This is a genomic window from Stieleria mannarensis (assembly GCF_014154935.1).
GTDB classification, from domain to species: domain Bacteria; phylum Planctomycetota; class Planctomycetia; order Pirellulales; family Pirellulaceae; genus Stieleria; species Stieleria mannarensis.
The window spans coordinates 115,343-173,013 of record NZ_JACEHH010000003.1; the positions used below are offsets into that span (position 1 = coordinate 115,343).

Annotated in this window: 54 protein-coding genes (2 of these 54 running past the window's edge); 29 read left to right on the forward strand and 25 right to left on the reverse strand. The window is 59.3% G+C overall.

Annotated elements, in window-relative coordinates; genetic code table 11:
- From H1B37_RS02915 to H1B37_RS02950, 8 genes are all read left to right on the forward strand, one after another.
- Window positions 1-287, forward strand: the 3' end of a protein-coding gene (locus tag H1B37_RS02915; RefSeq protein WP_286177350.1) for an exopolysaccharide biosynthesis protein. 328 nt of this gene lie to the left of the window's left edge; 287 of the gene's 615 nt are visible here — the last part of the coding sequence; the start codon falls outside the window, past its left edge; its stop codon occupies window positions 285-287.
- 260 nt (window positions 288-547) lie between these two features.
- Window positions 548-1,774 carry a YheT family hydrolase gene (locus H1B37_RS02920; RefSeq protein ID WP_182865121.1) on the forward strand — a complete coding sequence of 409 codons (1,227 nt, stop codon included), beginning with the start codon at window positions 548-550 and terminating at the stop codon, window positions 1,772-1,774.
- 335 nt (window positions 1,775-2,109) lie between these two features.
- Entirely contained in the window at window positions 2,110-3,522 is a 1,413-nt protein-coding gene (locus H1B37_RS02925) for an MBL fold metallo-hydrolase (RefSeq protein WP_182865122.1), read from the forward strand.
- The gene (locus H1B37_RS02930; protein ID WP_182865123.1) at window positions 3,519-4,076 is read left to right on the forward strand and encodes a YeeE/YedE thiosulfate transporter family protein; all 558 of its coding nucleotides are present in this window, start codon (window positions 3,519-3,521) and stop codon (window positions 4,074-4,076) included. Before H1B37_RS02925 ends, H1B37_RS02930 begins: the two co-directional genes overlap by 4 nt.
- A gap of 31 nt (window positions 4,077-4,107) precedes the next feature.
- On the forward strand, window positions 4,108-4,737 hold the full coding sequence (locus H1B37_RS02935; RefSeq protein WP_182865124.1) for a YeeE/YedE family protein: 630 nt from the start codon (window positions 4,108-4,110) through the stop codon (window positions 4,735-4,737).
- A 191-nt stretch (window positions 4,738-4,928) separates the two neighbouring features.
- On the forward strand, window positions 4,929-5,501 hold the full coding sequence (locus tag H1B37_RS02940; protein ID WP_286177351.1) for a carboxymuconolactone decarboxylase family protein: 573 nt from the start codon (window positions 4,929-4,931) through the stop codon (window positions 5,499-5,501).
- 69 nt (window positions 5,502-5,570) lie between these two features.
- Window positions 5,571-5,783, forward strand: coding sequence for an HAD family hydrolase (locus tag H1B37_RS02945; RefSeq protein WP_182865249.1), 213 nt, complete (start codon window positions 5,571-5,573; stop codon window positions 5,781-5,783).
- A gap of 4 nt (window positions 5,784-5,787) precedes the next feature.
- Entirely contained in the window at window positions 5,788-6,804 is a 1,017-nt protein-coding gene (locus H1B37_RS02950) for a hypothetical protein (protein WP_182865125.1), read from the forward strand.
- 258 nt (window positions 6,805-7,062) lie between these two features.
- Here H1B37_RS02950 and H1B37_RS02955 read toward each other — a convergent pair whose 3' ends face one another.
- The 8 genes from H1B37_RS02955 to H1B37_RS02990 form a co-directional block, all read right to left on the reverse strand.
- Window positions 7,063-7,482, reverse strand: coding sequence for a carboxypeptidase regulatory-like domain-containing protein (locus tag H1B37_RS02955; protein ID WP_353620766.1), 420 nt, complete (start codon window positions 7,480-7,482; stop codon window positions 7,063-7,065).
- Window positions 7,479-8,498: a DUF1559 domain-containing protein gene (locus tag H1B37_RS02960; RefSeq protein ID WP_182865126.1), complete on the reverse strand. Its 1,020-nt coding sequence runs from the start codon at window positions 8,496-8,498 to the stop codon at window positions 7,479-7,481. Before H1B37_RS02960 ends, H1B37_RS02955 begins: the two co-directional genes overlap by 4 nt.
- 85 nt (window positions 8,499-8,583) lie before the next feature.
- A complete protein-coding gene (locus H1B37_RS02965; protein WP_182865127.1) occupies window positions 8,584-10,146 on the reverse strand; it encodes a permease in 1,563 nt (520 codons plus the stop codon).
- Window positions 10,143-10,589: a hypothetical protein gene (locus H1B37_RS02970; RefSeq protein WP_182865128.1), complete on the reverse strand. Its 447-nt coding sequence runs from the start codon at window positions 10,587-10,589 to the stop codon at window positions 10,143-10,145. Before H1B37_RS02970 ends, H1B37_RS02965 begins: the two co-directional genes overlap by 4 nt.
- A complete protein-coding gene (locus H1B37_RS02975) occupies window positions 10,586-11,548 on the reverse strand; it encodes an AAA family ATPase (RefSeq protein ID WP_286177376.1) in 963 nt (320 codons plus the stop codon). The genes H1B37_RS02970 and H1B37_RS02975 overlap by 4 nt, the downstream gene beginning before the upstream one ends.
- 17 nt (window positions 11,549-11,565) lie before the next feature.
- Window positions 11,566-13,833, reverse strand: coding sequence for a transglutaminase-like domain-containing protein (locus H1B37_RS02980; protein ID WP_182865130.1), 2,268 nt, complete (start codon window positions 13,831-13,833; stop codon window positions 11,566-11,568).
- Complete coding sequence (locus tag H1B37_RS02985; protein ID WP_182865131.1) at window positions 13,814-15,034, reverse strand: DUF58 domain-containing protein; 1,221 nt, start codon at window positions 15,032-15,034, stop codon at window positions 13,814-13,816. Before H1B37_RS02985 ends, H1B37_RS02980 begins: the two co-directional genes overlap by 20 nt.
- 1,149 nt (window positions 15,035-16,183) lie before the next feature.
- Window positions 16,184-16,657, reverse strand: coding sequence for a GNAT family N-acetyltransferase (locus tag H1B37_RS02990; protein WP_182865132.1), 474 nt, complete (start codon window positions 16,655-16,657; stop codon window positions 16,184-16,186).
- 43 nt (window positions 16,658-16,700) lie between these two features.
- Between H1B37_RS02990 and H1B37_RS02995 the strand changes: the two genes are divergently transcribed.
- From H1B37_RS02995 to H1B37_RS03025, 7 genes are all read left to right on the forward strand, one after another.
- Window positions 16,701-17,039, forward strand: coding sequence for a tRNA-binding protein (locus H1B37_RS02995; protein ID WP_182865133.1), 339 nt, complete (start codon window positions 16,701-16,703; stop codon window positions 17,037-17,039).
- A 147-nt stretch (window positions 17,040-17,186) separates the two neighbouring features.
- Window positions 17,187-17,681, forward strand: a complete 495-nt coding sequence (locus H1B37_RS03000) for a DUF1569 domain-containing protein (protein ID WP_182865134.1) — start codon at window positions 17,187-17,189, stop codon at window positions 17,679-17,681.
- The gene (locus H1B37_RS03005; protein WP_286177352.1) at window positions 17,605-18,015 is read left to right on the forward strand and encodes an efflux RND transporter permease subunit; all 411 of its coding nucleotides are present in this window, start codon (window positions 17,605-17,607) and stop codon (window positions 18,013-18,015) included. Before H1B37_RS03000 ends, H1B37_RS03005 begins: the two co-directional genes overlap by 77 nt.
- A 297-nt stretch (window positions 18,016-18,312) precedes the next feature.
- Window positions 18,313-19,791 carry a nicotinate phosphoribosyltransferase gene (locus H1B37_RS03010; protein ID WP_182865135.1) on the forward strand — a complete coding sequence of 493 codons (1,479 nt, stop codon included), beginning with the start codon at window positions 18,313-18,315 and terminating at the stop codon, window positions 19,789-19,791.
- Window positions 19,788-20,477 (forward strand): NUDIX hydrolase, encoded by a 690-nt coding sequence (locus H1B37_RS03015; protein ID WP_182865136.1) that lies wholly within the window; start codon window positions 19,788-19,790, stop codon window positions 20,475-20,477. Before H1B37_RS03010 ends, H1B37_RS03015 begins: the two co-directional genes overlap by 4 nt.
- On the forward strand, window positions 20,467-21,108 hold the full coding sequence (gene pncA / locus H1B37_RS03020; RefSeq protein WP_286177353.1) for a bifunctional nicotinamidase/pyrazinamidase: 642 nt from the start codon (window positions 20,467-20,469) through the stop codon (window positions 21,106-21,108). Before H1B37_RS03015 ends, pncA begins: the two co-directional genes overlap by 11 nt.
- Window positions 21,109-21,439: 331 nt before the next feature.
- The gene (locus tag H1B37_RS03025; protein ID WP_182865138.1) at window positions 21,440-21,661 is read left to right on the forward strand and encodes a hypothetical protein; all 222 of its coding nucleotides are present in this window, start codon (window positions 21,440-21,442) and stop codon (window positions 21,659-21,661) included.
- Between the two features lie 132 nt (window positions 21,662-21,793).
- Here the strand turns inward: H1B37_RS03025 and H1B37_RS03030 are convergent, their stop codons facing one another.
- Both H1B37_RS03030 and H1B37_RS03035 read right to left on the reverse strand, forming a co-directional pair.
- Window positions 21,794-22,552, reverse strand: a complete 759-nt coding sequence (locus tag H1B37_RS03030) for an energy transducer TonB (protein WP_182865139.1) — start codon at window positions 22,550-22,552, stop codon at window positions 21,794-21,796.
- Complete coding sequence (locus H1B37_RS03035) at window positions 22,549-22,743, reverse strand: hemin uptake protein HemP (RefSeq protein WP_182865140.1); 195 nt, start codon at window positions 22,741-22,743, stop codon at window positions 22,549-22,551. The genes H1B37_RS03030 and H1B37_RS03035 overlap by 4 nt, the downstream gene beginning before the upstream one ends.
- A 150-nt stretch (window positions 22,744-22,893) precedes the next feature.
- Here H1B37_RS03035 and H1B37_RS03040 point away from each other — a divergent pair, with 150 nt between their 5' ends.
- Together H1B37_RS03040 and H1B37_RS03045 are read left to right on the forward strand one after the other, a co-directional pair.
- Window positions 22,894-23,112 (forward strand): hypothetical protein, encoded by a 219-nt coding sequence (locus H1B37_RS03040; protein WP_182865141.1) that lies wholly within the window; start codon window positions 22,894-22,896, stop codon window positions 23,110-23,112.
- 103 nt (window positions 23,113-23,215) lie between these two features.
- Window positions 23,216-25,519: a TonB-dependent receptor gene (locus tag H1B37_RS03045; RefSeq protein WP_182865142.1), complete on the forward strand. Its 2,304-nt coding sequence runs from the start codon at window positions 23,216-23,218 to the stop codon at window positions 25,517-25,519.
- A gap of 20 nt (window positions 25,520-25,539) precedes the next feature.
- On the opposite strand, the gene H1B37_RS03050 is transcribed toward H1B37_RS03045, so the two are convergent.
- The 6 genes from H1B37_RS03050 to H1B37_RS03075 form a co-directional block, all read right to left on the reverse strand.
- The gene (locus H1B37_RS03050; RefSeq protein WP_182865143.1) at window positions 25,540-26,784 is read right to left on the reverse strand and encodes an RNA polymerase sigma factor; all 1,245 of its coding nucleotides are present in this window, start codon (window positions 26,782-26,784) and stop codon (window positions 25,540-25,542) included.
- Between the two features lie 323 nt (window positions 26,785-27,107).
- Window positions 27,108-32,294 (reverse strand): FG-GAP repeat domain-containing protein, encoded by a 5,187-nt coding sequence (locus H1B37_RS03055; protein ID WP_182865144.1) that lies wholly within the window; start codon window positions 32,292-32,294, stop codon window positions 27,108-27,110.
- Window positions 32,295-32,766: 472 nt separating this feature from the next.
- Complete coding sequence (locus tag H1B37_RS03060; protein WP_286177354.1) at window positions 32,767-32,976, reverse strand: carbon storage regulator; 210 nt, start codon at window positions 32,974-32,976, stop codon at window positions 32,767-32,769.
- A gap of 157 nt (window positions 32,977-33,133) precedes the next feature.
- Window positions 33,134-33,958 carry a S1C family serine protease gene (locus H1B37_RS03065; protein ID WP_182865145.1) on the reverse strand — a complete coding sequence of 275 codons (825 nt, stop codon included), beginning with the start codon at window positions 33,956-33,958 and terminating at the stop codon, window positions 33,134-33,136.
- A gap of 41 nt (window positions 33,959-33,999) precedes the next feature.
- The gene (locus H1B37_RS03070; protein ID WP_182865146.1) at window positions 34,000-34,266 is read right to left on the reverse strand and encodes a hypothetical protein; all 267 of its coding nucleotides are present in this window, start codon (window positions 34,264-34,266) and stop codon (window positions 34,000-34,002) included.
- A gap of 283 nt (window positions 34,267-34,549) precedes the next feature.
- Entirely contained in the window at window positions 34,550-34,906 is a 357-nt protein-coding gene (locus H1B37_RS03075) for a hypothetical protein (protein WP_182865147.1), read from the reverse strand.
- A 318-nt stretch (window positions 34,907-35,224) separates the two neighbouring features.
- On the opposite strand from H1B37_RS03075, the gene H1B37_RS03080 reads away from it, so the two are divergent.
- Complete coding sequence (locus H1B37_RS03080; RefSeq protein WP_182865148.1) at window positions 35,225-35,551, forward strand: co-chaperone GroES; 327 nt, start codon at window positions 35,225-35,227, stop codon at window positions 35,549-35,551.
- Between the two features lie 18 nt (window positions 35,552-35,569).
- Window positions 35,570-37,195 carry a chaperonin GroEL gene (groL, locus tag H1B37_RS03085; RefSeq protein WP_182865149.1) on the forward strand — a complete coding sequence of 542 codons (1,626 nt, stop codon included), beginning with the start codon at window positions 35,570-35,572 and terminating at the stop codon, window positions 37,193-37,195.
- A 195-nt stretch (window positions 37,196-37,390) separates the two neighbouring features.
- Here groL and H1B37_RS03090 read toward each other — a convergent pair whose 3' ends face one another.
- Window positions 37,391-38,629, reverse strand: coding sequence for a DUF1559 domain-containing protein (locus H1B37_RS03090; RefSeq protein WP_182865150.1), 1,239 nt, complete (start codon window positions 38,627-38,629; stop codon window positions 37,391-37,393).
- A gap of 87 nt (window positions 38,630-38,716) precedes the next feature.
- Between H1B37_RS03090 and H1B37_RS03095 the strand changes: the two genes are divergently transcribed.
- From H1B37_RS03095 to H1B37_RS03130, 8 genes are all read left to right on the forward strand, one after another.
- On the forward strand, window positions 38,717-39,889 hold the full coding sequence (locus H1B37_RS03095) for a GspE/PulE family protein (RefSeq protein WP_182865151.1): 1,173 nt from the start codon (window positions 38,717-38,719) through the stop codon (window positions 39,887-39,889).
- Entirely contained in the window at window positions 39,889-40,938 is a 1,050-nt protein-coding gene (locus tag H1B37_RS03100) for a type II secretion system F family protein (RefSeq protein WP_182865152.1), read from the forward strand. Before H1B37_RS03095 ends, H1B37_RS03100 begins: the two co-directional genes overlap by 1 nt.
- Window positions 40,935-41,747 (forward strand): type II secretion system F family protein, encoded by an 813-nt coding sequence (locus H1B37_RS03105; protein WP_182865153.1) that lies wholly within the window; start codon window positions 40,935-40,937, stop codon window positions 41,745-41,747. Before H1B37_RS03100 ends, H1B37_RS03105 begins: the two co-directional genes overlap by 4 nt.
- On the forward strand, window positions 41,747-43,045 hold the full coding sequence (locus tag H1B37_RS03110) for a type II secretion system F family protein (protein WP_286177357.1): 1,299 nt from the start codon (window positions 41,747-41,749) through the stop codon (window positions 43,043-43,045). The genes H1B37_RS03105 and H1B37_RS03110 overlap by 1 nt, the downstream gene beginning before the upstream one ends.
- Window positions 43,046-43,052: 7 nt before the next feature.
- Window positions 43,053-43,433, forward strand: coding sequence for a type IV pilus modification PilV family protein (locus H1B37_RS03115; protein WP_182865154.1), 381 nt, complete (start codon window positions 43,053-43,055; stop codon window positions 43,431-43,433).
- Window positions 43,430-43,948 carry a prepilin-type N-terminal cleavage/methylation domain-containing protein gene (locus tag H1B37_RS03120; protein WP_182865155.1) on the forward strand — a complete coding sequence of 173 codons (519 nt, stop codon included), beginning with the start codon at window positions 43,430-43,432 and terminating at the stop codon, window positions 43,946-43,948. Before H1B37_RS03115 ends, H1B37_RS03120 begins: the two co-directional genes overlap by 4 nt.
- Window positions 43,945-44,322 (forward strand): hypothetical protein, encoded by a 378-nt coding sequence (locus tag H1B37_RS03125; RefSeq protein WP_286177358.1) that lies wholly within the window; start codon window positions 43,945-43,947, stop codon window positions 44,320-44,322. The genes H1B37_RS03120 and H1B37_RS03125 overlap by 4 nt, the downstream gene beginning before the upstream one ends.
- A 68-nt stretch (window positions 44,323-44,390) precedes the next feature.
- Entirely contained in the window at window positions 44,391-45,236 is an 846-nt protein-coding gene (locus tag H1B37_RS03130; protein WP_182865156.1) for a DUF1559 domain-containing protein, read from the forward strand.
- 213 nt (window positions 45,237-45,449) lie between these two features.
- Here H1B37_RS03130 and H1B37_RS03135 read toward each other — a convergent pair whose 3' ends face one another.
- From H1B37_RS03135 to H1B37_RS03155, 5 genes are all read right to left on the reverse strand, one after another.
- Window positions 45,450-47,306, reverse strand: coding sequence for a HEAT repeat domain-containing protein (locus tag H1B37_RS03135; protein WP_182865157.1), 1,857 nt, complete (start codon window positions 47,304-47,306; stop codon window positions 45,450-45,452).
- A 103-nt stretch (window positions 47,307-47,409) separates the two neighbouring features.
- On the reverse strand, window positions 47,410-48,720 hold the full coding sequence (locus H1B37_RS03140; protein WP_182865158.1) for a Gfo/Idh/MocA family protein: 1,311 nt from the start codon (window positions 48,718-48,720) through the stop codon (window positions 47,410-47,412).
- A 426-nt stretch (window positions 48,721-49,146) separates the two neighbouring features.
- Window positions 49,147-50,598 (reverse strand): apolipoprotein N-acyltransferase, encoded by a 1,452-nt coding sequence (gene lnt / locus H1B37_RS03145; RefSeq protein WP_182865159.1) that lies wholly within the window; start codon window positions 50,596-50,598, stop codon window positions 49,147-49,149.
- Window positions 50,599-50,675: 77 nt separating this feature from the next.
- The gene (locus tag H1B37_RS03150; protein WP_182865160.1) at window positions 50,676-51,041 is read right to left on the reverse strand and encodes a hypothetical protein; all 366 of its coding nucleotides are present in this window, start codon (window positions 51,039-51,041) and stop codon (window positions 50,676-50,678) included.
- An 83-nt stretch (window positions 51,042-51,124) separates the two neighbouring features.
- Window positions 51,125-51,979 carry a DUF1559 family PulG-like putative transporter gene (locus tag H1B37_RS03155; protein ID WP_182865161.1) on the reverse strand — a complete coding sequence of 285 codons (855 nt, stop codon included), beginning with the start codon at window positions 51,977-51,979 and terminating at the stop codon, window positions 51,125-51,127.
- Between the two features lie 369 nt (window positions 51,980-52,348).
- Here H1B37_RS03155 and H1B37_RS03160 point away from each other — a divergent pair, with 369 nt between their 5' ends.
- Window positions 52,349-52,993 carry a helix-turn-helix domain-containing protein gene (locus tag H1B37_RS03160; RefSeq protein WP_182865162.1) on the forward strand — a complete coding sequence of 215 codons (645 nt, stop codon included), beginning with the start codon at window positions 52,349-52,351 and terminating at the stop codon, window positions 52,991-52,993.
- 28 nt (window positions 52,994-53,021) lie between these two features.
- Here H1B37_RS03160 and H1B37_RS03165 read toward each other — a convergent pair whose 3' ends face one another.
- The 3 genes from H1B37_RS03165 to msrA all read right to left on the reverse strand — a co-directional run bounded on the left by H1B37_RS03165 (window position 53,022) and on the right by msrA (window position 55,740).
- Window positions 53,022-54,461 (reverse strand): sulfatase family protein, encoded by a 1,440-nt coding sequence (locus H1B37_RS03165; protein ID WP_182865163.1) that lies wholly within the window; start codon window positions 54,459-54,461, stop codon window positions 53,022-53,024.
- Window positions 54,462-54,512: 51 nt separating this feature from the next.
- A complete protein-coding gene (locus tag H1B37_RS03170) occupies window positions 54,513-54,737 on the reverse strand; it encodes a hypothetical protein (protein ID WP_182865164.1) in 225 nt (74 codons plus the stop codon).
- Between the two features lie 493 nt (window positions 54,738-55,230).
- Window positions 55,231-55,740, reverse strand: coding sequence for a peptide-methionine (S)-S-oxide reductase MsrA (msrA, locus tag H1B37_RS03175; protein WP_182865165.1), 510 nt, complete (start codon window positions 55,738-55,740; stop codon window positions 55,231-55,233).
- A gap of 249 nt (window positions 55,741-55,989) precedes the next feature.
- Here msrA and H1B37_RS03180 point away from each other — a divergent pair, with 249 nt between their 5' ends.
- A protein-coding gene (locus H1B37_RS03180; RefSeq protein WP_182865166.1) for a DUF1592 domain-containing protein crosses the window boundary here: on the forward strand, window positions 55,990-57,671 show its 5' portion. The gene runs 751 nt beyond the window's last position; only the first 1,682 of its 2,433 coding nucleotides appear in the window; its start codon is at window positions 55,990-55,992; the stop codon falls past the right edge of the window.

A 57,671-nucleotide genomic window follows, 5' to 3' on the forward strand; every position in this document is an offset into this window, starting at 1 on the left:
TCTCGTGGGTCCGCAAGCCGGCCCATTGGATGGATCGCGTTACTAAACCAAGGTACCAATGGCTCATGCGACATGCCGGAGCGTCGTTGGTCGCCGTCGCGTGCATCCTGATTGCCATGACAACTCCCGTTCTGGAATTCATTCCGTTTAGTGCGAACTTGGCGGGGGGGGCTATCGCCGCGTTGGCGGTCGCGTTGTTGGCGAAAGATGGCCTGGTCGCGGTTTTGGCGATCGTGTTGTCGCTGGCAACGGTCGGTCTGGTGGCGTTTCAGTTGATGGGAGGCTGAATAGCCAGACAGCGTGGGTTGTGGCTGGTCAAATTTCGTTCTGATTGGTCCTTTCGCGGCCAGGTAGTGAATACACCTCGTGCTTCTGCGATGGAAAAGGCTCTGAGTTTATCAGTTGAGGATTGACAGGCAGGAGGTCAGTCCCGCGAAAGTCTCCCCCGGCGCTGATTTGGCATGACAATCGCATCGGTCGGTCGATGCACTCGGGTTGAGATGCACCTCACCGAGCTTTTGAGGAACCGATCCGTTTGGAATCTTTCATGAACCGTTGGCCGTCTTCGTTGCGTTTGCCTGACTACAAGCCGTTCTGGCCGCGCCCTAGCCGCCCCTTTCTAGCCGGGAATACGTTGGGAGGCATGTTGCAGACGGCGGGGAACAAATTCAGGCCCACGCCGGAGTCTGCGCTTGATCGGTTCGATTGCACGTCCGTCGAGTTGCCGATCCGAGACGGTTCAGGCGATATCTTGGCGGGCGATTTCTATCGCCCCGACCATCCGGTCGCGGATCGGCCGTTGGTTGTCCTGCTGCATGGGCTGGGCGGGACTTCGCAAAGTGATTACATCGTCAGCGCGGCACAACTGCTGTGCGATGAGGGCAACCGTGTCGTTTGCCTCGATTTTCGTGGATGCGGAGACGCCGATCCGAAGTCGGATGGGATTCACCATCCCGGTCGCACCGGCGACTTGAGCGCGCTGATGCGAGCGGTACAGCATGATGACTGGGCGCAGGGTGAACTTGACAATGGAGTCGTTCTGGTCGGTTTCTCGCTCGGCGGTAGCGTGCTGTTGAAGTTTCTCGCCGAAGAGGACATCGATCGTCGAGTCGTGGGCGCTGTAACGGTTTCCGCGCCACTTGATTTGCGTTCGACCGCGCTCAACCTGTCCAAACCGTCGGTCTGGCCGATTCAGAGGTACTTGTTGCGTCGGATGAAGTCAGAGGTGTTGGATGGTCCGGCGGATTTAACCGACAATGAATGCGCTGCGATCCGTCAGGCACGCAGCGTCTGGATGTTTGACGAAACGTTTACCGCCCCACATTGCGGATTCGCATCGGTGGAAGAGTACTATCGAGAAAACTCCGCTGGCCCGCTCCTGTCCGAGATCGACGTCCCGACCCTGTTGATCTTCGCCGAGAATGATCCCGTTGTCAGCACGGACGACTATCGGCAGTACGACGGAAAGGGGAATCAAAAGCTGCATCGCGCGATCGTGCCCGATGGCGGTCATGTCGGATTCTATGCCGAGCAAGGCTCGTTGCCGCACGCCACACTGCGCTGGCACGAAAGTTGTATTGCGAGCTTCTTGGAACAACTGACTCTTGATCCAAATTCGTCGCCACGCGCGGGCCGTACAGAGTACGAACACATCAAAGAAAGCCAGTTGGATCGTGGCAAAGGCGAAGAGTCGGCGAAGGAGGTTGCCGCTCGCACCGTCAATCAACAGCGACGAATCGAGGGGCGTACGCCCAACCGGACGACGCAGCAGTGAAGGATATGATCGAAGTCATCGCGCTGGGGAGGACGGATCACTGCTATGCGGTCACGATTTCGGATGGGGGAGGAGTCAAAGGACGGATCCGCGGACAATCAGAATTGACGTCATCATTCAAACGCGTACCGGATCGAAAATCGATCGAGTGGTCGCGAGTGAATCGGCATCATAATTGCCGTTGATGTTGTGATTTACCGAATGGCCATTTTCCGTCGAGCGACACGAGGCAATCGGAGGCACCTGTAAGCAGTCCCTCCTGGAGAGACGGGCGGCGAGCTTATTCGCATCACGATTGTTTAACCACCGTAGCAACACGTAGGAGTATTTCAGGCATGTTCATTCAAGAATCAATTTTGACCGACGGCATCGCACAACTTTCCTATCTGCTTGGTGACACGGACTCCGGCCGCGCCGCCGTAATCGATCCGCGAACGGATGTCGAGATTTATGAACAGCTGGCGCGGAAGCACGGGCTGTCGATCACCCACATCTTCGAAACGCACATTCACGCCGACTTTGTCTCGGGAAGCCGATCACTCGCCGAGCGGGTCGGCAGGGCAGAGATTTTTTTGAGCGGCGATGGTGCCAAATACGAATTTGACGGGCAGAAAGTTACTGACGGCGACGCGTTTGATTTCGGCTCGTTTCGCTTAACGGCGCGTCATACGCCGGGGCACACTCCCGAGCACATGACGTTCGAAATTTGTGAGAGCGATCGCCCTGATACGCCGTGGGCGGTGTTTACCGGAGACTCATTGTTCGTCGGATCCGCCGGGCGACCGGACTTGCTCGGCGAAGGCCAAACCGCGGAGTTGGCCGAGGCTTTGTACCACACGCTGTATGACTATTTCCTGAAACTGGATGACTTTGTGACAGTCTTCCCAGGCCACGGCGCCGGTTCGGCCTGTGGGGCCGCAATCGGTGATCGGCTGCAAAGCACGATCGGGTATGAACGGCGGACAAATCCGTTCCTCCGATATCCCGATCTGGAATCGTTCTGTCGTTTTGTGGTCGATGAGGCGCCGCCAGTTCCCTGGCATTACCCGCAATTGAAAAAGGTCAATGCGGCCGGTCCGGAGATCATGGATCGCTTGCCAACCCTGGCGGCGCTGCCGCCAGAGGAGTTCCGACGTGTGGCGCGCGAACCTGGGGTTCATGTGCTGGACACGCGGTCGATCCTGGCTTTCGGGGGCGGTCACGTGCCCGGCGCGATCAATATCGCGGGGCGGTCGGAGTTGTCGGCGTGGGCCGGTCAAATGTTCGATCTCGATCAACGTTTGTTGCTGGTCGTCGACAGTGAAGAGGACCTGGATCGGATCCAGCGGTTGCTGGTCCGGACCGGTCACTGCGTCTTTGCCGGCTATCTGAGCGGCGGGATGAAGGCCTGGGAAACCGCCGGGCTGCCGTTGGAGACGTTGCAGCAGATTCCCGTCCAGCGATTGCGCGAGTTGCAGGTCACCGATCAGGGGCTGACCATCTTGGATGTCCGCGGGCCAGACGAGTGGAAAGCCGGACACATTCCCGGCGCGAAACACTACTTTGTCGCCGACATGCGCGAGCGTATCAATGGTCTGGACAAAGAGGCGCGTTACGCGACCTACTGTGCCAGCGGGTACCGCGCCAGCATCGCAGCGAGTTTGATGAAGGCGCGCGGTTTCAGCGATGTCAGCAATGTTCCGGGAAGTTGGAGTGCGTGGTCGGCCGCCGGCTTCGCGAGTGAAAAACCGGAGGAGGCGACCGCATGATGATTCAAACGATGGGATTGACCTTTCTGGCTAACGTCGATCTGTTGGACTATTCCGGTCCGGCTTGGTCGCCCTATTTGGTCGGCGCGCTGATCGGGGGCCTTTCGATGTTGACGTTCTATTTTTCCAACAAACCGCTGGGGGCCTCGACCGCCTACGCGCGCGTCGCCGGAATGCTAGGCAATTTGACCGCGCCGCAACACACCTCGCGGCTGAAATATTTTCGAGACAATCCGCCGAAAGTCGGCTGGGAGCTGATGCTGGTCCTGGGCGTCATGTTCGGCGCCTTTATTGCTGCCTGGAGCGGCGGTGAATTGACCGGGCGGCTCTTGCCGCTGATGTGGCAAGAACGATTTGGCGCCGATAGCGGGTTGTTGCGTGTCGTCGTTGCGTTTTTGGGCGGCGGTCTGATGGCGCTGGGGGCGCGGATGGCCGGAGGCTGCACGAGTGGCCACGGAATCAGCGGCACGCTGCAGTTGGCCGTCGGTTCGTGGATTGCAGCAATCTGCTTTTTCATAGGCGGCATTGTCACCGCGATGCTGATGTTCGCCTGATCGGCAGCTTACGACCCATTGGAGATTCATTATGTCGACGATCACTGATAAGTCGCAGGACACTACGACGCCCCAATCGGAAACGCATCACGAGGCCCAGGACGAGAACCCGGTTTCCGTTTCCGGAACGACGAAGTCACTGGCGCTGGGGCTGTTGTTCGGAATCATTTTCGGCTTCTTGCTACAGAAGGGTGGCGTCGCGAAATACCACGTGTTGATCGGCCAGTTGCTGTTGGAGGATTTCACGGTCGTCAAGGTGATGCTGTCCGCTGTCGTTGTCGGAATGCTGGGTATCTATTCGCTTTACCGCGCAAACCTGGTTGAATTCCACATCAAACCGACGCGGCTGGTTTCGAATGTGATCGGTGGGTTGTTATTCGGTTGTGGTTTTGCTTTGTCCGCGTACTGTCCCGGTACGGGTGCCGCCGCCGTCGGGCAGGGGAATTTCGACGCAATTGCGATGATGGCCGGAATGGTCGCCGGTTCCTATGTGTTTGCCGAAGCATCCGGCTGGATCAGTCGTCACCTGGATCCGATCGGAGACAAGGGAAAGTTGACTTTGATGGACCTGTTGCCGCTCGGTCGGACTGCGATCACATTCGGGACGGCGGCGTTGTTGGTGGTCGTGCTGATTGTGTTGGAGCTTACGACGACTCGGTAGTTTCACGGGCGTCACCGTGGCGACTTGTTTCCGCTAGCACGGACGTAACGCCATCATCGCCGATCGGTAGTGAAAAAGGGGCGAGCGCCGAGGCGATCTCGTACCTTCTGGCGGATAGGAACTGCAAACAATCATTCACGTCGCATCGCGTTTGTTTTTCGCAGATCAATAGGTCGAAAACAGAAGAGAGAATGACCATGTCAGATTTCACCGTTCACACGATCGAATCCGCCGGCGCAAGCAAGCCGATGTTGGAAAAGAGCCAAAAAACGTATGGGTTTGTGCCCAATTTGCATGCTGTCATGGCGGAATCGCCGGCGTTGTTGGAGGCCTACCGCTCGGTCGCGGACATCTTCGATACCAAGACCGACTTATCACCGACGGAACGTCAGATCATTGCGATGACCAACAATCGGCTGAACGGTTGCACCTATTGCATGGCGGCGCACACGTCGATCATGCAGGGGTTGAAAGTCCCGCAAGACGTGATCGAATCGCTTCGAGACGGGACACCGATCGCCGACCCGAAATTGGAAGCGTTGCGAGTCTTTGCCGAACAGGTCAATCAGAAACGCGGTTGGGTGGACGACAGCGACATCGACGCCTTGCTGGCCGCCGGATACACCCAGCAAACGGTGCTGGACGTGATCGTGGGAACCGCGTACAAGGTGCTGTCCAACTACACCAATCACATTGCCGATACCCCGCTGGACAAACCGTTCGCAAAGAACCAGTGGAGTGCAGAGGCTCATCCGGCAAGTTAACCCTGAGATTCCCCCCGCGATGCTGCCCGAATTGATTGTCTTTGACCTCGACTTCACGCTTTGGGATAACTGAAACACTTCGCCGCACTCCACCAGACGACCGGGATCGGATTTGAATCAATGCTATTCTTTGATGATGAAATGCGGAACATCCGCGAAGTCTCTGAGCTTGGCGTGACCTGCATCATCGTCGAAGACGGATTGACGCTCGAAGTATTTGATCACGGGCTTAGGCAATTTGCGGCAAAAGAATCCCCGGGTCGGGGAAACGCCACAGGGTAGTGCAATGGAAGTCTATCTCTCAAAAAGTACCTACAACACCTCGGGTGGAAGCTGTTTGTACGGATATGCGGGAGACTTATTGACTTCACATCTCGGCGATTATGGAACCGCGATCAAAGAAATCGAAGTGGTGGCTTGTCTTCGCAGCAAGACCCGGAAGTTTCGTCCGACGCTCGAAGCCTTGTTTGACCAATTCCACGCGTACCTCGACTCGTTGCCGCGAATCACGTTTCAACGCAAAAACAAGCGTGTGAAGATCGAGTTCCGGAGCGAACACTTCACCGCCGACGATGAAGGATCGCGAAACGCATCGCCCGAGCAACAGATGACGGCGGCGTACGAGGTTTCCCAGGCATTGCCGATGCTTCGAAAGCGGATCAAACCCTCCGACGATTTTGACGTGGAGCGGTTTCTCGAAGACGCGTCAAAGATATTGGCGACGAAGATCGAAAATCCAGGCCAAGCCGAAAGGACTCGACAGGCGGCAGGCGAAAAGCGAATTGCGATTCGCGACGCCAAGTCGCCATGGGAACGACTGGAAATCGTGTGGGGGCAGTTCCACCCCAATGCGCGCAATATCCTGCACGAACCGTTCTATTGGGAATCCGCCGACGATCTTGCTCCCAACGGCAATGACACGGGAGCTGATTTGTTGGAAGATTTTCGTCGCTGGAACAAGAAGCATCCCCGGACTTCACCCCTCAAATTTCTTGACGGTTTGATGAAAGCTTGGGAGATCGATCCGATCGATTGGGACATCACCGACCATGCGGCCGTCATTCAACTGGACGCAGACCAGCCGATCCCGCTGAAAGTGTGCAACGAAGCGGCAATTGCGTTGGCGTTTGCGGTCATCAAGGTGCGCGCGGCTTGCCCGCGCGATGTCGCAGAACGGGGATTGGCGGCGATCACTCGAACAGGGTTTCTGGTGAATCGCAGTCGACTTGATCAAGCAGTAAAAGATCGATGGAAAACGTCGCTCGCCAAACAGCGGAGCAAACTCGCATCCTTCACTCCCTAAACCCGGCAAGTGTCGTGTGAGGTAGCGGAATTCGCCAAGAATTTCGGCTTTTCCCTGCTGCGAGCCGAAAGCCTTGGCGGCTTCCGCTACGGGTTTCGGGACAAACCCTAGTGCTGCGAGTCGAAAGCCTTGGCGGCTTCCGCTACGGGTTTCGGGACAAACCCTAGTGCTGCGAGTCGAAAGCCTTGGCGGCTTCCGCTACGGGTTGCTGCGAGTCGAAAGCCTTGGCGGCTTCCGCTACGGGTTGCGGGACATACCCTAGTGTTCCGGCTGACTTTCGATCACCAGTTCGATTGGGGCTTGCTGATTCTCCGCGATCTCGACCTTTAAGTCACTGGTGTAGTAGTCCGCATAGCGACGGGGCACGGTTTGGCCATGGCGGTGGGCTTCTTTTGCCAAGTCTTCGGTCATGACGATTTGCACCACCACCACGTCATACGATCCCGGCGGCAGCCCGATTTCGCCCTGTGGGTCAGTTGGCGCGAAGCTGCCGGTCGGCCCGATGCGACTGGCGAATCGTTCTTCGTCACTTCGTCGTCGAAATTCGATACTGCCGGCGGTGACCGGAGTCCCATCGTCGAATCGAATGACCCCGGAGGTCGGTCCGATCGGGCTTCCGCATCCGGCAAACGCGACAACCAGCGTTGCCCACGCGATGGTTTGCAAGATTCGTGTCACGGGACCAATTCAACCACACGCGCGTCGCGTCGATTGGCCAGCGATCCGAGCAGCTTGGTGTCCAGCTCCGGGTTGACGAATCGAACACTGCCGTCGACGAACGCAAAATGGACTCCGCCGGGATGCCAGCTGCCGAAGGAAAACATATCCGCCATCACGTCGTGTGGGCCATTGGCCAGTCGCAGGCCTGGCCCGGCAAGACGGCACGACGCGGGCAGGTGGTCGCCGTCGTAGGCCGGCGAGTCGATCGGGAACTGCCCCAAGCCGGCTGCGGGAATGAATTTCTCGCCGAACAGGAACGTGTTCGAAGTGCCGTCGCGAACCGAGGCCATCCGGATCCGATCCATCGGGCTGATTGCTTTGGCGTCCTTGCAATTGGGTCGCACACTGATGATGACTCCGGTCCCGTTGCCGCCGAAATAGAAATCCGTCGGCTCGCCGACCGCACCTGGGGTGAGGTCACCATGATTGCCCGCGTAGTCACACAGGGCTCCGGGGACGTCCAGCGAAACGTCGACCGGACGCGGCGGAACGGGGCAGCCGCACGGCAGGCGGCCGCCCCCGCCCATCATCGTGGTACGCAGACTGCGGGTGCCCAGCGGTTGCGTGCCGCTGCGGCGCGACGGGCAGAGAAAAACGTCGGGGACGACGGTTCGGACGTTTTCGTCGTGTTGGTGCCAGGGTTTGGAAAAATCCCATTTTTGAGCCAAAGCAACCTGTTCCAAATACGGCATCACCCGTGCCAGCCAAGTCGGCGTCTCAAGTCCACACTGGTCGGATGGGGCCGCATCGGGCCGCGATTCGTACCTTGCCGGTGGAAAATATCCGAATGCGTCATGGTGCAACTGCGTCGCAAGTGCCAGCTGTTTGACCCGATTGGAGCAATCGGTCCGCCGGGCGGCTTCCCTCGCCGCCTGGACCGAAGGCAGCAACAACGACACCAAAATGCCGATGATTCCGATGACCACCAGCAATTCGATCAGCGTGAACGCACGTCGTGAGCGAGTTGAATTCATTTGTTTGGCCCAGCGCATTGTGATTCGTGAGATCGGGTCCGCCCGCAGGGGGATTGTAATTCATGCGGGGCGGAATTGTGCGATCTTAGGACGGATCTCGGAAACTTTCGACCCAGCGAGCATTCGTCGCCAACAGACTTCGCACGACCGACCGAACTTCCTCGATCTCGAAAGGGTCGTGTTCCAGTTCGTGTTCCAGCAATTCTAGTTTTTTGCGGACCAAGTACCCCTGCATGCTCTGGTAGCGACGTACCTCGCCCCGCCGCAGGAAGGTCCCGACCTCCAGCCGGCGACTCCATTCCTCCCAGACCGGGAGCCAGAACAGGGCGTGATCGACGTCGCCGCTGTTGGCCGCGGTGAGACATTCGGCGCGCGCAAGAGCGATTTCGTCCAGGCATTCATCCGGCGACGGATAGTAGGCATAGCAGGCGACGACGCTGAGCGCCACCAGCCCGGCCAACATCGTCCCGCCGACCACCCCACGAGGCACGATGACGTCGAATCGCCGCCGCAATGCCGGTTCGCCCTCGATCGGTACCTTTGATGCCAGACTGGCTTCATCGATCCCCAACGCTCGAACCACGACGCCGATCAGTACGAGTCCGGCCAGCACCGCCATGGCGATCATGCCCGCAATGTCCGCCTGTTTGTTAACCGTGGCAACCGACGTGGCCCACGGATCCGCGTGATAGGCCGAGAGCGGGTTGGCATAAATGTCGAAGGCATGAGTGTGGCCGGCCGGTTCAACCCCCGGCGGCACCAGCGGCTGATTGATTCCATAGGAAATCCCGATCACGATCAATAACAGTGTCGTCAACCATACGGCCGAGGATTTCCATCCGTAGTGTCGGGCGAACCAGAACGGCGTCGCCAGATTCAACCCCGTCCCAAGGATCAGCAGCGTGAATGCCGCGCCGGGCGAATTCGCATGCTGAAACATCATGCCCAGCTGGCTCATCGCCAGCATCGGCGTCGCGTAAATCGGGACCGCCACCGCCAACATCGTCAACGGCGCGAGCGGATCATCGCGTTCGACGCTGTGTTGCATCGATCCGTAGGGTAGCACCGCCGCCAGCAGGGCCAGTCCGGACAGCGCCAGTAACGTCAGCGCGATCGGTTTTCCGCTGGCATCGCGTGCCATCGAAACGACCGAAGCGGCGATGCGGCGCGTCCCGATCAGTTCCGGCTCTTTCGTCGGAACGTTTTCCTCAATCGTGTGCTTCTTTCGTCCCAACGTGTCCCATAGCAATCCCAGTGCGGTCACGATGAACAGTGAACCGACGGCGAACAGGATGATCACCAGCGGACGACTGAGCGTCAGCCCGTACAGCAACGACAGCGGGTTGAACAGTGGTGCCGAGAGCGCGAAGGCCGACATCGCACCCGGTTTCACGCCCGACTTTCGCATCTGGATCAGGATCGGAAGTACGCCGATCGAGCAGACCGGAAGCAGCATGCCGATCAACCATGATTGGGGTAAGCTGCGGAGCGAGTCGCCGCCGAACAGTCGCCGCGTGCCGTCACGTCCGACGTAGTAACGCAGGATCGCAGCGATCAGCAGACCGACCAAAAGTGTCGGTGACGCGGCGATCAGCCCTTGGGCCAGTCGTGTCAAACCGCCCAGCAGCATTGTCGTCGGAGAGTTCATTGGAATGCTCCTTTGGACGAAGCCACTTGTCGGGCGGATTTCGCCAGTGCCTGATCGATCAGATCACACAACGCGGCTGCTTGTTTGCGGTTGGACGGGGATAATTCGTTGCCGCTCGCGCGGAGATTGGCGGTCAACGAGGCGGCGGCGTTGTCGATCGGAATCCAGGCCTGTTCTGACAAGTCGGTGTCAGCCGCGATTTCGGGGATCCAATTGACGATGTCGACCAGCTGGTCGCGTTGCCGCTGAATCTCGCCGGCGTTCGAACCGGTGTCGTCCAGCCGATGACGAATCTTTGCGACGGCGTCGGCTAGACCAGCGGGCCAGTGCGGGGCGACTTCATGATCGTGTTCGAAGTGTGACGCCTTGGGAGCGTCTTCGCTGGTGCATCCGCCAAAGATCGCGGTCATTGCCAGCAACAGAACGAGCGTTCGACACATCATTTGTACTCCGGTGCGGGAACCGTTTTCATGATCCGATCGATCACCGCGTCGACCGATTCACCCCGAGTCAACAAACGGACCGACAGAACGCTGTGCGCGACATCGGCCACATCGGTCGGGGTCACAAAGTCACGCCCCTTCAGCAGCGCCCAGGCTTGGCAAATCGCTTGCCAGTGCATCATGCCGCGTGGGCTAACGCCTAATTCCACCGCATCGTCGTTGCGGCTCGCTTCGGCCAGATCGATGATGTATTCGGCAACTCGATGATGGACACTGACCGCTTGCGTTTTCTGTTGAAGACTCTGCAGATCGTCAAGCGACAGCGGCGTTGCGGTCGGCGCCGCGTTGCCCCCTTGCCCGTTCGCCGAATCATGCACCTCTCGTTGCAACAGGCGTCGCTGGGCATCGCGATCGGGATATCCCAGACGAAGCTTGATCGAAAAGCGATCCAGCTGGGCCTCCGGCAGCGGATACGCGCCGTGTGAATCGATCGGGTTTTGCGTCGCGATCACGAAGAAGGTGGGCGACAGCGGGTGTGGAGATCCATCGATGGTGACCTGCCGCTCCGCCATTCCTTCCAGCAGAGCGCTCTGCGTTCGCGGCGTGGTTCGGTTCAGCTCATCGGCCAATAGCACGTCGGCAAACATCGGCCCCGGATGAAATTCGAACTCGCGCGTCTTCTGATTGAACATGCTGAAACCGGTGATGTCCGCTGGCATCAGGTCCGGCGTGCATTGCACGCGGGCCAAACGTCCGTGGATGGCTTCGGCGATCGCTTTGGCGAGCGTGGTTTTCCCGGTCCCCGGTAGATCGTCCAATAGCAGGTGTCCCCGGGAAAGCAGGCAGGCGATGACCAGGTCAATTTGGTCCTCTTTGCCAAACAGCACGCCGCGGAGATAGTTACGGATCGACGAAACGCCGGTGGGAACGGGGGGGCCGTTGGATTTGGTGGAAACCATTGGATCGGCGGTCAGGTTCATGACGTCGCCTCCTTCGAGAGAGTGGTGATGGTTCGGATGGGCAGCAGATCGACCAGCCGGGTTTCGGCGTTCATGGTCGTCTCGTCAATCTGCCCAAAGAAGAAGGCGTCGGCGGAATCGGCGAACTGGCGGGCCGCTTCGGCGATCATCGCGTCGGCACGCGTGAGTTGTTCCAGCCAGACGCGCTGGGACTTGCCGATCGGGCGGCGTTTTCCGGCCAGTCGAGCTCGCCATTCGATGATCTGAATCCCCAAGCGGATGCGCCGACGGGGCCGAAGCGATCGGCCGCATTTCCAAACGGCCGAGATCATCCAGTCCATCCAAATCAGTCGCGTGAGATAGCCGATGGCGAAAACAAATGTCCCCGCGAGCAAAACCGGCCAGGACGCCGCTGCATACCTGCGTGCAAGCAATCCCCAGGAAGGAGCATAAACGGGTGCCCGATAGCCAGGCGTCGGCTCGATCTCGATCCAACGCCCGTCGTCGAGTTGGACTTCGGCCCACACGTGCACGTCGCGGGGCAATACCGACGCATGGCCTGCGGCGAAATTGAAAGCATCGGGACGAACGTAGAAGCCCGTGACCAGACGCGATGCCAGGCCCAGTCGCCGCGCCAGCAACGCCGCGGTCGTTGCAAACAGATGATCTCCGCCGCGACGCGATCGCAAAAATCGTTCGATCGACGTCGCCGTCTGTTCGCCCGAGCGTTCGAGTGTGAATTCGTTACGAAGTGTCGCAACGCAGGCGTTCAATTGATCGGCCGGGTGAGTTTGATGGGCGGTCGCCGACCGGATCAAGGCATCCAAATCGGAGACGGCCGACGGTGCGATCGTTTCGTCGAGTTTCTGCCCCTGTGTGCTCGTCGAGTTGGCGACCAGATGGCTTCGGATTTCGTCCTCCATCATTTTGACGCTCGCCACATGTACCACCGTCAGTGGCGGAACTTTCTGGCGGCCGGGCATCTGGAAACAGCCGTCTCGGGAGATTCCAAAAAAGTCTTGTCGATCGATGTCTTTGATGTGAACACCGGCAGTCATCATCGGCACTGGAATCCGTTGGGAATCCAGCTTTAGAACCTTAAGCAATCCCACAGAGGTCGCGTTCGGGTGGAGCATCTGGAAGGTGCGCATCGCCGGATCAAAAAACCATGATGACTGTTGGATGTCGACACGCGTGAGCGAATCGCGTTTCAGATCGGCCGACTGGCTCCAGTCGTGGCCGTCGAAGGTGTCGTAGCGATGCATCGCCAAGCGAATTCCTGTCGGGCCATCCCATTGGACAACGCTGTCTTCAACCCGATCATTCAAATGACGGTGCTTTGTCGGCGGCGTCCGCTCGGTCGAAAACGTGCCACTGCCCTGCTCACTTTTTGCGGCCTGCTCGTGTGTCGGGATCAGGTTCTCGTTGCCCATGGCCTGACGACGTTCCCATTTGTTTCGCATCTTTTTGGGTTCGCCGATCATGTCATTGAACATGTCGAACAACGTCGACTCGGTCGATTCCAGGAACAGTTCCGAATCCACCGCGCCGAAAGATTCGGCGTGGTCTTTGGCCGCGATCGCTGCATCGCCGGTCCCGACGCCATCGCGCGCCGCAGGATCGGACCATGCGTTTCCGCCACTGGCAGGCGAGAAGCCCCAGGCCAGTCGATTCGAGCTCCAAACGCGATCCTTGATGGAAAACACCGTGCCACCGAGCACCATTACCGTCATGATCAGGACGCTCGGTTGCAACGTCCAATGACGCTCGACGGCGGCCGGCAACGCCAAATCCAGGCGTTCCCAACGGTTGGCGATCAGGTGCCAAACACAAACCAGGATCCAGACCAACGGGAATGCGATGGCGTTTCGGTCATCGGAGATCGACGCGCTGAACAAGACCAGAAAACCGCTCACGATCAGCGACAGCGAACGAACTCGATCGGTCGTCGCGGCGGTTGCGATCGCGAGCGAGAGGGCACCGAAAACCGCCAGCGCCGACATTTCAAAAGCGATCGGAGACCCGAATGTGCGTGCGGCGGCCGCATAGGCGATCGGTGTGAACACCAGAGACGCGGCCGACGGATAGGCGACGCGACTCAGTTTGCTCCACCGCCCCCTGGCCCTTTCGGTGACAATTGTCACTGCCAAAAGGCCGATCAGTGTAACCATCTCCGCGATAAACCATCGCCGAGATTCCACATGGAAACGCAGCGGCGCAAGGGAGGCGAATGCCAGCAACGCCAGCAGTAGCGTTTCGATCCGTCTACGCGACCAGCGTTGCATCACGCACCTCCGTCCAAAACGAGAGACACTGTGTGGCCAAATCCCGATCGCGACAAATCAAGCGATGGGTATGACCGTCCGACAACCGTCGATTTTGTGACGGGTCGCAAATACAAACCGTGACGTCACCGTGGTTGTCGGACGAAATCATGATCGAGGCATGACCGCGGGCCGGGATCGCGGTCGGTGAATCGACGCAGCCATCGGCCGGGACGTCGGCAAGTGCGTCCATCATCTGGACGAACCCTTCCCAGCCGCGTCGGACGTGGATCCGCCGGTCGCCGACGTGCAGCTGCAATGGGACCGCCGCCTGATGGAGGTTGGCCATCACGCTGGCGGCAACGCGGATGCGGTCGGACAGTTCCGCTGGATTTTGCGATTCTTGATTCACGTCCACGATCAGGTGAACGCCAGGGCATTGCGGCCCGCTCCGTTCGGTCACAACCAACTCGCCCGACCGAGCCGTCGCGATCCAATTGACTTGACGCAAACAATCTCCCTGGCGGTACTCTCGTACGCCAATAAAGTCCCCCGTACGCCCCACGCGGTTCCCTTGCCCGGTTTCTGCGACTCGGCGTCCGGTCATCGCGGTCTGGCCGGTGATCGGAAAGATCTTGGGCCATACGGTGATCGGGGAGAGATCATTGAGTTTGCGTTTTGCCGTCCAGATTCCGAAGGGGAACGAACAGGTCAGCACGGCATCGCCATCGGGATAGCGGCCCCGCAATTGCGGTCGAATCGAGAATCGGTAGGTCGATGTCGCCAGGGCACGAACGAAAGCCAACGCAACCGTCGGGACATCGGTGTGGTCGTCTGATTGATTGGATCGATCCAAAAAGCCTTCGATCGCGAGCCCCCAGACGGGGAGCGGTAGACGGTTGCGAACCGCCAATCGCAGCTCGCACGATTCATCTTCATGAACCTGCTCCTGAGCGGCCGTCAGTGAACACGCGACGACACGAACGGCGATCGCCGGCCACAGCATTCCGATGGCGATCACGGAAACAAGCGTGACCGCCATGGTCCATCCGATCGGCGCGAAATACATGCCGACAATTACGCTGGCCGCGGTGGCCAGGACGAACCATCCGACCGGCTCTTTCAACCAATAAACAAAACGATTAGCCCAGGGACAAAAGTCGGTCGTCAACAGACGGACGGCCCAACGCTTGTCCTCGGGCGCGCCATGGACGATTGCCATGAGGGCGCACCTCGGGTACGAAACAATGAAGGGGGAGATAGAAGCGGCGAGTCATCTAGACTCGCGGCGGTCCCCTTACCGAGACGCTGTGAAAAAGAGGTTCACCCGCGCGGATCGTTCTCCGAACGTGGATCGATGTCTCTGCCGGGATTTCGGGCGCAATCGCCGTCGACTGGACGATGAAGGCCGCGTGCCGTGACGCAAAGAAACTTTGACAGACGCTGCAACGATCCGAATCATGGCCGTCCGGGCAATCGTGATCCCCGTCCTCCGATCGTGTCTCCGACGACGGCTCTGTCGTGCACGAAGAACTTGATCGGTGTTCGTGCGATGCCGTCAGGGCGTGTGAATGGTGGCAGCACGTGTGCCGCGGTCGTTCAGGCTGGGGGGCATCGATTTCTAGCCGCCGACAACACTCGTGATTTGCCCCGACGCAACCGACGTGCATCCAGCCGGCAAGGTTGCCGATCAGCAACGATGCGATGCACAGGTAAACGCAGCTATGACGGAGCAGAAACAAAGTCCGGTTCAACCACAAAATTGAAGAAGAAAACCCGCCGATGAGCCGAGTCGCAGTCGCAGTCGGTGGTACCGTCTGCGATCCGACCAAGGCACAAGTAAAAGTTTCATCGCACCGGTACGGGCGGTCAATGCGATGGGTTCAGGAACACGCGCGCGTACGCGAAATCTTCATTACAAAAAAATGCCTCCCGTCGACGCACTTGCATGGAAAACCCGCGTTCTCCCTTCGCCCGCGTCGCGTTCGAATACCGGCGCGCGTCGCGACCATTCAGCATCGTACACGCTTTCATCCAGCGATGCACTATCCATTTGCACCCGCAAGCCGTGTGCAGCCGCAATTTCCGTCGCAACGCGAGCGACATCGATCGGATCTCGCCCCCCTGAGGAGAGGGTGGGGCGGGTTCGTGGAGGTCATTTTCCTACCTCCAAAATTTTCCTACCCCTCACCCCCGGCTACAGCGCCCGGTGGCGTCGGCGGGAAACAACAGAGAGATGGCAGAAAGATGCGGGGCAGAATGATGTTGCGCGCGGGCTTGCGCCAGACGGCTGAATCAGCAATGCGATTCGCCTTCCGAGCCATGGAGCGAGGAGCGGGCGTGGCATCGTTAATGCCGATGGCGTTTTCCGCTACCGCTTGAAGGTCCGCTGCATCAGGAAATTGGTCATTTCAACACCCCTACACCGGACGGTTTGCTCGCGGACGACCTCGAATCCCATGGACTGAAAGAACGGCCTGGCGGTGATACTCGCCTCGGTCGTGATTCGATGAAATTCGTGGTCGCTTGCGTCTTGGAATAGGCGTTCGACCAGCCGCCCTGCGATGCCCCTGCGTTGGTGGTCTGCGGAAACGAACAGTCGGTCAAGATGCCCTTGGCGGGTCATGTCCGTGAATCCGACGATCCGTGTTGCCTCAACCGCGACATACGCGAAACGATCGTCGAATCGGTCCGCCCATCTGTCAGAATCGATCTCCACGGGAGCCCATGCGTCAACTTGTTCCGCCGAATAATCGCGAACATTGATCCGGTGAACCGTCTCATGAAACAACTGCAGGCAGGCATCGGTATCGGTCGGTGCCAGTTCTCGTAAACTGATCGTCATTGTGACTGCAGCAAGATTGCTCCCTGATCATCGGGTTTCGCCAATGGGTGTCATCACCTGGCAAGAATTTGAAAACGTGGACCTGCGTGCCGGCACCATCACCTCGGTGAACGATTTTCCGCAGGCGCGAAAGCCGGCCTACAAGATTCGAGCCGATTTCGGACCGGATCTGGGAACGAAGCAAACCAGTGCCCAGGTCACGGTGAATTACGACAAAGAAGATCTGCTTGGGCGTCAGATCATCGCTGTGGTGAACTTTCCTGCCAAGCAGATCGGTCCCTTCATGTCTGAGTTTCTGTTGGTGGGATTCTACCGCGAAGACGGATCGGTCGTGTTGGCGATTCCGGAGCGTGGCGTTCCCAACGGCGCAAAACTGGCCTGAGACTGTTAAAACGTAGCGACCTTCGCCAGAAGGTGGATCCACGGGCATTCCCACACCCTCGCGAGCGCAGCTGCGCCAAAATGGCGCTGTCCAGCGATTCGTGTGTCCCCGGATGTCAGCCGAGGGCAATGGCCTTACACTACCGCCATGAACGAACTTCGCACGTTGCAATTCGACGACCTGGACGCCGCAGTCCGCGAGGCGCGTGCGCTGCATGAGGCAGGATACACGCGGCAGGGATCCTGGTCGCTGGGGCAGATTTGCCGGCATCTGGTGCTGGTGCAGCAGCCCAGCTTGGATGGTTACCCGGCTTGGATGTCGTTGTTCTCTTTCCTGCGGCCGATCATGCGACGCTGGTTGCTGCCCAAGGTGTTGCGTCCGGATTCGCCGCGTGGCATCCGGACGGCGTCGATTTTTGAGCCGCCCGACGAGTTGAACGACGCGGCGGAGGTGGACGCATTTGCCGACAGCGTCGAGAAACTGAAGGCTCATTCGGGCGGGTTTTACCCGCATCCCGCATTTGGACGGCTGCCGCGAGAGCAGATCTTGGCAATTCACGCGGCTCATGCCGCCCATCATCTACGGTTTCTGCAATCCAGTCCGCCGCGAGCGGCTGTCGCCGGATCAAACCGAAAATGCTGAACCGGCGATCGCAGGACTCGACTCGTTCGGGGCGAAGGAATCATGGACGAAAGCAGACAGCGACGACGCGATCGTGCGTTCGGTCACCAGTCGCCTGCGTCCGATCCTGATGAGTACGCTGACAAGTGTCGGGGGAATGTTGCCGTTGGTCTTTCTGACCGGACCGGGCAGCGAACTTTACCGCGGCCTGGGAGCCGTCATCACCGGCGGACTGCTCGTTTCGACCGTGTTCACCGTGTTTCTGGTCCCCGTGGTGCTGAGCATGGTCTTCGATCTGGGCCGAGGGAACGTACCGCGACCGGCCGTCGAAACACAGGACGCGTTGGCGGCGTGAAGATCTGGTAGGTACCGGGAATCGCGCCTGCTTCGTCTCGGTTTGAGCGATGGCTGTGCGATGTTGCTGGATTGAGGACCGGATTTGAATTCCCCCACGGATGGCAAGCCCCCCGGCTGGACCGAGACGCCTTAAACACGGAACATCGTGAATCGCCGGTCAAACGTAGCTACCTTCGCCAGAAGGTGGATCCCCGGGTGACCACGCTCTGGCGAGCGTAGCTACGTCAAAGTGGGGCTGTAACGGCTTGACCTTTACTCCACTTAGTGTAGAATAAACACTAACAGGGAGAAGCCAATGAACCCGGCATCGAATTCGCTCGCGCTGTTGACCGACTTGTACGAGTTGACGATGGCGTCTGGGTACTGGAAGTGTGGCAAGGCGGAGCAGTCCGCCGCGTTTCATCTGTTCTTCCGCAATAGCCCGTTTCAAGGCGGGTATGCGATTACGGCGGGGCTCGGCCCGGCGCTGGAATTCCTGCGTGCGTTTCGCTTCACTTCCGACGACATTGAGTATCTGGGGACGATTGTTGGCAATGACGGTCGGCCGCTGTTCGATCCTGCGTTTCTGCGGTATCTCGCGGAACTCGAATTGACGTTGGATGTGGATGCGATTCCCGAGGGCACCGTCGTTTTTCCGCACGAACCGCTGTTGCGAGTATGCGGTCCGATCTTGCAGTGCCAATTGATCGAGACGGCGATGTTGAACCAGATCAACTATCAGTCGTTGGTCGCCACCAAAGCGTCGCGCGTGGTGATGGCCGCTGAAGGCGACTCGGTGCTGGAGTTTGGACTGCGTCGGGCCCAGGGAATCGACGGCGGGCTGACGGCCAGTCGTGCGGCATTCGTCGGGGGATGTGCCGCGACGTCGAATGTGCTGGCGGGGAAACGATTCGGGATTCCGGTCAAGGGAACGCATGCTCACAGCTGGGTGATGTCGTTCGACAGCGAACCGGAGGCCTTTGAAGCCTATGCCGACGCGATGCCCAACAACTGTGTCTTTCTGGTGGACACCTACGACACACTGCAAGGCGTTCGCCACGCCGTCCAGATTGGGCAACGTCTTCGCGAAGCCGGGCACCGGATGGTCGGCATTCGGCTCGATTCGGGCGATTTGGCCTGGTTGAGTATCGAAGCCCGCAAGATCCTTGATGCGGCCGGATTTGATGATGCCGTGATTGTGGCCAGCAACGATTTGGATGAGCGTCTGATTCAGAGTCTGAAATTGCAGGGTTCTAAGGTCACGGTTTGGGGCGTCGGAACGAAATTGGTCACCGCGTACGACCAGCCGGCACTCGGCGGTGTCTACAAACTGGGCGCGATCAAGGATGAATCCGGAGATTGGCAGCCGCGGATCAAGGTTTCTGAACAGCTGATCAAGACGTCGACGCCGGGGATTCAACAAGTCCGCCGCTACGTCGACCACGAAGGGATGGCGATCGCCGACATGATCTTCAATGAGTCGCAGCCGATGCCCGAGACGTGCACCGTCGTTGATTTTCTGGATACGACCCATCAAACGGAGTTTGACGCGAGCGTTCCCTTTGTGGACCTACTTCAACCGATGCTACGCGGCGGGAAGTTTGTCGGCGAATCTCGCCCGCTGGACGAGATTCGCAACCGGGCCATGGCACAGCTGAAACAGTTCCATCGCACCGTACTGAGGTTGGACAATCCACACCGCTATCGCGTCGGGCTCGAACGCAGTTTGCATGACCTGAAGTCGCAATTGGTGCGTGATGCCAGGCGGCGGAGCAAGGCGGAGGCCACGACGTGACTTGGACATACGAGTTCCCCAGGCCTGCGCTGACGGTTGACTGCGTGGTGTTCGGGTTGGATGAACCCGAGCTGAAGGTGCTGCTGATTCGACGTGACTTGAAACCGTTCCGTGGCAAATGGGCACTCCCCGGTGGCTTTGTCCACGTCGACGAAACACTGGAGGATGCCGCCCGGCGGGAACTGCGGGAAGAGACGGGCGTTGAACAGCTCTATCTGGAGCAACTTTACACGTATGGCGACGTCGACCGAGATCCGCGTGAGCGTGTGGTCACGGTCGCCTACTATGCTCTGGTCAAGTTGTCCGATCACCGTGTCGTTGCCGCGACCGACGCCCGCGATGCCGACTGGTTCGGCGTGCATGACCTGCCGCAGCTCGCGTTCGACCACGCGCGGATCCTGGACGCCGCCTATCATCGGTTGCAAAACAAACTGCGTTACGAACCGATCGGGTTTGAACTGTTGCCGAAGAAATTTACCTTGAGGCAACTGCAACGGCTTTACGAAGTCATCCTAGATCGGACGCTGGACAAACGGAATTTCCGTAAAAAGATCCTCAGCACCGGCGTGCTGCAGGAGCTCGATGAAATGGAAACGAACGTGGCGCATCGTGCGGCCCGCCTGTATCGATTCAACCAAAAACACTATCGCGACATGGTCAAGCGGGGAATCCACTTTGAAATCTGAAACAAGCACGACCGCAAATCGGGCATTGTTGCTGATCGATCTGCAGAACGACTTTGTCGATGGCGGCGCGTTGGCGGTGCCGGGCGGACTGGAGGTGGTCGACGTGGCTAACGCGTTGATGCCGAAGTTTGATTGCGTTGTCGCAACCCAGGATTGGCATCCCGCCGATCATCAAAGCTTTGCCAGCCAACATGCGGCCATGGCGGTCGGCGATTGCTTCCAGCTTGGCGGATTGCCACAAATCGCCTGGCCGGATCACTGCATCCAGCAGACGCACGGCGCAGAGTTTGTCGCCTCGTTGAACCGAGATCAAATCGATCAAGTGGTTCGCAAAGGAACCAACAAACAGATCGACAGCTACAGCGCGTTTTATGACAACGGGCACCTGCAATCGACCGGTCTGGCGGACGAGTTCCGCCGCCGCGGCGTCGAACACCTATTCGCGATGGGCCTGGCAACCGACTATTGCGTTCGCGCGACGGTGCTGGACGCACTGGCCGAAGGTTTTCGCGTCACGTTGGTGGTCGATGGTTGCCGCGGCGTCGAACTGGAAACCGGTGACGTCCAGCGTTCGCTGGAGGAAATGCAAGCCGCCGGAGCGGTGCTGGTTTACAGCGACGATGTTTCGTGACACGTCCCAATCGAAGTGCCCCTTTAAAACGAGAGGTGTATTATTTCTCGGTGGGGACGGGGCGATCGCGGCATGGCGTATCCCCCCGTTCCTCCACTCAATTCAACGACGGCCACGATGGGGAATTTGATGTATTGCAACCAACTCGCACTGGTTGGCACCTTGACGCTTTTGAGCTTTGACGGCGCGAGCGCCCAGGGCTTTCCGGGCCCGCCAAGGATGCAAAACGCTGCCGCTTTAATACCACAACAAGCGGCCGGTATCGGTGCCACCACGACCGACGCGACGGCGATCGCTAGGCAATTTGCCGAACCCGCAAACCCTGGCGCAGATGATACTCAGCAACTACGACGCCGACGCCAGCGGTGAGCTGAATCAAGCCGAGTTGCAGACCGCGCTGGAAGGACTGCGCCAATTGATCGTGCAACAAACGCAGGCCGCCCGGGCAGCCGCCTCAGTTCAGCGGAATTCACTCGGCGTTCAAACCTCGGCCCCCAACCCCATCAGCGCAGGCATCTCGCCTCGGCCCCCGCGTGGACGGCCAATTCCCTAACCGACGAATTCGTGCGACCTGAGGATCTGCGGCCGTCTCATCATTCTGCCCCACATGATTCTGCTCTCCTTCGGCCACGTTCCGCGGCAGAGCGATAGTATTGTTCGGCAGCCCTTTTGTGAGTCGTCTTGCCTACAAACGAAACCGCACCGGCAGGATTTCTTCGGATGCGACGGGGCGGCCGAATCGTTGGGCCGGCTGGCCGGTCCATTGGCTAACCGCATCGACGGCTGCTTGGTCGAGTGAACGGTGACCGCTCGATTCAATCACCTCGACTTCGGTGACCTTGCCGAGCGTGTCGACTCGCAATCGCAACAACACCGTGCCTTCGGCCCCCGCACGTGCCGCGGCCGCCGGGTACTGTGGCGGTGGGTTGGACGAGAAATCGACGGGCGTCTCGGGTGAGAGTCCGACCGACTGTGGGATCGGGATCGCTTCGATCGCCGGTGGCGTGACCTGGCTGACCCGCTCGCTGATCAGTTTGCGGGGCGGTCGTGCCGCGAGCGCCGCTTCGACCGTGGGCACGTCGGCGGTCGCAATCGACGGACGTTTCAATGGCACCGTGACTTCCGCGCGACGATCAGGACTGTCCGGTGGCGGCGGCAGCGTGCTGGGGCCGTTGGGTTCGAACAGCGGGTGCCGCGTGGTTTCCTGCGAGCGATCGGGCGGCGTTAAATCGACGGCCGTGGGTGGTTCGATCGCCACCGGTAGAATCGACGGAGGCTCGACCGCGGGTGAGACGCTGGCAACGCTCAATTGGATCGAAACGACGTGTTGATTGCCCGCAGACGTGAACCGCTGGGTCGCCGTCATCGGCAGGACGCACAGCACCACCGCACCGACCGCGTGAACAAACAGCGAAAACAGGGTGCAGCGGGCGGGAAAACTCATTTGCACAAGTATAACTTTCCCGAGGAGGTTCGTCGAAGGCGGTACATCATTTCCCCGTGCTCGATCCAGACTTCGCCACGGCCCCGAAACAGGTCTTCCGAGGGGATGATTACCGGCGACGACTCCGCGGACCGCGGTGGCGACGTGGGGTCCGGCGGGTCGGTGGTGCGTTGGTCAGGGGGCTGTGGCATTTGGTAAGTCGTGAATCTTCCATGTCAGTTTGATTTTCGGGTCGTGGGCGAGGCGACGAGTCCTTTCGGATTGCCGGCTGCAGGGACTCCTCGCGTCGTCCACTACCGTTTTGTTGAATGTTGGGGCGAGAGGAAGAACTAGCAGAGGGCGTGCCAAATTCTCCTGTGTTTCGCTTTCCGCTGGCTTTCCGGCGATTCGGCCCCGATCCTGCCGCTGCCGATCTGGCACGGGCATTGAACCGGGCTGCCCGCGGCGGAATTTACACCGGTGTCGACGGAGTTTCCGCCGCTCTTGGCTATCCGCCCCGTCCCCGTTCGTCCGGTCACGTCGACTTTGCAGGCACCGATCGCACCGCTGAAAGCGATTGAACCGGATGCGCCGAAGACAACCAATGCAACAGTCTGAACGAACGCGCCCGCCTAGCATTGTCGCGACGGGGGCGCTGACGTTCCGAGATCGACGAAACACACCGTGAAACACAGAAAAATCGCCGCCTTGGCTCTCGCTCCCGCACTCGGGCTCGGTCTTTGGCAAAGTCCGTCGTCGGCCCAAGATCCGACCTTGCCGGAGATCGAAGTCCGCCCGCCGGTCACCCAGCCGACACCGGAGGTTGACGCCGCCGCGACCGCGCCACCGATGTCAACGCAAGCGGCCCCGGCGCCCGGCGGCAATGCAACCCCGCCCTCGAATTTACCTTTGCAAAACGCGTCTTTCCCTTTGCTCAGTGCTCAAAGTTTCGGCGGCACGATGAGCAACCCGACTGGGCTGAACAGTGTGTTGCGAACCGAGAGTGACCTGTTTGAAACGCCTCGCTTGGGCACGATCATCGATCGCGACGCACTAGACCGGAAACACGCCTCGACGGTCTATCGCGCGCTGCAAAACGAAGTCGGCGTGATGTTGCAGCAAACCGGCAACGGCCAACTTTCGCCTTACATCCGCGGTTTAACGGGGCAACAGATCCTGGTGCTGGTCGACGGCATTCGCATGAACACCAGCATTTTGCGTCCAGGGCCGAACCAATACGCGGCGACGATCGATCCCGGTTCGGTCGAGCGGATCGAAGTGATTCGTGGCGCCGAGTCGGCTCTCTGGGGCAGCGACGCGATCGGCGGCGTGATCAATTTCGTCACCCGCAGCGCCGATCCGTTGCGAGGCGACTATGCCAGTCCCTACCTGACTCAGTATTACAGCACCGCGGAAGCCTCCTCGTACACGCGGACCGGTTTCAGCAGTTGGTATGGTGCGACCGGAATTACCGGCGGCGTCTCCTATCTGGACGTCGGCACACTCGATCGCGGAGGCGATTTCGGACGCCAACCGGGCACGGACTACCAACAGTTCGCGGGGGATTTGAAACTGCAGCGCATGCTGACGGAGAATCACTTGCTGACCGTCGCGATGCAACACTTCGAGCAAGAAGACCTTAAACGCAGCGACCGGTTTTTGCCCTTCGTGCTCGGCCCGGCCAGCGACGGCAGCGTACCGACGCAGCGCCCGACGGTCTTCGATCCCCAGCAACGCGACTTGCTGTACGGCCGGCTGGAAGGTCTGTTGCCCGAGGATGCTTTGATCGCGGATTTCTACTCCGTGACGCTGACGGGCATGCGAACCAAGGAGGCGTCGGTCGTCGATCGCTATTCGGGCAACGACCCCGCCGCCACGGTTACCCGTCGCGAAATCGGCGAGTTTGATGATTGGGGATGGGGGACGACGCTGTCGTTTGTCAAAGACATGAACGACTACGGCAAATTGACCTACGGCACCGACTACTACAGCGAATCGATCGATGCCGAACGTGTCCAGATCAACAACCCCAATGCCCCGGGCGCGACTCCAACGGTCACCGACCCGCAGTACCCCGACGATTCGGAAGCCGACCGAGTCGGCGTTTACGCCTCGTGGCACGTGCCGCTGACCGAACGACTGGATGCGACCACCTCGATCCGCTACGAAAACATCAACGTTTCGGCCACACCCAACTTTGACACCATCGGCCCGACCTACTTCGAGCGTTCGTACCAGGACTGGATTGCTAGCGCAGGTCTGGCGTACAAACTGACCGACGACGTTCGATTGATCGGCGGTTACTACGAAGGTTTCCGCGCCCCCACGATTGACGATCTGACCGCCAACAAGACGTTCTTGCAGAACAACCAGTCGACTCCCTTGGTCGGCAACCTGGACGTCGAACCCGAACACAGCAAGACGTATGAAGTCGGCCTGAAATTCAATTACGACCGATTGCGATTGCAGGTGACCGAGTTCTGGACCGATTTCGATAGCTTTATCAATCGCGAAACCATTGGCGGTGCGAGATTCCTGACCAACCAGGAGGCGTCCATCAACGGGACCGAATTGGCCGGCGAGTACGTGTTCAATCGCAACGTGGCCCTGTACGGGAATTTTTATTACACCTACGGCACGGTCACCACGGCGGATGATCCGATTTCTCGAATCCCGCCGACACAAGGCATTCTGGGCCTGCGATTGAGCGAACCCTGCCGTCGAACCTATTTCGATGTTTATACCTGGATGGTCGATCGTGCGGACCGTTACAGCGAGTCCAACTTGGGCGACGTGCGGTTCATCGCCGGAGGGACGCCGGGCTACGCAACCTTGAACGTCCGGATGGGCCGATCCTTTGGAACCGAGAACCGGCATCAGCTGTCGTTGGCGCTCGAGAACATCACCGACAAGTACTACCGCGTCCTCGGCAGCGGCGTCGACGGCCCCGGCTTCAACGCGGTCTTCGGGTACCAGTACACGCTGTAGCGGAGTCCCGGCAGCTCGACTCAGCCGCCGCGTAACTCCGCCAGTTTTTGGGCCAGGAAACGTCTTTCAGACATTTGCTCGGTCAACGACAGGGCTCGCTGAAACGCCTCGATCGCATCCGTCGCGTTTCCGCACCGCCGAAGCAACTCGCCGCGTGCTGAGTGGGCCAGTGGATAACCGAGAAGATCGCCTCGGTCCAGAATGGCGTCGATCCGTTGCAAACCGGATTCGGGGCCCTCGCACATTGCGACCGCGACGGCCCGATTGAGTTCGACGATCGGAGACGGCTGGATCCTTAGCAACACGTCGTACAGCGAGACGATCTGCTTCCAATCGGTGTCGACCGCGGTGGCCGCTTCGGCATGCACGGCCGAGATTGCCGCCTGGATGGTGTAACTCCCGAAACGGCGCGATGCGAGCGCCCGCTCGATCCACTGCTGGCCTTCAGCGATCAAGTTGCGGTCCCATCGGCTGCGGTCTTGATCTTCCAATAGAACGATGTCACCGTGCCGGTCCTGTCGCGCCTCGCGACGCGATTCGTGCAGCAGCATCAGCGCCAACAATCCCATCACTTCGGGATCTTCCAACAAGTCCAGCAAGAGTCGACACAGACGAATCGCTTCGCCGGACAGCTCGCTGCGGGTGATCGAATCGCCGCTCGATGCCGAGTAGCCTTCGTTGAAAATCAAATAGATCACCGAGAGGACCGAATCGAGACGCTCGGGCAGTTCTGCCAGTTCCGGGATCACGAAGGGGATTCCCGCGTCGCGGATCTTTGCCTTGCCGCGCACGATCCGCTGGGCCATCGTGGTGGGCGTGGTCAGGAACGCCCGCGCGATCTCGTCGGTCGTCAACCCGCACACTTCGCGAAGCGTTAGCGGGACCTGCACCTTCACGTCGATCGCGGGATGACAGCAGGTGAAGATCAACCGCAGCCGATCGTCTTCGATGGCGGCTTCGCCGCGCAAGGCGTTGGTGCCGGCGACACGCGACATCCGCTCGACCACATCCCCGCTGATCTCCGCCAGCTTCGTGTTTCGCCGGATCGCATCGACGGCCTTGTAGCGGCCGGTGGTGACCAGCCAGGCAACCGGATTGTCGGGGACGCCATCGCACGGCCATTGATCTGTCGCCGCGGCGAACGCTTCCTGCATCGCATCTTCGGCCAAATCAAGGTCGCGTAGGACACGCGCCAGGGAAGCGAAAACGCGACGCGAGTCATTCCGATAGAGCGTTTCAATCTGCCGATGAATCGGAGCATCCATGAAGTTGAGATCCGGCGTATCGTTAGGGGGCAAGACGATGGGGGCAAAACAATGGGGCAGAATGATGGGGCAGAATGACGGGGCAGATTGATATGGGGGAGGGATGATTGGAATAGGTTAATGGGTGGGTGATAGGTATTGTGAAGACAAGAGTCTTAACGACTAGTCAAGTCGGCAAACGAAGCCCCCATCATTCTGCCCCGGATCATTCTGCCTTCCTACCGCCCCCACCGTATTCCCCTCATCGTTTTGCCCCCATCGTTTTGCCCCCATCGTTTTGCCCCTTTCCCGGCGTCTCCCGCAAGAGATACGATTGCCACGGTTCAGATTCGCCGTAAAAAATTCAGTCCGAATCGTCCGTAGTCTTGGCCGTCTACATCTCCGTCGCCGTCTGAATCGAACTGGGCGTCATAGCCGTCATCGGTCGACGACTTTAGGAAACTCAGCCCGAATCGTCCGTAGTCTTGTCCGTCGACATCCCGGTCGCCGTCACTGTCGCCGAACAAACGGAAGAACTCGTCGACGTACTGTCCGCCGGGCGATCCGTCGGAGTCACCGTCGAAGACGTTTCCGGCGGCATCCCGCACGAAGCCCTCGCGGATCATGACTTGGTACTCCCCGTCAAGCAGCGATCCGTAGGGGTCGACGGAGGAGCCGAGAAATGCGATGGTCGCCCGCGTTCGATTTGGTAACGCGTCGATCTGAGACGTGATGGAAACCAGGCTGCCGTCCTTCGTTTGAACTTCGAATGCGCCGGGGTCAATTGTCACCGGCGAGTCAAACTCGATGCTGACCGTCCGGACGACGCTGTGTTGTCCATCGTTGGTGATGACCGAACCAGATGTCGGCGCCGTGTTGTCAACCACGAAGGACTCGTTGATGCCGGGCATGACGCTGGCGAGCGGGTTTCCTAGGACGTCCTGGATATCTTGAGACTCGGACAAGCCGATCCCGACGACTCCGTCAAAGCCGGATAGGTCGCCACCGGAAACCGTCACTTCGTACAGAATCTCTCCCGTGCCGTGAACAGCGACGACCTGGGTCACCTCCGCAGTCGATTCTCCCGCGACGACGAAATCTGACGCGCCGATCTGGCCGACTGGTTCAGTAAACTCCAACCGGAATTGCAGCGAATCGGCGTTGGTCGATTCGTCGAATGGAGCGTGGCGGACAATCCGGCTGAGATCCGGTGCGCCGGGGGTGTGGTCTACGATTTGAAAAATCGCTCGATAATTACCTCCCGGGCGTCCATCACCCGAAGCGACGTCCGCGTAAATGGACCAATCATTCGATCCGGCGACGTTTGAATCCAAGTACTCACCGTCCAGCCGTTCCCCCGCGGTGTTGCGAATGCCTGAGGCATCCCCCTTCAGTTCGACCCAATAAAATCCCTCGGCAAGCGGAGCGGTGGGCCGAAACACGGCTGTCAGCGTGTCCGGCAGCCACTCGATGGCCCCGTCGGAGTCGGTCAAATATTGGTCGTCGGATTCGAAGACGTTGGGGTCGACTGAATAACGGACGCGGAAGTTTTCGGGCGTCAATGTGCCCGGATCAACGGGGCGGCTAAAACGCACTTCGATCTGTTGGAGTGTCCCCAGTTGATGTGTCGTCCCCGCTTGAAAGTTCGCATCGATCACGGACACTCCCGGCGGCGAGACCGCCGGCAGGATCGTCAACGGTTCCTCCAGCGCGATCGACTTTCCGGCTTCGTCGGTCAGGTTGGCCGAGAGTCGATAGTTTCCCGGCTGCAAATACCCGCGTGACATCAATCGAAGGTGTCCTCGTGTTCCGACGTCCGAGAATTCACGTTGATAATAGGCATCCAATGGGACGCTGTAGTCATCTGCCGTGCCAAAAACCTGGTCCGTTCCAAAGTGTGTCAGAACGGCGTCTCGCTCGTGCGTCAGCGGAATGTCCAGGTGTTCGCTGAACCGAAGAACAAGCACATGTGATGCATATTCCGTTTCCACAATGTTAATGTTGTCGAGCGTTGCGGCAGACGTGTCGGTTTGATCGATGGTGAACGAATACTGCAACGCGCCGCCGGCGGCGCCATCACCGCTGATCGACGGAAACCGCAGGCCTGTCGTTTCCCCGTCCAATGCATTGCCCAGTGGATCGGTCAATCCCTCGATGGTGACGGTGTACTGGTCGACCGGCAGCAACTGGTCGGCGGTCCAGATGAGAATGTTTTTGACCTGGTCGAAGGTTGCTTCACCGGCTTGGTCGCCTGAGGCTGCACCGACGACTCGAATGTTCTGTGCGGTCATCGTTTCCGGATCAATTGCATCGTTCAACCAGAACACCAACTGCCGTGTTTGATCGATGACGTCATCTTGTTGGGGAAACGCGCGCAACACCCGTGGTCCGGCGTCGTCCAATGCCGCCTGGGGCGTCACTTTCAAGCGATACTTGCCTTCCGTCCGGTGCTCCCCAGAAACCTCCAGTGTGTAGCGGCCCGGGGCGGTGAAGGTGTGCATCAGGCTGGGGTCGACCGAGATGATGCCGCTGCCTGGATCGATGCCTTGCCCGTTCTGTGCGATCACCACACCTTGTTCGTTTTTCAGCACCAGTGCCGCATCGAGCGGATACTGATATTCCGCCGCATCGAGATCGAACAGATAGGTTTCGCCGGCTGCGGCGTGCAACACGAATGAATCGACTTGCTGCGGCCCGTCGATCAATCCGTGGATGACGGCCCGGTCGTTGCGTGGATTGTTCGGCGAGGTCGTCAGCAACCGTACGGAATCACCTTCGGATTCCGCGATCCACAAATCATCGGTCCCATCACCGTCAGCATCCTCCACCAAGATCCCGGCGTCGTACAGGCCACCGGAGTCAAATTGGATCGATCGACTGAAACTGCCTTGACCATCGTTGAGGTGCACTTCCAAGATCGATTTGCTGCGAACGGGGACGGCCAGATCGTCGTGTCCGTCGCCGTTGAAATCGCCGGTCTCAAGCATGAATGAGCCATCGCTTCCGGGGACCGAATCGTGGTAGACAAGGTTCCCATTGACGTCGCTGAGAAACAGGTCGATCGATCCCGTCGTTCGGCTGATACTGGCGACGTCCGGAAAGCGATCTCCATTGACGTCCAAAGCGACGACGTCTTGGGAATCGGACGGTACGACGTAGCGTTTTTCGGGCTGAAAGGTCCCATCACCACGTCCCAATAGAACCGTGACCGCGGCCCCCAACGAGTCACTCACCAGGATGTCTGCGTCGCCGTCATCATTGAGGTCGGCGATCTCGATTCCGTTGGCGCGTCGACCACGGGTTCCCAGTGCGCCGCCGCTGGTGAATGATCCATCCCCATTGCCCAGCAAAAGGTTGACTTCGGCACCAAAATAATTGGCCACCGCGAGATCGGGATTCCCGTCACGGTTGAAGTCGCCCGTTCGTATCGAATTGGGGCGGTTGCCCGCAGGTAGACTGCCGGCATCGGTAAACTGCCCACTTTCGCTGCCAAGGAAAATCGAGATGGTACCGGCCGGTTCGTACCGTGAGTGAGCGAGATCATCGACTCCGTCACCGTTGAAGTCTGCCGCCACGAGTGTGTCGGCAAACGTGGCGTCCGGGCCGACGTCGAGTTGGACGGCCGGTGTGAAGGATCCGTCGGCGGCCCCAAACAGCACGCTGACTGTTCGGTCTTCACTGTTGGCCGACGCCAAGTCACGAAGCCCGTCCCCGTTGAAGTCGCCCTTGACGATCGAGTGTGGTTGTTGGCCGACGGGGATCGACGGATGCTTCTCCAATTCATACTTCATTTCGTCGATCAGCCGATTCAAATCGACCGGCGTGGCTGTGCCCACTTCGTGACGCAGTTGAGCGCCGGACTGGAACACCCAGTCGGTTTGATCGGCGTGGTTGTAGATCACGTCGGTCGCGATCGGGCCGATGTTGAATCCGAAAGCGGTCCCGGGGAACAGGCCTTTGCCGAAATTCCCCCAGGTGACCTGTTGGAGATTGTTGCGGACATGATTGAGCGTCATCGCGTGACCGATTTCGTGGTTGATATTCGCGGTCGGAAAGCCGCGCAGCGAATCGGCCAAAGAAGACCCGTGCGGTGTGCGGAAACCACGGTGACCATTGCCGGCGTTTCCGGTGCCTTCAAAGTCGCCGGTTCCATGCGGAATGTAGCTGTCGTTTTCTCCCGGCAGCACGGTAGTCACGTCGACATCGTGGCGGTCATAGATTGATTCGAAAGCACCGATCAAAAACGGAATGTGGTCCGGGTCTTCGAAGGGTGCGTCGAACGATCGTCCGCGATATTCGCCGAGTTGCTGGTCGAAATCAAAAAAGAACAACGGTGAGTCGCGTTGGTTGGCAAACATGCCAATCGTCGAACCGCTGACCGCATAGGCCCCCAGCCCGAGTTCCGATGTGGCTTCGACCAACAAATAATAGCGTCCGGGAGTCGAAAGGCTGGGCAGCAATTGTTGGTCAAACCGTTTCTGTTCGGCGTAAGCGAGCAACTGCCCTTGCCCATTGAGCAATGTCAATCGTCGACCGGCCAATGACAGGTGATCTCCGGAATTGCTGCGCAGGTCAAACCGAAAGGTTTCCAGCCCGCGGCCCTCCAACGCAAACACGTCGACATCTCCGACCGCTTCCAAGACCGATGCGCGACTGGAAACCGCTTCGCTGACGTCCCAGACGCTGCCATGGTCTTGGATCTCGTTGCCATGTTCCGCCTCGACGGCCGCGTCTGCGTAAAGCGACAGCGACGCAATGTAAGGAAGAGGGCTGGTGAGGGAGCCGGTCGTTTCAAAGGTCACCGAATACGGTCCGCTTTGTTGGGCGTCGTGCACCAATCCCAACCCCTGGCTATCGGTGGCGACAAGCATTCCGTCGGGACTGCGGAGCGAAACCTCGGGGACGGCGTCGCTGGGGCCGAGCGGATCGACTGCCAAATCCAAAATCAGCGTCTGACCGGCGGAAACCTGGACCGAAAATACGTCCCGATCCGCGGAATCTTCCAGTTCGCCTCGTAGCCGCGTCGGCGCAGCGACCTCGGTGGCCGCCGTTGACGCGTCGTTCGGTTCGATCTCGTCGCGTCCGTCGAACGGATCAATGGACACGCTGATCGCATAGTCCGTGCTCGGCAAGTTGAATCGGTTGCCGGCGTGAACACGAAGGTAATAATCGCCCGATCGCGGAGCCACAAAGACGCTTTGAAACAGATCGGTCGATTCGATCAGCACACTGCCTGAAGCGTCCAACAAATCGAACGCGGTGAACGGCTGGCGGTCCCCACGTGCACTGTCAAAGTAGCGTGGGTCGATGATCATCGCGTCACCGAGCTGCAATGACGTGCGGAAAAAATCGCTGTCGTCAGGCGTGGCAAACGATCCCTTCAAGAACGGTGTGCCGGAAAACACATCGGCCGACGCCATCTGGTCATTCGGTTCCGATTCCAACACGGTGCCAGCGAGCATGCAACGTCGCTCGAGCATTTCGACACGCAGTCGACGTTGCGGTCGGCTGCCCATGGTGCAATCTCGCATTCTCTTTCCGCCTTGCATCGACCTCTCTCGTCCTTGGGGAACAAAAATCCCGCGACCGAATAACATCGCCTCCGGATGGGGGCCGCAGTGCCCCTAGACGATAGCCGGTCACGCGCGGGCTTCAAGCGTTGAAGTGGCTCCAGGATCAGAAACTCCCAAGACGAGGGGAGGCAGAATGTTACGGGGCAGAGTGATGGAAGGTAGGGCGGTTGGGGAAAGGGATCGTTATTGGCAAGTGGAAGCTGCAGCGGATTTGCGGCGAAATGACCGGACGACGGTTGTGGGGGGCTGCGCCGGGCAGAACATGCAACCATCATTCTGCCTCGTATCATTCTGCCTTCATTTCCGCCCCATCATCTTGCATCTTGCCCCATTGTTTTGCCAATCCTCCGCCGCCGCGCAGCCAGCAGCGTATCAAACAGGTTGGTTGCTCGGGTGCCAATCTGTGGCGTCAGCGAAACGCCAGATTGTCTCACGCAACCTGCCGCTGTCGCGGTTTCGACCGGCTGAGATCGTGCGTGGAAGAGGTGCGGGCGTGGAGTTCACCGCGTCGGATGGCGACGTCATCGGGGGCTTCAATCCCGACCGAAACACGATTTCCCTTGATCGCGGTGATGGTCAACACGATTTCGTCGCCGATTTGAATCCACTCGTTCTCTTTCCGTGATAGCACCAGCATCATTCGTCCTTTCGATGGGGTTGACGTTCAGAAGGCCAACAGCGATTCAGCTGTCGCGATTTGATTTCCTCACGAGCAACGTTTGTGCCAATCCCGCCGCGGCGCGGCGTTGACGCGGCGGGATCGTCAAGCGGTATTTGATATCAATCAACTGCGCGATTTAGAACTCGGCATTGGGCCAGTTGAACAATTCTTGCCGCCACTGGTTCCAGTCCGGTAGTTGGAAATTGAAGTCGGTCATTTGTTTGCGGCCGCGATCATCGAGCGTTCGCAACAGTTGCTCCTTGCGGTTTTTGGGCAGTTCCTTGTCGCCGTTGAGTGCATCGCGGATTTGTTGTCGATCCCCCGCGTATTCGCGGTCGATCGTTTTCCCTTCGTGATCGTTGTACACGATCCGCACACGGTAGGTCCCGTCGGCCTGCTTCGTGACGCTCAGCGATTCAAACTCCGTCCACTCGGTGCCTTCATTCGACGCGTCTTGGGCGGCTGTCCAGAAGTCGGGGCGGAGCGTGGTCCAGGGGACATTGAATCGAGGTGCCAGCCCGGGCCAACGGTTGGCATACACCTTCTCGCGCTCGGGTTGTTCCTCCAACGTGACCTTCACCGATTGTCGTTGCCCGGCGCGAACAAACTCCAGCGCGACGGTCGATCCCGGTTGATCGTTGCGAATCCGTTTGGCAAGTTGTTCGGGCGAGTACAAGTCTTGGTCGTCGTAACGAACCAGGATGTCAAACCGCTGGATTCCGGCTTTGTCGGCGGGCGACCCCTTGACGACATCGGCCACCAGCACGCCACGCCCTTGGTCGATCACTTCAGCCAAGTGGACCGACAACATTTCGGGCAGGCTTGAGACAGCTATGCCCAGCGTGGCTTGAGTGGTCGTGGGGACGTCTCCGAGCCCGGCGCTGCGGTTTTCGGCAATGGCCCGCGACGAACAGATGAGCACGACGAACGCAGCAAGCAATAGACGCGGGATCGATTTCATTTCATAGTCCTCCTTTGAGAGAATTGTGGACAGGGGAGATTTCATCGGGATTGGTCGCGAAAGACGTCGTATGTCAGTCCAAGCATCACAAAACCGGCCAACAAATTCGTCCAGTCGAACAGCAGGCTTGCGTGTTTCCACGGCCATGCGAGCAGAATGTCGAGCAAGCAGATCGTGATCAGGCCGCTGGCGACCAACAACGACAAAACAGTGAATGACTTCTCGACGGAAAAGCCTCGGAAGAACCGCGTTAGCCTAGACGACCGCCCGCGTCGCGGTCGCGGTCGCGGTGCGACAGCAGTTGCCATCTGCCGCTTGGAGGCAACTTGGCGTGGCCGGCTTGGTTTGTCCCACGTGCGGCCGATCGAGTGACGACGGTTCCGGGTGTGGCGGCGTCGCGAAGGGGTGGGGGATTTAGAGCGATGTTTTGTGTGCTGCGGATGATTCAATATCGCGGACATGTTGAATTCCTCCGTTGAGGCGAAGGATCAAAATGAACCGGAGGATTAAGGTGCACACCGCGTGCCAACGCGTGGTGTTTTCACGCAAGGCGGTCGCTCGCTCAGGAAACCGCCTTGGTCAGAGTGCTCGTCAAGAATCGTGGCAGTAGCGATAGCACCAGCGATCGCCATTGAGGACCAGATCGTATAAGGCGTGACGGGTCGGCCGGTCCTGCGATTGCTCCGCTTCGATTTCGTCCGCATCGGCGTCCTCGAGCGTGTCGTAGAAACGTGCAATTCGCGACGCGCTGATGGGCAGGATCAACGATGGCGGCAGGTGGTAAATCGTTGCGGCATCGACAGCGTGACGGTAACCGTCCAGCGGCCCGCCCAGAAACTCGACCCACTCCGTTCGGTCCAGCGATTCAGCATCGATCCTGGTGAACGACTCATACCACTGTTCGAACCAGCGGCTGGCCTGCATTAGAACGAGATCAAAGAATTGCATCGAAGTCACCTCCGTCGCGAGCACGTGCCCTCATCCTATTAGTGTACAGCACCTTCCGTGCCGGACAAAACTTTTCAGCGAAAAGACGACAGTTTGTCGTCGTGGTGTCAATTTGTCGTGCACCGTACCCGCTGACCATGAACAAATCTGTGACAGTCACAATTGGGGCAGTTTTGCGGCTGATGTTTGCCCGGCTGAATTGGCACACCGGTTGCTAAGGCAGTCGCCCGCCGCTGGCGACGTGCCAAACTGACGGTGGCTCCGGAGCGGCAGGGCCACACCTGTTGTGTAATGTCCAAGCAAGATGGAGGGCATTTCATGGCGACTGCTACGAAATCAGATTCAACCACCAATTTGAAACTCAAACCGCTCGCCGACCGTGTCGTCTGCCAACGTGACGAGGCCGACGAGACGACCGCCGGCGGCATCGTGCTGCCCGATTCGGCCAAGGAAAAGGTCAACCGTGCTCGCGTGATCGCGGTCGGCCCCGGCAAACGCGATGACAACGGCACCGTCCATCCGTTGTCGGTCCGCCCCGGGGATCATGTGCTGCTGAATAAATACGGCGGCGACGAATTCGAAGTCGACGCGTTGAAGTACACGATCGTCAAAGAAAGCGACATTCTGGCTGTCATCGAAAACTAACAAGGAGGGCGATTGAAGATGTCTAAAATCATTGCGTTCGAACAAGACGCCCGCGAAGCGATGCGTCGTGGGGTTCACAAGTTGGCCAAAACCGTCCGCAGCACACTCGGTCCCGGCGGGCACAACGTGATCATCCAAAAGAGCTTCGGATCACCCGTCGTCACCCGTGACGGCGTGACCGTTGCCAAAGAAATTGAACTGGACGACCCCTACGAAAACATGGGAGCTCGGATGGTTCGCGAGGTCGCTTCGAAGACCAACGACGTCGCCGGCGACGGAACCACGACCGCCACGGTGTTGGCCGAAGCGATCTTCAACGAAGGGTTGCGAGCCGTTGTGGCCGGGACCAACCCGATCGGAATGAAACGCGGTATCGAAAAAGCCGTGGAGGATATCGTCGCTAAACTGAAGTCGATGTCGACTCCGGTCAAGGGTCGCAAAGAAATGGAGCAGGTCGCCCGGATCAGCGGCAACCAAGATGCCAAGATCGGCCAGGTCGTTGCCGACGCGATGGACAAGGTCGGCAAGGACGGTGTCGTCACGATCGACGAAGGCAAGAGCTTGGAAACGGAGGTCAAGTGGGTCGAAGGGATGCAGTTTGACAAAGGCTATCTGTCGCCCTACTTCGTCACTTCCCCGGAGACCATGGAGTGTGTGCTGGAAGAACCCTATGTGCTGATCCATGAAAAGAAGATCAGCAACCTGCGGGACTTCGTGCCATTGCTCGAAAAGGTCGCCAAAGCCGGCAAGCCGTTGTTGATCATCGCCGAAGATGTCGATGGCGAAGCGCTCGCCACGTTGGTCGTCAACCGGCTTCGCGGCTCGTTGGTGGCTGCCGCGGTCAAGGCACCCGGCTACGGTGATCGTCGCAAGGCGATGCTGGAAGACATGGCGATCCTGACCGGCGGCAAGGCGTTCTTCGAAAGTCTGGGAGTCAAGCTGGAAAACATCCAGCTGGCCGATCTCGGCCGTGCCAAAAAGGTCATCCTGGACAAAGACAACACGACGATCATCGAAGGCGCCGGCAAGACCTCCGACATTCAGGCCCGGATCAAGCAGATCGAAACCGAGTGCGAGAAGTCGACCAGCGATTACGATCGCGAGAAGCTGCAAGAACGCAAAGCCAAGTTGGTCGGCGGGGTTGCCAAAATCAGCGTCGGTGGAGCCACCGAAGCGGAAGTGAAAGAAAAAAAGATGCGTTTCGAAGACGCCTTGTCGGCAACCCGTGCGGCGGTCGAAGAAGGCATCTTGCCGGGCGGCGGAGTGGCGCTGGTCCGCGCGGCCAGCACCTGCGACCCGTCCAAATTGGGCGACGACGAGCGAACCGGGTACAACATCGTGCTCAAGGCCTGTCGCGCACCGGCCACCTGGATCGCTGAAAACGCCGGCCAAGACGGATCGTTGGTGTGTGAAAAAGTGGCAGCCGAACAAGGCAATTACGGCTACAACGCCGCCACCAACACCTACGAAGACCTCGTCGAATCCGGCGTGATCGATCCCACCAAAGTGGTCCGAACGGCATTGGAAAACGCGTCCAGTGTGTCAACCTTGCTGCTGACCAGCGACGCCCTGATCGCCGAAAAGCCCAAGGACGACCGCAAGTCCGCCGGCCGAGGCCACGGCGGAGACTACGACCTGTATTGAACAGGCCGTGATTGAGTCGACCTCGGCAACCTGTCCCGTCTTCCCGGCCAGCCCCTCCGGCCGGGGAGGCGTTTACCATTGTAGAACCATTGTCCCAATGGTTCCCCGCTGTGCGGCTGAGGGGGTGCGCCGGGGTGCCCGCGTTGCGGGCAGGGGGGAACAGTTGGGGACAACGGTTCTACACCTGCTTTTGCGCTACAGTACTTCGTCGATCAGTTCGTTTTGGTTGCGGGTTCCCAAGCTGCCCCAAAGACCGAAGGGGCTGGGACTGCCGGGCGACAAGTGGCCCTGACCGTCGAGCGTGACCGAGCCCTTTAATTCTCCGCACTCGATCGAGTCGGTGATAAAGTGAATCGAGCCGTCGCCCATCGCCACGTGTCCTCCGCCCTGATGCCGGCTGCTGACCGACAGCGTTCCGATGCTCGTCGAATCGCCTCCGAAGCACAATTGCGTATTGGGCGGTAACGTGGTGTTGCATCCGCTCATCAGTGGCATCGAATCGGCCCAGCGGAACCCGCGCCCCTGGCCTCGCCGCGCCGCTAACGTGACTTGCCCGCGCGCGTCCCAAAACCGGGGACGCTCGGGATCGATCTGGGACCGGCAGACTTGGACGTCGTCCAGCACGCCGCCGGCCCAACCGTTCCCGGTCGACGGAACCGTGCGAGTGTCTTTGTCACCCAAGTCGGTCGCGATCTCACCCATCATGATCGTGTTCGATAGCCCGTCGGTCACGTCGTCAAACGAAGTCACCATCCGGGGAACAAACATGCCTCGCCCGGTCGCCAGCATTTGTGTCTCGCCACTGGGGGACCACTGGGAATCTTCGTATCGCCACATCCCTTGATCGAGCCCTTCGATGGCGTCGCCCAAACACGCCGCATAGTTGGTCCGACCCAACGCCGGATTCCCGTATCCCGGATCCGATGGACAGCGGTAAGTCGGGATCTCCATCGCCCACGGTTCGTAGGACCCCATCGACGGCGCCGGCCCCATCTTGGGATAAGGATGGTTCACGTCGCCTAAACCATCCATACTGTCCATCGACATGTCGAAGAAGTCGTCTTCGGTGGCCAGCGCATCCCCGCCCGGCACGGGGCCGATCCATTGGCCGCTGATGGTGTTCCAGAACGGTGTCTGCCCCAGAAAGGGCGTGATCGAGACGAGGAAGCTGAGCCGAAACTGATTGGTCGTCGAGGCGTCGTTGGTGTTGTCGAACGTTCCCGTTCCGTGCGGCGGCAGGAATCCGAACGCGTCGTGGTATTGGGCGACGCCCAACGCGATTTGTTTGAAGTTGTTGCTGCAACTCATCCGTCGCGCTGCTTCGCGTGACGCTTGGACGGCGGGCAAAAGCAGTCCCACCAAAATTCCGATCACGCCGACGACGACCAGCAACTCCAGCAATGTGAATCCGTTATGATACCGGTGACGATTCATGGGCTTTCCACTTGAGCTAGAAAACCACAGCTTAACGATCTTCGGCGCGCCGCGGGGACGCCGGTGCCATTCTTTTCGGATTAACGGATGCAGGTTTCGTTTTCACGATCACGTCGATCATCGTCCGATCCAGACTTTGCGATCGCCATGGTCAACGACTGTTTGGCGGCGGCACTGCAGCGTGGGGCCAGCGACATTCACATCCAGCCCCGGTCGGGGCGCTGGGAGGTGGCGTTTCGCATCAATGGCGTGTTGCATCCCTACGAAACGTTCGAAACCAGTGACCACAGCGATCCGGTGTCGCGTTTAATGGCCTTGGCCGCATTGCCGTCCTATCGAGCGGGCGTGCCACAAGAAGGTCCGCTCCGCTGGCACGACGGCACCGATCAAGTACATGAAATGCGGCTTGGCGTGTTTCCCACCGTGCACGGAAACCGTGCGGTGATCCGAATCATGGGCGACTGCCAGTCGCTGCGTCGCATCGACGGGCTCGGGTTCGAAGCGGCCGCGTTGGAACGGTTGCAGACGGTCTGCCAGGCACGCGACGGATGGCTATTGGTTGCCGGGCCGGCCGGCAGCGGCAAGACGACGACGCTGTATGCCTGTCTGTCGTACATCGCGGAGACGGGTTTCCGCCGCAGTGTGTTGACCATCGAAGACCCGATCGAATCGGTGATCGATTCGATCAGCCAAAGTCAATTGCAGCCCAGCAGCGGAATGACGCTGGCATCGGCCATGCGGGCGGCCGTGCGGCAAGACGCCGAGGTGTTGTTGGTCAGCGAGATTCGCGACGTCGACACCGCCGAAGCCGTCTTGGCGGCGTCGATGACCGGCCATCTGTGTTTTTCATCGATTCACGCCGGTTCGATCGGAGCGACGCTGCGTCGATTGGTGCAGATGAAACTGCCGATCTATGCGATCCAAAGTGGATTGCGTGGGATTCTTTGCCAACGCCTGTTGCGGGAAACCTGTCCGGAGTGTCCGCCCCCAGCTGACTCTCCAGGGAACACGGATTGCCCGCGTTGTCACGGCACGGGCTATCAAGGCCGCGTCCCGATCGCTCAGATGTTGTGCTTCGATGGTTCTGCGGCCGGGCAAGTTGTGTTTGACGCCTTGGCCGGCGGGCGATCGGCGATGGAAATCGATGCGATCGCCGCCGGGGCTGGCATCGATTCACTACATGACCAAGCGGCTCGTTTGGTCGACGAAGGCCGAACGGGCATGAACGAAGTGTTCCGGGTACTGGGGAGGCGCCGCTGATGTCGACGGACCGCCCCCAATCGACGCCGGACGAGGAATCGTTGGCGATGTTGTTGGAGGAAGTCGCGGCGATGGCGGCCGCAAAACGTCCGCTGGTGTCCGGGCTGGAGAACCTGGACGATGCGTCGATGGGAAAGGTCGGTCGGGCGGCCAATGTGGTTCGGGTGGGTTTGGCGCAAGGCAAATCCACGGCAGAGTCGATCGCGGCGGTGGCCGGCGGCTACCGAAGTCCGGTCCGGTTGGCGATGGAAGTGATGGCAATCACCGGCTCGACCGAACCGATCGAGGAAGCGGCGCGATTGATCCGCCAGACGAGCGAGGACCGTCGCCGAATGGTTCTCGCGGCGATCAACCCGATTTTGAATGTGATCGTCGGCGCGACGATCTTGTTTTTCGTCATGCCCTGGATTTTGGTGTCGCTTGCCCAAGCCGAATTCATCGAGCCCGCCTTCGCCCCGTCGATCACCGAGATCTGTCAAGCGTTTGCGCAAGACTTCATGCTCGCGACCATCGCCACCGTCGTGGTCGTGGGGCTGTTGTCTTGGGGGCTGGCGTGGGGCCTTTCGCAGTCCCGCCGCAACGGCGACGTGTTTCGTGATCACGCAACGTTTTGCCGCTGGCTGGCGATACAAATCAATCCGGCGAGAGGAACGCCAGGATCAACCACTGGGATCGAACTGGGGCGCGTGCTCCAAGCGGCGGCCGAAGCCGTGGGACCGGCGTGGTCGTCATCGTGGGCGAGCGTGATTGACAACGTCCACGGCGGATCCACGTCGGAAGATGCGTTGGAGATGCCGCCGCACACGCCAGAACCGGTTCGACAATGTGTGCTGGATCTGGTCAACGGCCGCCGCCCGAGCGATCGAATCGCGCTGGATCTGCGGCGACTTGCCGAACTGTACCTGCAGAAATCGAATCGCGATCGTAGCCTATGGACCGAGGTCTTGCCCCGCGCGGTGACCTGGTTGCTGATGATCCTGATGATGGTGATCCTGTTGCAAGCCATTTTAATGCCACTGCTGCAAGTCGTCGGGGAGGTGGCACAGTGAACCCGCCGGATGAACACCACGCAACCAGCCTCGCTGAAGACGCCGAACTGCAGATCTGGCGGGGGATTCGCGAAGACACACGCCGTCGGCTGCTTCGCGTCGTGACGGTCGGTGGGTTGTACTTGATTGCGGCGTTGGCCGTCGGCGTCTACTTGATCGTGACGATCGCCGAAGTCGGGCGCGAAAATGTTGCACTTCGCGGTTGGCAACCGGTTGCGGTCGATGTCGGTTGGATGCTGACGGTTGCAGCCGGGTATGGCGTGATGGCGGTCCTTGCACTGGTCGGTTACCTGGTGGCTTGGATGTGGATTCAAGACAAGCTGCCTGCCGCGGCATGCCGGATCGTCGGCGCGATGCCCTGGATCGGATCGACGATGCGAATGGTCGCAATGGGCGAGTTTTGCCAATCGATCTACCAGTCGCTGCTTCGGGTCCAGCCAATCGGGGAGGCGCTCGACCAGGCTTCGTCGGCGGTCGGCCATGCGGGCCTGCGTCGCTGGTCGGCGCTGGCGTCCAAACGAATCGAGTTGGGGCATCCGCTGGTGCATGTGTTGCAATCTTCGCCGATCCAAGATCCGCCGCTGTCCGCGGTGACCGCCTTTGCGATGCGAGAAATGGCGGCCAGTGATACCGTCGACGTCTGGCGCCGGGCGACCAGCGAATGTCACCTGCTGGCCCAATCGCGGCTGGACCGGACGGCGATGGCCGTTTCGGTCTGCTGTCTGTTGGCGTCTGTGTTCATCGCTTTCTTCGCCTTGCTGCTTTCGGGCATCGCGATGAAGACCTTGTTGCAGGGGCTAGCGTACTAATGAATCCTGTCCTTGGCCTGATCGCATCGGTTACCGTCGTCGCGTTTCTGGCGCTGATGGTGCGAATGACCACACGACAGATGGTCCGTCGCCCCGCGGTCGAAGTGCGTTCGTTTTTGATCGCTTTTCTGGAGCTATTCGAGTGGCTGCTTTGGGCGGTCTGTCTGGTGTGTTTGGTCGTTGCCGCTCCTCATCCGGTCACGTTGGTCCTGTTGGCGCTGTTTGTCGTGTCGATTGCGACCGCACATCGTTTGCGATATCGCGAAGAGCTGCGATCGCTGAATCGATGGTTGCTCGCCGCGGTCGAGATGGAGGTGTCGCTGCCGGAATTGTTGGAAAACGTGGCGATGGGGTGTCGTAGCGGCATCGCCCGTCGGATCAAATCCTGCGTCAGACGCTTGTATCGGGGGGAATCGATTGCCGACGCTGCCCGCCGATCAAAGCTGGCCTTGGATGCCGACGTGCTCGGTGCGGTGATGATGCCGACTGCAAGGACCGCCATGCAGAGAGCGGTAACGCCGGCCGGGAATGCGGTCGGCTCCGGTTCGGCGTTCGATTCGACCGTGGCGTCCGATCTCGATCATGAATCACCGCGTGCGATGGCGCTTGTCGGCCAGCAATTCACCTATGTCGTCGTCACGATCCTCTTGGCCTGGCTGATCGGGATGTACGTTCGGTCGCATCTGATTCCCCTGTTTGATGAAATCTACGATGGCATGTTCTCCAGCAGTCGAGTCGTCTATCGCGGGTTGGACACGGTTGCCGCGGCCGGCCACGTTGTAGTGGGAGTGGTTCTGGTCTGGTTGTTGCTGGTGGTTGTGCTGCGGTGGCTTCCGCTCTGGATGACGCCTTGGGTTCCATGGTTTGGCCGCAAGGCGATCGACCAGTGGCGGTGCGAGGTGCTGTGGGCGCTCGAGCGTGCGATGCGCGGCGGACAGACGGAGACATCGGTTTTGCAGGCAGCGGCGGCATCCACCCGGGTCCGATGGATTCGTTCCCGTTGCCGTTCGGCTCAACGGCTCGTCGACGCCGGTACGCCGTTGCCGACTGCGTTGCGAGCGGCAACGTTGGTCACCAAACGCGAGCAGGTTTGGCTGGCGTGTGCGGCGACAAACGGTAACCTGCCCCATGCGATCGAGAACTTGTGCCGTGACATTGGGCGTCGCCAGACACATCGCTGGAGAATCCGCATGGCGTGGTTCGTACCGTTGGCGACGGTGTTGGTCGGCATCTTCGTGCTGGCCCACACGATGTTCCTGTTCCACTTTTTGTACGGTTTGATCGGCGGCCTGGCCTAACAGAAAAATGATGCAAAAAAAGTCGAAAGATGATCGAAGACGCCGGCCGGGTTTTCTGCTGTTTGAATTGCTGGTCGCGATGGCGTTTTTGGCAGCCGCGACCACGATCATGCTGCAAATGCATCAGGCGTGCTTGGACTATGATCGGATCTCCGGCGACCGATTGCGTCAACAGTTGAACATTGAGAATCTGGCCGAGCGGTTACGCGATGTTGCCTATGAGGATGTGGATGCATCCGTCACCGATTTGCGAGCCCAGTCACAAGTCGAGATTCTGATCGAATCGTTTAAATCGGATTCACGCAAGGGCGTGCATATGATCTTGAGGGATTCGTCCAACGACCGACCACTGGTCTATCACGTCTGGCGGCTGGAGCCTCGCTCATGACACGCAGACCTCACTTCTCGAATTGTCGTGGCTCGATTCGCCCCCGATGCGATTCGTTCCGTGGCTACACGTTGATCGAATTGTTGCTTGTGCTTGCTCTCACCAGTTCGCTTTTGGGAGGCGTGATCGGGTTGATGACGATCGCGAGGAAGAGCGATGATGCGGCGGAGCGAAACCTGTTTCGTCGTCAGGAGATTCGCCGCTTTGCCGATGACCTACGTCGCGACGTCCGAGCGGCGGCGGAGATTGATTTGGATGCCGATGAACTCGTGCTGGGTGCCGCCTCGTCCGACGTGGTCACGCGGTACCAGATCGAGTCCGGCGCGACCGTGATTCGCCGAATCGACAAGGGCGATGCCAAGCGGTCAGCGATCGACCACTACGAGGTCGGCAATGCTTCAAGGGTGGAGTTCGAGTTGATCGATGGCAACGCTGCGGTCCGCTGTACGGTATCAGATGGCGAAGGGCACGGAGCAGCGATTCAGATCCTTGCAATTAAGAGGCCGACGCCATGAACGCGACGACGGGTTGGCAGGCTTGCACACCATCGCGTGCCGCGCGAACCGGCATGATCGGTTGGATGGTGGTGCTGATCCTGGCACTGTTGGTCGGGACGTTCGCGGTCACCGTGACGCGACGGGCAACGAACGAACGAAATGATCAATTGCACCGCCAGAGGGTCGCGATCTTGGAATCAGCCATCGATGCGTTTCGACAATCGGAACCGGAGGACGGAGAACGCGTCCGACTGCCCCTGGACGACGCCAGTCGATGGGTCATCGTGGAATCCGCGGACGGGACCTCGGCAAAGCGTCAGTACCAGGCAACGATGTACCGCAACGACAGGCCGGGGATTTCAATTCGGCGACCTGTGGAGAGCGATCTGTGACGAGTAATCTTGAAATGAACGGTTCGCAAACACGCCCCCAATCACCCTTTCAACCCTGCGTGAATCCAATGACGTCCATCCGCCGAGCGTTCACCCTGGTCGAGTTGTTGGTTGTCATCGCGATCATCGGAATTCTGGTCGGGTTGGCGGCACCGGCGCTTCAAGCGATGCGTGAATCGTCACGTCGCGCGATTTGCCAATCACGACTGACGCCGATCGGGATGGCGATCCAAAGTTATCACGACCGCTGGCAGCATTTTCCAGTCGGTACGGTGGCGGATTCGGGACCGGTTGCAAGTGAAGCGGAGGGAAACCACCACAACTGGATCGGCCGGCTCTTGGACTTGCTGGACCAACCGGTGATCGCGTCGCAGATCGATCGGTCGGTCAGTGTTTACGCGGCCGCCAATGAGCCGGTCTTGCAACTTGCCTACCCCGGCGTCAAGTGTCCCTCGGCCGGCTGCTACCCGGCCAATGCCGCCAGCTATGTCGGACTGCATCATCCGAGCGAAAAGGCGATCGACGAAACCGACCACGGAGTCTTCGTGTTGAATCTGGCGATCAGCCGCGACGACGTCCCCGATGGCCTGTCCAACACTGCGTTTGTTTCCGAAAAACTGATTTCCGTCGGTGACCTCGGATGGCTCAGTGGAACGCGGGCGACACTGCGCAACGTAGGCGGCGGGATCCAATCCACGGAGGACTTGTTTGGCGAGTTGCCTCCATCGGCGGTCGGATCCATTGGCAGCCGCCACCCCGCCGGCGTTCATGTTTTGTTCGGTTCTGGTGAGATTCGATTCCAGTCCGATCAAACCGACCAACGCGTGTTAGCACAGATGGTCGATCGCCGTGACGGCAGCCTGCCGGTGCAGTTCCAATCGCTGGATCAACAACGCCGCCAGAGTGTTCCGTGAACGCATTCGCGAGGTCGCTCCGCTCGCGCCGGTGTCCAGGCTTTCGCGGCATCTGTCGCGGCATCGCAGCGACGGGGAACGGTCACCCCCGTAGGACATCCCTTCCGGGTTGTCTCCTTTCAGTCCCCGGCTGAACCCGTGGGGTTCACACGACAGCCCGGAAGGGACCGTCGTACCTTTGATTCTGTCCTTGGTGAGAAAGACGATTCTGTTTCAGGATCCACCGCCGGAGATGAATCGGCTGACGTCGACGCCTTTCTTGCGCAGCTGTTGTGCGATTTCCGCTGCCGCGGCGGTTGCGTCCTGCTTCAGTGACGGGATCTGTTTCGTCTGGACCGCTAACTTCAACGCCGCGACGCTGGGGTGCAATTTCAAGACGTCCAGGGCCAACTTTTGCTCGTCGCTTCGGCTGGCTTGGTCGAGGGCCCGTTTGCACATCTCTACACGATCACGTTCCGGCATGTTGAACTTCCGCGCCAGTCCGATGTACCCCCGCAGCGCACGAACCCGATACTTCTCCTCCGGCGCCGTCTCCGCCAAATCCAACAACACCGGGGCGGCGTCCAGGTTGTTCCATTTGCCCAACAAGCGGCTGGCGGCATCTTGCATCTCCGCATCGTTGCTCTTTGCCGACATCGCGAGTGTTTGCAGGGCAGTGGTTCCACCGACGTCGCTGAGGATCTCCAGCAACAAGGTTTTCGTGTTCGCGGGTGCTTGTTGCAGGGCATCGGCCAGTTTGGCTGCACAGGCCTCGCGGTCGGGCATTCGCACACTGGCGGATTTGAGAGCTTGTTGTGCGGTCGCGACATCTTCGGTGTTTTTCGGATCGAGAACCTGGTTGAGCAACAGGTCCAGCTTTTCAAGTGAGACGGTTTCGCCGATCGCGATCAAGGCGGCGTGCCGGACGTCGGAATCGGAATGATCAAGCGCCCGGACCAGCTCCGGCACCGCGTCGATACGTCGGCGTCCGACCAATTCGATCAACAAGGGGTAACGGTCGCTTTCGGCATCGGGCAACAGTGCGACAAGCCGGTCGTCTACGCCATCACTGGGGATCTCCGCCAGCGTGTCGATTGCCGTTTGCGACAACTCGGGGTCTGGCCCGGCCGCGATGTCCAGCAAGACCGACAGCGAGGAAACATCGCCGACACGCTTCAGCGCGTCGATCGCGGACAATCGAACGTGTTTGTCGCCGGTTTGGGCCGCATTCACCACCGCTTCCAACACCACCGTTTCCGGCCGATCGGCCATCGCCTGGACGATCAAGGCGGCCCTCGGCGGCGTCGCGCGGGTGAGTTCGTCGGCCAAAGCCAAATCGACTTCACCGCCGGGGAACTCCCGCGCCGTGAATAAGGCCAATTGAAACAACGTTTTGTCGTCGGAGCGAAACGTCTCCATCAGCAACGCAATGCCATCTTGGCCACGCGAGAGGATTGCGCCTCGGGTGGCTTCGACGATTCGCTGCATTGGTAGATCGGCGCTGCGAATCTGGTCGTAGATCTCTGTCGCCGCCCCCGATTTGTCTTCGGTGTGCAATCGTTCGGCGCACAACAGATAGCCTTCGGCGACCGCATTTCGCACCGCGCCGGACGACGACGCCAAGGCTTGTTGAAGCGACTTTGTGGCGGCCTCGTTGCCGATTCGTCCCAATGCGACCGCGGCGGCCGAGGCGACTTGGGCATCAATGTCTTGTAGCCGTGCCGCTAGAGCCTCAACGGCGCCGGCATCTCGGCGGACGCCGATCGAGTTGATCACGCCGACAAGCAGTCCGCCGTCGAGTGATTGCGTGGCCTGGCGCAGTACTTCGTCGGCTTTCTGACCCGGGATCACTTCCAACGCGATCCGGGCCCAGGAGGAGAGCCGTGGATTGGAAAGAAGTTTGGCCAATTCGCCAACGGCAGCGTCGGAGCCTTCGATCGCCAACTTCTTGCACACCACGGCTTTCTCAGCCTCCGGTGCGTCCGAGCGGAGTACGGCGATGAGTTCCGATTCCGATTCTGCGGCGACGCTGTGAACCGGGATCAGCGTCACAGTGGATAGGATGGCAAACGCCAAAAGAAAACATGTCAATGAGCGAATTCGGGGGAGATGGTTTTGCATGGGAAACGGCCTGGACGTTGGACGGGATGTGAACGGATAGGGCGCAGGCTGGCGAGCCTGAGTCACAAAAGAATCACAGACGCCACGGTTCGCGCAGAGCTTCCGAGCGCATCCGGTTGGCTTGATCGTCATTGACAAACAGGTGTGTCTGGTTGTCGTAGTTGACTTGGCGGTCCAGGTACAACGCGATGTTTGCCGCGTGGCAGGCGATGTGGGCGTTGCACGCCGCGTCAGCATTGCCCTTGGGTTGCCGCCGCATTTTGACGCAGTCCAAAAAATCGCGAACGTGGAAAGTCGCCGGGTAACCGCCGATTTCCGCAACGTCGCGACCGGCCAACAATTCTGGCGAACTGAGTACCATCTTGCCGCTATCGCCCGCTTCCACCCATCCCGATTCGCCTTCGAAACGCACCGGGCACGAGCCCAACGGAATCCAACCCTTTTCGCGGAAGATCAACTCGGTGCCGTTTTCATAGCGAGCAACAAGCTCACCGTCCTTCGGCGGATCGTATTGAACCGGCGGCGGGCAATCACCGACGGCCCACTGGCAGAGGTCGACACAGTGCGATCCCCATTCCAACACGCCGCCGCCGGAGAACGCTCCGACAAACCCGCCGCCTTTTTCGAAGTTGAAACCGTCCAACAGCTTGGCATTGAAGGGACGCCAAGCTGCCGGTCCCAAGTACATGTCCCAGTCAACGATCTCCGGATCGGGTTCCGGTTCCGGCCCCAACCACTCGCTCATCAAGGCTCGCATGCCCATCGGGTGCGCATAGACCTTCGTCAGCTTGCCGAGTTTCCCGGTTCGAGCCAACTCACAGGCGAACGCGAAGTGCGGCAGATTTCGGCGTTGCGTCCCGGCCTGGAACACCCGCGCGGTGCGTCGCATCGTTTCGGCCAGAATCAGACTTTGTGCGATGTTCTTGGTCACCGGTTTTTCGCAATACATGTCCTTGCCCGCTTTGGCAGCCATCATCGCCGCGGTGGCGTGCCAGTTCGGACCGGTCGCAATCAGTACCGCATCGATATCGCTGCGATCGAGCAACTCACGAAAGTCCCTGTGGGTGTCGCAGTTCTGGTTGCCGTAATGATTATCGACGATCTTTTTAACTTCGTCGCGGCGTTTTTGCTTGATGTCACAGACCGCGATGAATTGGACATCCTTCTGCGGCAGGAAACAACTTAGGTCGTAACCACCGCGACGTCCAATCCCGATGCCGCCCATCACGACACGTTCGCTGGGCGGAACGGCACCGTCCAAACCGAGGGCGGAACCGGGAATGATGGTCGGCGCCGCGATGGCTGCACCGGCGCTGGCGACCGCAGATTTCAAGAAACGCCGACGTGGCGCCGTGGCGGAGGAAGGGTTTGTTGGACGCGTCATAACCTAACTACCTGAATGTGTGGGGCCCCGGGGGAACGAGACAACTCGTCACGCGGAAACATGATTTCCCGTGTCGTTAGGATATCCGTGTCGGATCGTGCATTCTACGGACGGAGGCGATTTGGCTTCGCAATCAAGAGGCTTTTTCTGATCGCGTCGCAGGACCGTGCGGGAGTCGCGCGCGATGCCGTGCACTATCGCGCAGCGGGACGCAGTTGCAGTCCCATGGGCGTTCGCGATCCACTCCGAACGGCAACGTTTTGGGGAAACGCAGTCCGCCGCGGGCGTAGCCTTGTCCGTCAACGTCAACGTCTCCGTCACCATCGCTATCGGGCGCGGGATCGAATCCCAGGTCACCTTCAGACTTCAAGAACGACAATCCGAATGTTGCGGCGAGACGGAAATACGAGTCGCTCGGTACATCGTTCACTCGATGAGCAGAGGGATGTTCGCAACCAGAACCGCTTCGACACCACTGGGCAGTCGCTGAACCACTCGCCCGGTCGGATCGATCACGCAGCTGATCCCGGTCGACGCGCAGCGGAGGAACCAGGTTCGGTTTTCAACGGCCCTCAAGCGCGCCAGCCGTAAGTGCTGTTCCAATGTGACCTCACTGGGGAACGCCGACGCATTGATCAAACCGATCAACACATTCGCACCGCAGCGGACGTTCGTTGCCGCAACCGCCGTGTCGATATCTTCGTAGCAAACCGTCACGCCGATCTTAATTCCGCCCGGCAGGGTCAATGGAGTGAAGTCGTCACCGGGAACCAGATCCGCGTCGACGGCCAACCAATCACGGATCCACGGCACCAGATGCTCCATCGGCACGTACTCTCCGATCGGCATCAGCGTGCGTTTGGATGTTCGTCCAACGATTCGTTTGTCGGCATCAATCAGGAACGCACTATTGCGATAGGGTCCGCGGTCTCGTCCCCCTTCGTCATACGTCTTTGCCCCGGCCAACAGGTGCGCGGGATTGTTCGCATAGGGATCCAGCGCCGGATTCGGTGCTTCGGAAAGCTCGGTGGTACGTTGTTCATCTCCAAAATCCTGCAGCGACGAGTGATAGATGCCGAGTGCCGATTCCGGCCAGACGTACAAATCAACCGGACCGCGAACCGAATCGGACAATTCTCTTAATCTTTCGACCGCATCAACCTTGGTCGGGTCGACTTGAATGATCGCGACGCGAAAATGAGGTGAACCACGCTGAGATTCCGCAACACGGTTATCACGCAGTGCCCCCCAAAAGAGTCCGACAACGAGGATGACGCCGAACACCGACAAGGGGAAACGGTGGGGCGGCGCGACAACAAAGGCCGAACGCAAGGGCCACAAGCGTGTCGACCAGGACGCCAACAGCACACTTCCGGTCATAGCCCAGGTGGCGATCAACGGCGTGCCGCCGAGTTCTGCCAATTGAATGACCGGTGGCAAATCCAAATACGTGTGCGCGATCGACCAGGGAAACACCCGAGGCCAGTACGCTTCCATCGCCACCCATATCGGCACGGTCCAAAAAACGTTTGTACGACCGAGACGCCATAGGATCGAAACGGAGAGGCCGAAGATGGCAACCGGGATCGCTTCCCAAACCAAAAAGGCCAGGAATCCGGCGCATGATCCGATCAAACCCAGGTTGGTCGTTTCATAGATCGTTCGCGGCACCCAGTGGAATGCGATCAGCAACTGAGTCACCCCACAAAGCAAGCTGATCCGCGCGGCCGAGCGGGCGGGGCGTGCAATCGCCATACGAGTTAGGATGGTCCAGCCGAGCGTGTTCAGGAGCCCGGTATGCGGCAGCAACCAGGCGGCCCCCATCAGCAACGCTGGCAACAGGATCAACAAAGGCGATGCGATCAATGAACTGGTCATGGTTGCGGACAAAAAAGAAGTCCGCGAGACGGCGTTGGATGCCGCCCCGCGAACTTCACGACGCTGGGGTTGGACAACTAGAGGTTGATCTGCGTTCGTTTGCCTTTGGCGACCGACACGTTCTTTACGGTGAACGACGACACGTCAACGCTAGTGGTTTCGGGGTCGACCAACGCCGTCGCAACGGTATGTGATCCGGTTCTCAGGTTTTTGAATTCGGTCGATTCGCCTGGGTTGAGGATCTTTCCACCACGGGCGGTGAATTCGCTGGCGTTGGTGGCCGCTTTCAACGAATCACTCGGGTTGACCGCGACCAATCCGATCTTTGTGGACGACGTGTTGGTAACCCGGATCGACCCGTTCGACTTGCTGCCCCCGCCCGCTTCGGCGACGGAACCCAGGGCAACCATCAAAGCCATCGACAGAACAACATGCTTAAACATTGAGTGTTTACTCCATTTGAGACAAAGGGGAACGAAGACTGACACAGCGGAGCAGAGGATAGATTTACTTGATGTATCTCCTTTCAATCGTGTGATTCAATCGCAGGCGTGATTTCGCGACCGTTGCGTGAACACAATGCACCGATCAGCGATGGATCCGTGGATTCGGTCAAAAAGTGCACTGAACCATCCGCAAAAGCGATTTGTGCCCCCGCGGGATGCAGACTGAAAATCTCGCCACTGCCGTCGACATTGATGCCGCCGTTGTCATGTGAAATGGCACTGCGGCCATCGGCCCAAAGACCGTGTTCGGCGGGCAACCGATCGACGACCTCGGCGATCATCAGCGTTTGACTGGTGCCGTCGACAATTTCCGTCAACGTCACCGCCGAGCGGCGTTGCTGAGACGACCCGATCAAAACGCCGTTGTTGATGTCCAACCCGACCAGCGACCGGCTACTCGCAAGTGCACTGCCCATCACACCGGCATAGTCGGTGTCGCCGGGGAAATCATTGACGGACGTGGGACAGCGAAACACAGGCAGCACGGTTGAGGAGAGTTGCAGGTTGCGGGCGGGATCATTCCAAGCAACCTTGCGGTTCCATCGCCCGGCGATCTCGGGCTGTTCCAATTGCCCCAGCACCGCAGCGGCCCACGACTGATTCCTGCCGCCCCCGCGATCGTTGCCGAACGGAAGTCTGCCGAACTGGTCATGAAATTGGTGCAGCGCGAGTGACTGTTGACGCAATTGGTTTGCACAGCTGACGCGACGCGATTGCTCCCGAGCGCCTTGGACGCCTGATGATAGCAACGAAACCAGAATTCCCATGATACTGATGACAACCAGCAATTCGATCAACGTGAACGCGCGGTGGATCGGCTGGGTGGTCCGCTTGCCGGCATTCCGCGCAATCGATTGACCGTCATTGATGGGCATTGTGTTGATCTCAGTTCGATGGTCCGTTTCGAAACCTCGTTTGAATGCGATGATCCTATCGTTCGTTGAGTGGCATCCAAGGGCCAGATTAGGAACGACGGCGGAACGGATTGCGCGACGCCAGCGTGTTCAGCAATGAATGACACCGTCATGAGTGTTGGTGTCCAAGCTTTAGCCGCTATCGGTCGCTGCACCTCAGCGACGGGGAATCGCCTTAAGGCTAAACACCAACGGTTGCGGAGTCGGTTGCAGTTCTTCGAGCTCCCTCTCTTGTCGATCCATGCAACCGCTCGGATAATCCGCGACGGGGCTGACTGTGGTATGCGAGCGAAATCTCTATCGGTTTCACCAATGGCATAGGCGACCGTCATGACTTTGCTAGATCACACCTCTTACCGTATCCGTCCCAATCGCTTGCGAAGCATTCGCCACGGGATCGGATTGAGTCAAACGCAACTCGCCGCGGCAGCAGGCTACTCGTCACGCTTGATTCGCAAGGCCGAATCGGTCGGGCGACTTTCCGGGGCGGCGGTGAAGGACATCGTCCAGGCGCTTCGCGAACGCGGTGCCGATGTCGACTTGGACGATCTGCTGTTTGACGAGTTGTTGACCGCGAAGCGATTCATGGAATGCTTCCAGCAATACGGTGCGGCCTGCCCGGATCATTGCCGCGATCTTTTTGCCGACGCCTTTACCTTTCGCTCCGCCGGCAATTTTGGCCATCCGCTGTTTGTGCCCGACTGCGACATCGAGGGACTTCACTTGTGGTTCAATCGCATCTTCTCGCTACTCCACCGCGACTCAACCCGTGAAATGTCGCCCCGCTACTTGGTCGGCGACCATGCGATCACGGCGCGAGTGGATCTGATCCTGATCCGTGGTGGCCAGATAAGCCTGCGAACGTGGATGAATTTCCATTTCGACATCCGACACGGATTGATCCACCGGCTGGAAATCGAATACGACACACAGGCCGTGTTGGAGTTCGCCCTTGCAGCTGAGGCGCCAGCGTAGCGGGAGTCGCCAAGGCTTTCGGCAGCGGTCAATCATTCGGGTCAATCAGGTTGATCCAATCCGGATAAACCGGTCGAATTTCCGTGTCTCGCTTGCCCGGCCCGGTCGGTGCCGGCGGGCATCGCTCAATCACTTCGGTCAGCCGTTGCCGAGTCTGCATCGCCTGGGAATCGAGCCCTTGATCGGCCAGGTCATTCGATTCCCGTAGATCGACGGGTACGTTGTAAAAACGTCCGTCGCGGTAAAGTTTAAACTCCTGGTTGCGGACAAACTGGCCCGGAGTCTTGTTCCAATAGGGTTGATAGTGGCACAACACCCATTGCCTGGGGTTCCCCGTTTCGCCCCGCAACTGTGGCAGAAAACTGCGGCCGTCGATCGGATCATCCGCGCCGAGGGTTTGACCGGACGCGGCGGCCAGGGTGGGGAACAGATCGGTGAACTCGATCAGGTCGTCGAGCACCGTTCCCGGCGGTGTCGTGCCTTTCCAAGACGCGACCATCGGCACGTGCGTCCCCATGTCGGTCATGCCTCCCTTTCCTCCCCGGATCATTTGACCGTTCCAACGCGAACTGATCGACGTGTTGGTCCCGTTGTCGGCGGTGAAGATGACGATCGTGTTTTCCAACTGGTCGAGTTGGCGGACCTTGGCGACAATTCGGCCGACGATTTTGTCCATGTAGTGGACCATCGCGACGAAGTTTTCCTTCCGCTGTGCCTTGTTCTTAGGAGCTTTGTTGGCGGATTGGTCGCGCGGTGCATCGCCGATGGTGTCCGGAGTTTGGACGAACGGGTCGTGCACCAACATCATCGGGTAGTAGACAAAAAACGGATCGTGTTGATTTCGCTGCATGAAGTCACAGATGAAATCGCACAGCAGATCCGGCCCGTACTTTCCACGGTTGTCCTGGACGGTTTGCATCCGGCCGTTGCGTTCCAGTGGCGGGCTCCAAAACCGTTCGCCGCCACCCTCTTTGATCTGCTTTCCCGTCGTGACCTGCCACAAGTACGACTCGTCGAACCCGGCTTGTTGCGGACGCGTCGAGTCGTCGTGACCGGGCAACTGGTTGTACAGTCCGTTGAGTTGCCATTTTCCGGCGATCGCGGTCTTGTAGCCGGCCGCCTGCATCAAATGTCCGAACGTCTTTTCCTTGGGATCCAGGTAGCCGAAGTGGGTGTAGTTGCGAAAGTTGTACTTGCCGGTCATCAATTTGACGCGACTGGGAGTGCAGATCGGCGTCGAGTAGCAATGGGTGAACCGCACTCCATCGGCCGCCAGGGCATCGATGTGCGGCGTCGAGTAGTCTTCGGCGCCGTAGCAGCTGAACGCTTCCCAACTGACATCGTCGGCCATGATCAGGATCACGTTCGGCTTGTCGCCGATCTCCCTCGCCAACGCAGTTCGCGCCGTACCGGAGTTCAAAAACCCGATCAAGCACAGAATGCCGACGGCGTTGACGATCAATTTCATAACAGGTTTTCAGCTAAAATCGAGCGTGAGTAAAGAGACGTCTCAAGCACCCTAACTTAGCCGGCTACCGCTGTAACGGCCATCGCCACTGGTCGCCAACAGCAGTTCGGCACGATCCATCAGCTCCGATTCGTCAGTCTGGTTGCCCGTCGGGGCGGTCGCTCGAAAATCGGCATGGCAATGCCCACACGTGATTTCCTTTCCAAAGCATTGGATCGGGATCAGAGTCTTGCGGCCGCAAATCGGACACGTTTTGCAAAATTTCAATTGGGTCATGCCATCACTCCGTTGTTTCATTCGTTCAAACCACGACACGCTGCGTCAAGCTGATCATTTGCACGAGCTGTCCCATCTGGAACCCCACGCAAATGTGTCATTGCCAAAGTGAACACGCCAACGTTGTTGATCGAAACGGTGGACACGTTCGCTACGGCCGATTGCTGAACTCTCCAGGGACCATGATGTCCCGAGGTGCCCGAGGAATCGGGCGCAAGAATCGTTCTTTGATAAGAGAGGTCCGCGATTGGTCGCCAATCGCGATGGGCACGATTCTAGGTGATGCTCGCCCCCCGTCAACTGAAGAGACTTTCACTATCGCCGGATTTCGCAACCGTTCATCGGATCCTCACCGATTTGCAATCAAGCCATCGCCGAGCCACGCAGTCGCGGAAGCCGCCAAGGCTTTCGGCGCCCCCAAAGCGGCTTTTTAGCTGGGGAGCGAAACTCTTGGCGAATTCCGCTACGTGGCCCCTGTCATCAGACGCAAGCCTCACGAACTCGCTTGCGTTTTTTCGGGCAACACCCACTCCGGCCGAATGAAATGACAGGTGTACCCACCGGGATGTCGTACCAAGTAATCCTGGTGCTCGGGTTCGGCTTCCCAGAAATCCCCAGCCGGTTCGACTTCGGTGACCACCTTGCCCGGCCACAACCCCGACGCGTCGACTTCGGCGATGGTTTCTTCGGCGATGCGTTTCTGATCGTCGTCGGTGTAATAGATTGCCGACCGGTACGACATGCCGCGGTCATTGCCTTGTCGGTTCAAGGTCGTCGGATCATGCACCCGAAAGAAAAATTCCAACAGTTTCCGAAAGCTCGTTCGGGCCGGGTCGAACATCACCTCAATCGCTTCGGCATGGGTGCCGTGGTTGCGGTAGGTCGCATGGTCCACGTCGCCACCGGTGTAACCGACTCGGGTGGACGTGACACCGGGTTGCTTGCGAAACAGGTCTTCCATTCCCCAGAAACATCCGCCCGCTAAAACGGCTCGTTCAGTCATTGTTACGGCTCCCCAAAATCAATGCATGCGTGATTGCGGTGGTCGGGCACAGCGTGGTCAGTCCCGCACCCGATTTTAGTATACCGGGGCGGAGAGCCCTCGATGGACGTCGCTCTGCTCCCCAGAGTGCGGATTCTCCAGCGGACCACCTTCTCGCGAAGGTAGCTACGTCTGGGGGAGCAACGTCTGGGTGCCGAATCATGACGATTTGGCCATTGGACAATTGTCCCAAGCTGCTAAAATGGGGGTATGAACACTCCCGCCTCCTCGTGCGCCCGCACGGGTTTGCTGCGGACATCGGTGCTGTTCGCACTGGTTTTTGCAGTCGCTTCTAACCTGAACGCCGCCGAAAACGCTTCTTCCGCGGACCCTCAGCGCGCCACGCGTACGGAATTCGTGCAGCAATTCTGTATCGACTGCCATGACCAATACACTCAAGAAGGCGACTTGAATCTGGAGGATCTGACGTTTGATCCTTCCGACGCCTCCAATCGTCGCCGGTGGGTGGCGATCTTCGACCGTGTCCGATCGGGCGAAATGCCGCCCGAGGAGGGTGAACGTCCCGATCAAGCGGCGCTCGAGGACTTCCTGGCGTCGATCGATGCACCGCTGGTCGACGTGCTGCGCCAGGAGACTCAAACCCTCGGTCGCGTCCGCTCGCGTCGATTGAACCGGACCGAATACGAAAACACGATGCACGATTTGCTGGGCATCGACATTCCGCTGCGAGACTTCTTGCCCGAGGACACCTATCACGACGGTTTTGCGACCGTCGCCCGAGCGCAACAGATTTCGCATCATCTGCTGGAAAAGTATCTCGATGCGGCCGACGCGGCTCTGGAGGAAGCGTTTGGTCGCGCCCTCGACGGCCAACGCAAACCGTTTTCGCATACCTACAGCAGTGCCGAACTGGGACGAAAGGTCGGACAACGCGACCCCTGGCACGTCGGCGACAAAACGATCGCGTGGTCAGCGACCCAAGTGTATCACGGCCGCGTGCCGGAAACGGAGGTGAAGCGGACCGGTTGGTATCGGATCACGTTGCACGACGCCCACGCCGTCAACGTCAAATCGGAGCAGGGTAAACTGGAGCAGGGTCAGCCGGCACCGGGGATCTGGTGCACCGTGCGCACCGGAGTTTGTTTCGCCAATGCGCCGATGATGTATCTGGCCGGGATCTTTCGCGCCGACACTACCCCACGTGACGTGAGTTTTGATGCCTGGATTCGCAAGGGACATCTGATCGAAGCCCGGCCGACCGATCACACGATTGAGCGTGTGCGGGGAACGAAACTGAATAATTACCGCGGATCGACCCGGGACAAACGTCCGATGCCGAAAGCCCCCGGACTGGCCTACACGTCGATCACGATGCAATCGATCCACAAGGCGCCGCCGGCGGATGCCGTCGCGCGAATCCTGTTCGGCAAGTTCGATGTCAGCGACGACATGACGCGTGACGAACTCGCGCGTGTGGTCAGGCGATTTGCAACGCGTGCTTTTCGTCGCCCGCTGACCGACGACCAGTGGGCGCCTTACCTGTCGTTGGTCGACGAAGACTTAGACGCGGGGATCGGCCCACGCGAAACGTTGCTACGCGCCTATCGCACAATCCTTTGTTCGCCGCGTTTTTTGTACTTCAACGAAACGCCCGGTGGACTGGATGACCACGCCATCGCAACGCGGCTAAGCTATTTCCTGTGGTCGACGATGCCCGACGAGACATTGCGGGCGGCGGCCCGGGCCGGTGAGTTGACCGATTCGACGACGCGACGACGACACGTCCAGCAGATGCTGGACGATCCACGCACCGAGCGATTGATTGATGCACTGGCCGACCAGTGGCTGAATCTCCGCGAGATCGATTTCACCACGCCCGACGCGGGGCTGTATCCGGAATTCGACGAGACGCTGCAGCAGTCGATGGTCGA

Bases quoted from the DNA above. Each gene is read 5' to 3' on its own strand.
- H1B37_RS02920 (WP_182865121.1), top strand. From the start codon at position 548: ATGAACCGTTGGCCGTCTTCGTTGCGTTTGCCTGACTACAAGCCGTTC.
- H1B37_RS02925 (WP_182865122.1), top strand. From the start codon at position 2,110: ATGTTCATTCAAGAATCAATTTTGACCGACGGCATCGCACAACTTTCC.
- H1B37_RS02930 (WP_182865123.1), top strand. From the start codon at position 3,519: ATGATGATTCAAACGATGGGATTGACCTTTCTGGCTAACGTCGATCTG.
- H1B37_RS02935 (WP_182865124.1), top strand. From the start codon at position 4,108: ATGTCGACGATCACTGATAAGTCGCAGGACACTACGACGCCCCAATCG.
- H1B37_RS02940 (WP_286177351.1), top strand. From the start codon at position 4,929: ATGACCATGTCAGATTTCACCGTTCACACGATCGAATCCGCCGGCGCA.
- H1B37_RS02950 (WP_182865125.1), top strand. From the start codon at position 5,788: ATGGAAGTCTATCTCTCAAAAAGTACCTACAACACCTCGGGTGGAAGC.
- H1B37_RS02960 (WP_182865126.1), bottom strand. From the start codon at position 8,498: ATGAATTCAACTCGCTCACGACGTGCGTTCACGCTGATCGAATTGCTG.
- H1B37_RS02965 (WP_182865127.1), bottom strand. From the start codon at position 10,146: ATGAACTCTCCGACGACAATGCTGCTGGGCGGTTTGACACGACTGGCC.
- H1B37_RS02970 (WP_182865128.1), bottom strand. From the start codon at position 10,589: ATGATGTGTCGAACGCTCGTTCTGTTGCTGGCAATGACCGCGATCTTT.
- H1B37_RS02975 (WP_286177376.1), bottom strand. From the start codon at position 11,548: ATGGTTTCCACCAAATCCAACGGCCCCCCCGTTCCCACCGGCGTTTCG.
- H1B37_RS02980 (WP_182865130.1), bottom strand. From the start codon at position 13,833: ATGCAACGCTGGTCGCGTAGACGGATCGAAACGCTACTGCTGGCGTTG.
- H1B37_RS02985 (WP_182865131.1), bottom strand. From the start codon at position 15,034: ATGGCAATCGTCCATGGCGCGCCCGAGGACAAGCGTTGGGCCGTCCGT.
- H1B37_RS02990 (WP_182865132.1), bottom strand. From the start codon at position 16,657: ATGACGATCAGTTTACGAGAACTGGCACCGACCGATACCGATGCCTGC.
- H1B37_RS02995 (WP_182865133.1), top strand. From the start codon at position 16,701: ATGGGTGTCATCACCTGGCAAGAATTTGAAAACGTGGACCTGCGTGCC.
- H1B37_RS03000 (WP_182865134.1), top strand. From the start codon at position 17,187: ATGAACGAACTTCGCACGTTGCAATTCGACGACCTGGACGCCGCAGTC.
- H1B37_RS03005 (WP_286177352.1), top strand. From the start codon at position 17,605: ATGCCGCCCATCATCTACGGTTTCTGCAATCCAGTCCGCCGCGAGCGG.
- H1B37_RS03010 (WP_182865135.1), top strand. From the start codon at position 18,313: ATGAACCCGGCATCGAATTCGCTCGCGCTGTTGACCGACTTGTACGAG.
- H1B37_RS03025 (WP_182865138.1), top strand. From the start codon at position 21,440: ATGATACTCAGCAACTACGACGCCGACGCCAGCGGTGAGCTGAATCAA.
- H1B37_RS03030 (WP_182865139.1), bottom strand. From the start codon at position 22,552: ATGAGTTTTCCCGCCCGCTGCACCCTGTTTTCGCTGTTTGTTCACGCG.
- H1B37_RS03035 (WP_182865140.1), bottom strand. From the start codon at position 22,743: ATGCCACAGCCCCCTGACCAACGCACCACCGACCCGCCGGACCCCACG.
- H1B37_RS03050 (WP_182865143.1), bottom strand. From the start codon at position 26,784: ATGGATGCTCCGATTCATCGGCAGATTGAAACGCTCTATCGGAATGAC.
- H1B37_RS03055 (WP_182865144.1), bottom strand. From the start codon at position 32,294: ATGCGAGATTGCACCATGGGCAGCCGACCGCAACGTCGACTGCGTGTC.
- H1B37_RS03060 (WP_286177354.1), bottom strand. From the start codon at position 32,976: ATGATGCTGGTGCTATCACGGAAAGAGAACGAGTGGATTCAAATCGGC.
- H1B37_RS03065 (WP_182865145.1), bottom strand. From the start codon at position 33,958: ATGAAATCGATCCCGCGTCTATTGCTTGCTGCGTTCGTCGTGCTCATC.
- H1B37_RS03070 (WP_182865146.1), bottom strand. From the start codon at position 34,266: ATGGCAACTGCTGTCGCACCGCGACCGCGACCGCGACGCGGGCGGTCG.
- H1B37_RS03075 (WP_182865147.1), bottom strand. From the start codon at position 34,906: ATGCAATTCTTTGATCTCGTTCTAATGCAGGCCAGCCGCTGGTTCGAA.
- H1B37_RS03080 (WP_182865148.1), top strand. From the start codon at position 35,225: ATGGCGACTGCTACGAAATCAGATTCAACCACCAATTTGAAACTCAAA.
- groL (WP_182865149.1), top strand. From the start codon at position 35,570: ATGTCTAAAATCATTGCGTTCGAACAAGACGCCCGCGAAGCGATGCGT.
- H1B37_RS03090 (WP_182865150.1), bottom strand. From the start codon at position 38,629: ATGAATCGTCACCGGTATCATAACGGATTCACATTGCTGGAGTTGCTG.
- H1B37_RS03095 (WP_182865151.1), top strand. From the start codon at position 38,717: ATGCAGGTTTCGTTTTCACGATCACGTCGATCATCGTCCGATCCAGAC.
- H1B37_RS03100 (WP_182865152.1), top strand. From the start codon at position 39,889: ATGTCGACGGACCGCCCCCAATCGACGCCGGACGAGGAATCGTTGGCG.
- H1B37_RS03110 (WP_286177357.1), top strand. From the start codon at position 41,747: ATGAATCCTGTCCTTGGCCTGATCGCATCGGTTACCGTCGTCGCGTTT.
- H1B37_RS03115 (WP_182865154.1), top strand. From the start codon at position 43,053: ATGATGCAAAAAAAGTCGAAAGATGATCGAAGACGCCGGCCGGGTTTT.
- H1B37_RS03120 (WP_182865155.1), top strand. From the start codon at position 43,430: ATGACACGCAGACCTCACTTCTCGAATTGTCGTGGCTCGATTCGCCCC.
- H1B37_RS03125 (WP_286177358.1), top strand. From the start codon at position 43,945: ATGAACGCGACGACGGGTTGGCAGGCTTGCACACCATCGCGTGCCGCG.
- H1B37_RS03130 (WP_182865156.1), top strand. From the start codon at position 44,391: ATGACGTCCATCCGCCGAGCGTTCACCCTGGTCGAGTTGTTGGTTGTC.
- H1B37_RS03140 (WP_182865158.1), bottom strand. From the start codon at position 48,720: ATGACGCGTCCAACAAACCCTTCCTCCGCCACGGCGCCACGTCGGCGT.
- lnt (WP_182865159.1), bottom strand. From the start codon at position 50,598: ATGACCAGTTCATTGATCGCATCGCCTTTGTTGATCCTGTTGCCAGCG.
- H1B37_RS03150 (WP_182865160.1), bottom strand. From the start codon at position 51,041: ATGTTTAAGCATGTTGTTCTGTCGATGGCTTTGATGGTTGCCCTGGGT.
- H1B37_RS03155 (WP_182865161.1), bottom strand. From the start codon at position 51,979: ATGCCCATCAATGACGGTCAATCGATTGCGCGGAATGCCGGCAAGCGG.
- H1B37_RS03160 (WP_182865162.1), top strand. From the start codon at position 52,349: ATGACTTTGCTAGATCACACCTCTTACCGTATCCGTCCCAATCGCTTG.
- H1B37_RS03165 (WP_182865163.1), bottom strand. From the start codon at position 54,461: ATGAAATTGATCGTCAACGCCGTCGGCATTCTGTGCTTGATCGGGTTT.
- H1B37_RS03170 (WP_182865164.1), bottom strand. From the start codon at position 54,737: ATGACCCAATTGAAATTTTGCAAAACGTGTCCGATTTGCGGCCGCAAG.
- msrA (WP_182865165.1), bottom strand. From the start codon at position 55,740: ATGACTGAACGAGCCGTTTTAGCGGGCGGATGTTTCTGGGGAATGGAA.